The organism is Polaromonas sp. (genome assembly GCF_039930745.1).
Lineage (GTDB): Bacteria > Pseudomonadota > Gammaproteobacteria > Burkholderiales > Burkholderiaceae_C > Polaromonas.
Map to the genome: position 1 here is coordinate 57036 of NZ_JBDTTH010000002.1, position 54732 is coordinate 111767.

Sequence of the window (54732 nt, forward strand, 5' to 3'; positions counted from 1 at the left end):
TGGTACGGCCCCCGTTTCAACGGACGCCGCACCGCCAGCGGAGAGCGCTACAACATGCACGAGCTGACAGCGGCGCACAAGACGCTGCCTTTCGGGACACTGGTGCGGGTGCGCAGCCTGGTCAACGGCAAGGAGGTGGATGTGCGCATCACTGACCGCGGACCCTTCAGCCGCGACCGGGTGATCGACCTGAGCCGCGCGGCGGCCGAGGCGCTGGGCATGCTGGGGCTGGGCGTGAAGGACGTGTTGCTGCTGGTGCCGGCGTCAACGCCGCCGGTGGCTGAACCACCGCCTGCGGGAAAGCCTGCGCGCGTCAAAAGGCGCGCGCGCAGTCCGCGCTGAAGACGCGAGGTCAAACAAGGCATGCAGGCCTGAACCGGATCTGCATCACAGACATGGTGAAGCGCACACGACATGGCGCGGCGCCGATCCATGCATGAAATCAGCCTTCAGCCCTTATTCCACGGGCGCGAGTAGCTACCAAATAGATAGTGATCAGCTGTCGGCGCTTTGCTCAGTTGAGAAAAACCACGTCGTCCCGGGCCTGCGGCGGAATCTTGATGGCGATGGCTTTGACCGGGCCACTGGTCACCAGCGTGCCGCCATGCGCTGTGCCTTTGGGAATGACGATCAGCGTGCCGGCTTTGAATTCCTTGCGTTCGCCGCCCAGCCACATCGCGCCGCTTCCTTCGATGATGTACTGGATCTCGTCGGTTTTGGGATGGGTGTGTTTGGCCACGTTGCCGGACTGGATGCCGATGGTGGCGTTGTCGGTACTGACCAGCCCCCGTGCATTCATTTCAGGATTGGGTGTGGCCGGAATATCGCCATGCTTGAGTGCCATGAGATCGATCATCATGGGCGCCAGTGGCGCCGCCTGCGCATGCGCGTCGGACAGCGCGTGGTGCGCGAGCGGCGACACCGCGATTCCGGCCACAAATGCAATGGCAATGGCAAAGCTGAAGGCAGTCTTGGTGTAGCGCATATGTCTCATCCTTGAGGTTGTGGGGAGTTGGCGCGCCAGTATGCGCGGCCGGCGCCTGGTTTGCCAACAGCGCGCATCTGGCCGCGCTGCCCGTTTAAGTATTTACCCGTGGTTGGCCGGTTTTCTGTCGAGTTTGCCCGGCGCCGCACGTCGTACAGGTGAGATGCTTGAAAAGGCGCTCGTTTACCCCCCATTGAAAGGAACCCCATGTCTGCCTCCAGCCCAAAATCTGCCGCCCCCAGCTCCGACCGCGAGCTCGTTCTGACCCGCCTGATAGACGCGCCGCGCGAAAAAGTATTCCAGGCCTGGACTGACCCGGCCCTGATGGTGCAGTGGTTCACCCCCAAGCCGTGGGAAACGGTGCGCGCTGAAACCGATGTGCGGCCGGGCGGTTCCAGTCTGGTCGTGATGCGTGGCCCCGACGGAGTCGAGTTCCCCAACCGCGGGGTCTACCTCGAGGTGGTTCCCAATGAACGCCTGGTGTTCACCGACGCTTTCACCGAAGCCTGGAAGCCATCGGAAAAACCGTTCATGACAGGGGTGCTGACCTTTGAAAACGAAGGCGGCAAGACACGCTACACCGCACGGGTGTTGCACTGGACGGTGGCCGACCGCGAAGCACACGAAAAGATGGGTTTCCACGAAGGCTGGGGCAAAGCCACGGAACAACTGTGCGAGTTGTTGGGCGCGCCCAAGCCCTTGCCCTGAAAATACCCGCTATCGTGACCTGTCACAGGAGGAAAACATGAAACTTCGCGGCCGGGGTCTGTTGTTCGTCGGGTTGGTAGCGCTGCCGTTTGCCGCGCTGGCGCAGGAGAAAATGAATGCGCAACAGGAGCGCGGAAACCATTTCAACGATCCCTTTCTGCAGGTGACGGCCGCCATGCCCGGCTGCCCCGTGCCCGAAGGTCCGATGTTCACGCAGCAACAGGTGCGCGCCGAGGCGCATGTGCGCGCCCAGCACGGCGGCAGCTGCTTTCGCTCGGGCCGCTGCCGTCTGCCCAACTCCTATCTCTACGACCGGGAGATCATTCCCCGCATGGTCAGCTACCTGCAGCAGGATGGGCGCTTCAACAACACCAGCGTCTGGGTGCTCGGCGAGCGGCGGCTGGTGACGCTGATGGGCTGCGTGCAGACACAGGAGCAGGCCAGGGCCATGGAGCAGGCCGTCATGCTGGTCGATGACGTCATGGGCGTGGTCAACTACCTGAGCGTGGGCACCACGGCCAAGCCGAAGTACAGCGTTGCGCCGGCGGCGCCCAAGCCGGCCAGGTGAACGGCCTCAGTCGTCAGTGTCCCGTGCCTGGAACTCGATGCCCCCGATATAGGGGTACAGCAGGTTGTAAACCCAGCACCCGATAGCCACAGACAGATAACCAATCACCAAGTATATGACGGGAAACGCCAGGACGGCTAGCGCCGACATGCCTGCGCCCCGGGGCGCGAAGGGAGCAGCAATCAACATGAAGGGAACCACAAAGACCAGGGAGCTCACGGCCATGAGTACCGCAAAAACCTTGGCGTTCTGGTGCGGAGAAAAGCGTTCGATCTGTTTTTTCATGGTGCGGCGCCTCCATACGCCTGAGGATTAATCAAGGAAAAGACGCGCTCCCGGGGATGTCGCAGGAGATTGTGCCTGCCGGAAAGGGCGTCGCGCTTGTCCGGCGGCAAAATAGCGTGCATCCTGATTGCTATCTTTAGCATAGCTGCTTGTGCCCGCCAATAAAGGGTTGGGACTATATTTGATTCAAAAAATTCTGCCTTTGCGCGCCCCACCTCATGGCAGCCAGGCAGGTCATAACCCGGCCGCCAGCAGAAAAGTCTTTAACTTACTAGAATTTCAGTAATTCCTGAAAATTCAATAAACGACCGCCATGAACCTAGCCCCCCTGACCCAGCGCTTTGTCCTGCACTTCGGGGAAATGGGTAGCCGCTGGGGCATCAACCGCACAGTGGGGCAGATTTACGCGCTGCTGTACGTGTCGCCGCGCGCCCTCAATGCAGACGACATTGGCGAGGCGCTGGCGTTTTCGCGCTCGAATGTCAGCATGGGCCTGAAAGAGCTGCAGTCCTGGAACCTGGTGCGGCTGCAGCACCTGCCCAATGACAGGCGCGAGTATTTCCAGGCGCCCGAAGATGTTTGGGCGATCTTCCGCACGCTGGCGGAGGAGCGGCGCAAGCGCGAGATTGACCCCACCTTGTCCATGCTGCGCGATGCGTTGATGGAGCAGCCCGCCAACCAGGACGACATCCACGCCCAGGCGCGCATGAAGCAGATGCATGACCTGATCGAGCTCATGACCGGCTGGTTGGCCGATGTGCAGAAGATGGACTCGGCCACGCTGATCAAGTTGATGAAGATGGGCGCCAAGGTGCAGAAGCTGCTGGAAATAAAAGACAAGGTGACCGGCTCGGTCAAGGCGGGTTTGACAGGGCGAGCGGCAAGCAACACAGTGGCTGAACAGCCTGACGACAACCGGAGCTGACGATGGATGGATTTGACGCATTCCTGCTGGCGCGCATTCAGTTTGCGGCCAACATCACCTTTCACATCCTGTTCCCGACTATCAGCATCGCGCTGGGCTGGGTGCTGCTGTTTTTCAAGCTGCGTTTTGTCAAGACCAAAGAGCAGCACTGGATGGACGCCTACCAGTTCTGGGTGAAGATCTTCGCGCTGACCTTTGCGCTGGGCGTGGTCAGCGGCATCACCATGAGTTTCCAGTTCGGCACCAACTGGCCGGGCTACATGAACACGGTGGGCAACATCGCCGGGCCGCTGCTGGCCTATGAAGTACTCACCGCGTTTTTCCTCGAAGCCACCATGCTCGGTGTGATGCTCTTCGGGCGCGAGCGGGTCAGCGAGCGCGTGCACACGCTAGCCACCTTCCTGGTCGCCGCCGGCACCACGCTCTCGGCGGTGTGGATTCTGGCGCTGAACTCCTGGATGCAGACGCCGGCCGGTTTTGAAATGATTGAGGGCAAGGCCCATGTGACGAGCTGGCTCGAAGTGATCTTCAACCCGTCATTCCCTTACCGCCTCACCCACATGCTGCTGGCGTCGGGCCTGACGGTGTCTTTCCTGGTGGCGGGGCTGTCGGCCTACCGCTGGCTGAAGCAGGACCGCGGCGCCGATGTGCAGGCCGCACTGCGCACCGGGGTGTACCTCGCGGCCTTCCTGATTCCGCTGCAGATCATCGCCGGCGATCTGCACGGGCTGAACACACTGGAGCACCAGCCGGCCAAAATCGCCGCGATGGAAGGCATCTGGGAAACGCAGAAGGGTGCGCCTGCCGTTTTGTTTGCGCTGCCCAATGCAAGAAGCCGCAGCAACGATTTCGAGATTTCCGTTCCAAAGTTTGCGTCGTTCTACCTCACACACGACTGGAACGGCGAGGTCAAAGGGCTCAATGATTTCGAAGGCAAGCATCCGCCGGTGGCACCGGTGTTCTGGGCTTTTCGCATCATGGTGGGCGTGGGCGTGTTGATGCTGCTGGTGAGCTGGCTCAGCGTCTGGCAGCTCAAACCTTGGGCCCCCACGTTCCCCGCTGCGCGTGGTTCTCTGCCCCCCGGGGGGGCGCTGCGCCTGCGGCCCGGCGAAGCCGGTTCCGCGGCCCCGGCTGGTGAAGAAAGGGGCCCGGCGCTCGACGATTCGCTGGAGACCGCGGCCGCTGCGCGCGAGCTCAAACCGTGGCACGCACGCCTTCTGGTGGGTATGACATTTTCCGGCTGGGTGGCGCTGGTGGCTGGCTGGTACGTGACGGAAATCGGGCGCCAGCCCTGGCTGGTGTCGGGGGTTCTCACCGCTGCCGATGCCGCTTCCAGAGTGCCGGCGGCGCAGATCGGCCTGACGCTCACGCTTTACCTGCTGCTTTATGCCGTGCTGATCACCGCCTATGTGTCGGTGCTGTTCTACCTGGCGCGCAAGGCCCCGACCCCGCATGCGGACGCGCCGATTGAAGCAGCACAGCCGCTGGAGCAGCAGCTCAACCCCGTCAACTACCCGGAAAAGGAGGGCCGCCCGAATGTATGACTTCATTCCCGACCTGAGCCAGCCTGCCGGCTGGATGCCGATTGTCTTTATGGGTGTGATGGGGCTGGCCATGCTGGCCTACGTCATCCTGGATGGTTATGACCTTGGGGTGGGCGTGCTCATGCGGCGCGCCAGCGAAGACGACAAGGACACCATGATCGCCAGCATCGGGCCCTTCTGGGATGCCAATGAAACCTGGCTGGTGTTGGGCATAGGCATCCTGCTGACGGTATTTCCACTGGCGCATGGCGAGATCCTGGGGGCGCTTTACCTGCCGGTGGCGCTGATGCTGGTCGGCCTGACGCTGCGCGGCGTGGCCTTCGACTTTCGTGTCAAGGCGCGGGCGCAGTACAAGCCAGCCTGGAACCGTGCTTTTTTTGCCGGCTCGCTGCTGGCGAGCTGGAGCCAGGGCTACATGCTGGGCGCGCTGGTCACCGGCTTTGCCGGCGACATCTGGTCCATGCTCTTCAGCGCCGCCATCGGGCTGGCGCTGGTGGCGGCCTATTGCCTGCTTGGCGCGGGCTGGCTCATCATCAAGACCGAGGGCGCGCTGCAACTGCAGGCCGTCAAATGGGCGCGCGCCAGTCTGTGGTTTACCGCGGCGGGCATTGCAGCCATTTCGCTGGCCACGCCGCTGGTCAGCCAGTCCATCTTCGACAAATGGTTTGCCTTTCCCTACATCGTGCTGCTGCTGCCGATACCGTTGACGACCCTGATCCTGCTGCTGGTCATCGGCCGCAGCCTGCGCCGCCTGCCGGTGCGGCTGGCGCAGGGCAACGAGTACGGGGCCTGGGTGCCTTTCGGTGCCACCGTGGGTGTTTTCCTGCTCGCTTTTTACGGGCTGGCCTACAGCCTGTTCCCCTGGCTGGTGATTGACCGCATCCATCTCTGGCAAGGCACGACCTCGCCCGGCTCCATGGGCGTGATTCTCGCGGGCGCACTGGTGGTGCTGCCCATGATTGTTGGCTACACGGTGTTTGCCTACCGGGTGTTCTGGGGCAAGAGCACGACGCTGAAATATTAGAGCCCTGTCATCACATAAATCGCGGGGGTGATTCATAGGATGACAGGCCTAGTGGCCTCTAACGCTGTAACGCTGAAACCAGAAGTCGCTGCCCGCGCGATACAGGGCACGCTGCGGCGTTGCAAATGCGCGCGACGCCTGAGGCATCGCTGTGCTTTGCGCCTTGCATCGCACCCCGTCTCACGCGGTCCTCGCCTCCTATTTCAACGTTACAGGCCACTAGTACTCGAATACCCCCGATGCGGCACGAGGGGAGGGATTGTATGATCAGCAGATTTACCGCACGACTGCAGCATCACCCGCCATGAGAGCACAGGCCAAGTACAACGCATCACTTATGTCCGCTGCCGGTTTGTCAGACGCACAAAAGCAGGCAGCGGAAGAAAAATTCGTGGAGGTGCTGGAGCACACCTTCGGTGGTGGCTCGGCCGTGCGGGGCGCCTATTGCGAATGGCTGGCCGCGCGTTCCCTGATCGCCGAAAACCCCTCCCAAGCCAGCGCCCCCGAAGAACTGCAGGCCATCAGCCGCTGGGAACAAGCCGCTGAAGCGGCCACCCGCTCAGTGTTCCGCCAGCTGAAAATTGGCGAAACCGGTGCCTTTTTTGAACTCCACGTCTGGAATTCAAGAACCCACTGACAGCACCCTCTGCCGTCGCGCTCAAATGCACGCGACTGTCGGAACTCCTCTCTTTCCAAGCAGGGGCCGCGGGTCCGGCTCCGCCGGCCCGCAGGCGCAGCGGCCCTCTCGGGGGGCAGCGACCCACACGCAGTGAGGGAGCGTGGGGGCTTTCAATTCAAGCAGGGGACGCGGATCTGGCTCTGCCAGTCCGCAGGCGCAGCGGCCCCCTCGGGGGGGCAGAGCGCTACGCGAAGCGAGCAACCGTGGGGGCCAGTCAGCGGTCGTCATAACTGATGCGCACGTGCTCGCTCAGCGGCCGGGCCTGGCAGCTCAGTACAAAGCCTTTGTCCACTTCCCAGCTTTCCAGCGTGAAGTTCTTTTCCATGGCCACTTGTCCTTCGAGCACCTTCGCGCGGCAGGTGCAGCAGACGCCGCCCTTGCAGCTGTAGGGCAGGTCCAGCCCGGCGGCCAGCGCCACGTCGAGCACACGTTCGTGCGCATGCATGCGCAATTCGTGCGCCTTGCCGTCAAGCTGCACCGACAGGCGGATGGCACCGGTGTCGCCGCCATTTTTTAAGTCCTTTTGGCCTACAGCCCCCGTCCCTTCTGCCCTGGTAGCTCCTGATTTCATAGCGATGGTGGGTTGCGCTGCGCTGGTGAAACGCTCGGCGTGGATGCGCTCCCGCGGCACGCCGGCCGCCAGCAGGGCCTGCTCGCAGGCTTCGATCATGGCCTCGGGGCCGCAGACAAAGGTTTCATCGATGCTGGCTGGAGGGATCAGGGTTGCCAGCAGTTCGCTGACCTTGGCGCGGTCGAGCCGGCCATTGAATAGCGCGACTTCCTGCGACTGGCGCGAAAGCAGGTGAATCAATGTCAGCCGCGCCGGGTAGCGGTCTTTCAGGTCCTGCAGCGCTTCGTTGAACAAGATGCTGCCGGTGCGCTGGTTGCAGTACACCAGCGTGAAGGTGGCTTCCGGCTCGCCCGCCAGCGTGCTGGCAATGATGGACAGCAGCGGTGTGATGCCCGAGCCGGCGGCCCAGCCGACGCGGTGCACGGCGCCGCTCAGGCGTGGCGTGAAGCGGCCTTCCGGCGGCATCACCTCCAGCGTGTCGCCGGCCTGCAGCTGGGTGGCCCAATTGGAAAAAACACCGCCTTCGACCGGCTTGATGCCGACCTCGATACTCTGTTCGGCGGCCAGTCGCTGCGTGCTGCTGCAGATCGAATAACTGCGGCGCACCGCCTCGCCATCTATCGTCGCCCTAAGCGTGAGGAACTGCCCCGGCGTGAAGCCGTACATTTCGCGCAAATCGGGTGGAATGGCAAAACTGACGGCCACGGCACCGGCCGCTTCGGGCGAGACGCGTGTGATGACCAGCGGGTGGAAGTGGGGAACGGACATGGGGTGAGTCTCAGTAGCAGGAGCCGCCGCCGCGTGGCGCAGTGAGCAACCGTGGGGGCATCAATAACTTTTGAAATAGTCAAACGGCTCCAGGCAGTCCAGGCATTTGTACAGCGCCTTGCAGGCCGTGGAGCCGAAGTGCGAGGTTTCGGTGGTGTTGACCGAGCCGCATTGGGGGCAGGCCACGGCATCCGCGGCCTGGTGTCTGGGTGCGAAACGGACCACCTTGTCGCTGCCGCGCGTGGTGGTATGCGGCGGCGCAATGCCATAGCTGCGCAGCTTGTCCTTGGCGGCCGCGCTCATCCAGTCGGTGGTCCAGGCCGGCGCCAGCTGTGTGGTGATGCGCGCAGAGAGCTGGTGCTGCGCCAGCGCGGCGCGAATGTCGTCCTCGATCTGGCTCATGGCGGGGCAGCCGCTGTAGGTCGGCGTGATGATGACTTCCACTCCATCACTGACATGGCGCACATCGCGCAGGATGCCCAGCTCACGGATGGACACCACCGGGATCTCCGGGTCGGGCACGGCTTCGAGCACGTCCCAGACCTGCTGCAGGGTGTTCATCACCACCACCTTCCCGCTTGCGGAAGGTGTTTCATAACAGCTCTCTGGAGCTCGTGGTGGGCGCGAAGTACTCACCATAGAGCGTCCGGGTGGGCGCGCGCCAGGCTTTGCATCTCGGCCAGCAGCGGTGCCAGGTGTTCGCTGTGTTGTCCGTCTTTTCCCTGCGGTGGTCCGGCATGGAGCGCAGGACGTTGCAGGCCGGCTTCCTGCAGGGCGTCGTTGACCAGTTCGTCCCAGTCGCTTTTCAGCGCGGCGACATCGATGGCGCGGCCTTTCGTATCTGCTACTGTTTCGATAGCTGCTGGCGCCCAGTATTCCTGGGTGTAAGGCATTAAATGCTTCAAGGCGACCCGTGTGCGGGCATGTGATTCAGGGGTGCCGTCGCCCAGGCGCACCAGCCAGTCGCGCGAGTGGCGGAAGTGGTAACGCACTTCCTTGAATGACTTGCCGGCGATCGCTGCGAGCTGTGCGTCTGCTGATTTTTGCAGCGCCTCCCACAGCAGCAGCATCAGCGCGCTGTAGAGGAAATTGCGGACGATGGTCACCGCGTAGTCGCGTTCCGAAGCACCAGACGCATGCGGAAGTTCCAGCAGGGTGTAGTTGCGGAAGTCGGTGGCATCGCGGAAATAGGCCAGCGAATCTTCCGTTGCATCTTCTCCCGCTACCACAGCGGCATGCCGGTACAACATGCGCGCCTGGCCGATCAGGTCCAGGCTCATGTTGGCCAGCGCAATATCTTCCTCCAGCACCGGGCCGTTGCCGCACCACTCGGCGTTGCGCTGGCCGAGCACCAGCGCGTTGTCGGCCAGGTGCAGCAGGTAGTCCAGGGAGGCCGTCGCAACGGGGGCTTCAACGGTTTTCACATGTGGCCCACTTCGTCAGGAATCTCGTAGAAGGTCGGGTGGCGGTAGATCTTGTCGGCCATGGGTTCAAAAAACGCGGCCTTGTCGTCCGGCTCGCTGGCGGTGATGGTGTTGGACGGCACCACCCAGATGCTCACACCCTCCTGGCGGCGTGTGTAGACGTCGCGCGCCATCTGCAGCGCCTGCTGTGCATCGGTAGCGTGCAGGCTGCCGCAATGCTTGTGTTCCAAGCCCTGTTTGCTGCGCACGAAGACCTCCCACAGGGGCCACTCCTTATGTGTCGTCATGCTGCCTCCTTCATGGCGCGGGCGCTTTGTTTGGCTGCATGCGCCTGCGCGGCATCACGCACCCACTGGCCGTCCTCATGCGCTTTCACGCGGTTGGCCAGCCGCTCCTTGTTGCAGGGGCCGTTGCCGTTGACGACGGCCCAGAAATCGTCCCAATCAATCGCGCCGTAGTCATGTTGCTGGCGCGCTTCGTTCCATTTCAGATCGGGGTCTGGCAGCGTGACGCCGAGAATGGCAGCCTGCGGCACGGTCGCGTCAACAAATTTTTGGCGCAAATCGTCATTCGAAATGCGCTTGATGCCCCAGCGCATGCCCTGCGCGCCGTTGGTGCTGTCGGCATCGGGTGGGCCGAACATGGCCAGCACCGGCCACCACCAGCGGTTCACGGCGTCCTGCACCATGGCGCGCTGCTCGGGTGTGCCCTGCATCTGCACCATCAGGCTTTCGAAGCCCTGGCGCTGGTGAAAACTTTCTTCCTTGCAGATGCGGATCATGGCGCGTGCGTAGGGGCCGTAGGAGCAGCGGCAGATCGGCACCTGGTTCATGATGGCCGCGCCATCGACCAGCCAGCCGATCACGCCGACGTCAGCCCACTGCAGCGTCGGGTAGTTGAAGATCGAGCTGTACTTGGCCTTGCCGGTGTGCAGAGCATCAAGAAGCGTGTCGCGGCCCACGCCCAGGGTTTCGGCAGCTGAATAGAGGTAGAGGCCGTGGCCGCCTTCGTCCTGCACCTTGGCCAGCAGGATCGCCTTGCGTTTGAGCGAGGGCGCGCGCGAGATCCAGTTGCCTTCGGGCTGCATGCCGATGATTTCGCTGTGCGCGTGCTGGCTGATCTGGCGCACCAGGGTGCGGCGATAGGCTTCTGGCATCCAGTCTTGCGGCTCGATTTTCTGGTCGGCATCGATTTTTTCGTCGAAGCGGGTTTGCAGCGCGTCGGGCGTGGAGACCGACGCCAAGGCCGGGGCCTGCGAATCGGGTACGTCGAGTGATTGTGTGTACATGTCTTGTCTCCTGTCGCCCGTCCTGCAGGACGGTGATGAGTCCCAGTATAGCAATTAACCGACCGAACGGTCGGTTAATTATTGACCCCGGCGCAGGGGCCTTTTTCAGGCTTGGGCCAGGTCCAGCAGCAGGGCATCGGCCGACGCATAACGGTCGTCGGGGTTCTTGGCCATCAGCCGGTTCACGATGGGCTGCAGGGCCGCATGCGCCGCGGGCAGGACCGGTGTGTCGGCATGCAGGTGTTTGGCCAGCAGCGACTCCAGGGAGTCCGCGACGAAAGGGCGCTGGCCGGCCAGCATTTCGAACAGCATGACGCCCAGGCTGTACAGGTCGGAGCGTACCGTCACGTCCTTGCCGCTCACCTGCTCCGGGCTCATGTAGTAGGGCGTGCCGACCACGTCGCCATGCCGCGTCTGGGTCAGGCCCAGGCTCTCGGCCTGCAGCATGGACTTGGCAATGCCGAAATCGGCCAGTGCCACCGAGCCATCGCTGCGCAGCATGACGTTTTCGGGCTTGATGTCGCGGTGCACGATGCCGTGGCTGTGGATGGCGGCCAGCGCCATGGCCAATTGCCGCCCCACGGTCAGCGCGCGCTCCCGCGTCATGCCCGGGCCGAACAGGCCGCGCAGGTCGCCGCATTCAAAGTACTCCATCGCGATATAGGCATGTTCATCGCTGAAACCCTGGTCGTGAATGCGGATCACGTGCGGGTGTTTGATCTGGCTCAGCAGCGCATATTCCTGGATAAAGCGCACCAGGTGCTCCGAGGCTTCCTTGCCGCGCGAGTCCAGCACCTTGAGCACGATGGGCAGGCTGTCGGCTTCGCGTTCGGCGAGGTAGACCTCGGTCATGCCGCCTGCGCCGATTTTTTTGGTGACGCGGTAACCTTTGAGGCGTACCGGTTCAGTGTCGTCTGCGAAACGCTGGTCTTTCAGCGCGGCCAGCTTGGACTGCAGCGCGTCCTTGACGGCCCGGGCCGTGATCTCGGAATTGGTCCGTACCGCTGCGCTGATTTCTTCGGCCCTTTCCGTCAGGCTGGCCATGCCGTGGATCTTGTCGTCCATGCCGGTGACCATGCCGGTGATTTCCACCACGTCCAGGGTTAGCTGTTTGCCGGTCACGGCTAGCGTGTCCTGTGTTCCTGTCTGGATGCCGGCCCCGGCCCCGGCGAATACGGCGCGGCTGGCCAGCACGGTCCAGCCCCGCTCGCGGGTGGCTGCCTCCAGGCGTGCCGCCAGGCTGACGGCGTCGCCGACCGGCACGACGGCGTGGCTGCCCGCCGGCCCCATGGGACACAGCGTGACCTCGCCGCAGTGCAGCCCGATGCCGACGGCAAAGGGCGGCAGCCCGCGTGCGGCGAAACGTTGCGCGAGCCAGGCCCGGAATTCATGGGCGGCAAGCGCCATCGCCAGTGCCGCGGAAATCGCGCGACGCTGCGCCGACAGTGGCGAATCGCTGAGCGTGTTGGCAAACACGGCCATCAGGCCATCGCCGACAAACTTGAGGTGCCGACCGCCGTTCTTGAGGGCGGGCTGGCTGCTGCGCTCGAAATACTCGGTCAGCAACTGCGAGACTTCGCTGGCTTCGAGTTTCTCGGCCAGCGAAGTGAAGTTGCGGATCGTCGACACCAGCACGGTGGCATCCAGCACCGGTCCCGGCTCATTGCCGGCCGGGAGGTCGACCGAAAAAGCGGCGGGCCGGCTGCCGCCAATGTGGCTGGCATAGGCTGCACGCAGGCGGGCCTCCAGGGCCGCCAGGCCGGAGGCGATGCGCGTGTCAACCAGGTTTTTCTTGCGCAGTTGCGCCTGGACCGCATCGAGCAGTTCGGTACGTGTAAACGGCTTGGACAGGTAATCGTCGGCGCCGGTGGTCATGCCGCGGCGCATGCTGCCGCGGTCGTCCAGCGCGGTCAGCAGCATGAAGGGCGTGGTGGCCAGGGCAGGGTCGGAACGAATCGCCGCCAGCAGCGCGAAACCGTCCATGTCGGGCATGTTCACGTCAGAGATGATCAGGTCCGGCGTGCGGGCCCGGGCATGCGCCAGGCCGGTGCGGCCATTGGCGGCGGACACGGCTTCAAACCCTTCCAGTGTCAGCAGGCGGGCGATGTTGCTGCGAATGGCGTCGTCGTCTTCAACAACCAGGATCACATGCATGTGTGGGCCATTTTCTTGCCGCGGCAGCCGCTGTTCAGCCGCCGTGGTCCAGCGTGAAGCCGGCGTTGCGGTCCTGTCCCAGCCGCGCCACCATTTGCGGCAAGGCGGCCTGCAGCTCGGCCTTGAGCGTGTGCGGCGGGTTGATTACAAACATGCCGCTGGCCGGCAGGCCGGGGCGTTTGACGTCGCCGGCTTCGTCGGTGGTGAGCTTGCTGGACTTGACGGTGAGCGTGGCGTTGAGCCAGCTGCGGCCCGCCTTGGTGGCGAGGGTCTTGAGCTTGCGCGGCAGGTCGTGGGCCTCGGGGCGCGGAATGATGGGGTACCAGACCACATAGGTGCCGGTGGCAAAACGCTTGACGGCGTCTCCCATGCAGGCGGCCACCCGTGCGTAGTCGGTTTTGATCTCGTAGCTTGGGTCGCACAGCACCATGGCGCGGCGTGCCGGCGGCGGCAAAAAGGTCTTCAGCACCTCGAAGCCATCTTCGCGCGCCACGGTAACCTGCCGGCCCACACCGAGCTGGGCGATGTTGCCGGTTAGCGACTTGAAATCGGTCGGGTGCAGCTCGAACAGCTTGAGCTTGTCGCGCCCGCTGAGAAATTGCTGTTCGATAAAGGGCGAGCCGGGATAAATCTTCAGGTGTGCCGGGTCGCCGCTTTCGGCGAACTGCGGGTTCAGCCCGCGCAGCAGATCAACGTAGTCCTGCAGCGCAGGCGCCAGGGCTTCTTCGGCGGTTGTTTTTGCCGGATCCGTGGTTTTGGAGGTTGCTACCTTTTTGGTAGCTGCTTGCGCCGGCACGGCGGGGGCTACAGGCGTATTTGATGCAGAAAACAGGCGAAACACGCCTTCCCGCGCTTCGCCGCTGGTTTCGGTGTAGTCGCCGTCCAGGCGGTACAGCCCGGCGCCGGCGTGCGTGTCGATCACGGTCAGCGCCGTGTCTTTCTGGGTCAAATACTTCATCAACGCGATCAGCGTGGTGTGCTTGAGCACGTCGGCATGGTTGCCGGCATGGAAGGCGTGGCGATAACTGAACATGCGCTATGTTAACGGGCGCCGCCTTTCCGGCCTTCGCCGGCGCTTGCAATCAGCAACACAATCCCGACGGACGCGTTGTTCTGACGGGCAGGCTGTCTTGACGCCGAACGGGCCGCCATGCCTAATTGCAGGCCAACCTTGCTTTTCGCCTCTGTTCATGACCGTTTCCCACAGTCCAACCCCTGTTTCGCTGATCACGCATGTGGATGCCTTGCCGGTAGGTACACGCCTGGCTGAGTTCGAGTTGCTGGGTTTGCTGGGCGTCGGCGGGTTTGGCATGGTTTACCAGGCCTTTGACCACTCGCTGCAGCGGCAGGTGGCCATCAAGGAGTTCATGCCGGCGGCGCTCGCGTGCCGCGGTGCGGAGGGCGCGGTGACCGTTCGTGACCCGGCCGACCAGGCGGCTTTTCAGGCCGGGCTGCAGTCCTTTGTGGCTGAAGCGCGTTTGCTGGCGCAGTTCGACCACCCTTCGCTGGTCAAGGTGTTCCGCTACTGGGAGGCGCAGCAGACCGCTTACATGGTGATGCCTTTTTACCGCGGCATCACGCTGCAGGCGGCGCGCAGCCAGATGCGCAGCCCGCCGACCGAGGCCTGGCTACGCAAGGTCTTGTGGGCGGTGCTGGGCGCGCTCAAAACGCTGCACCAGGGACGTGCGGTGCACCGGGACGTCTCGCCGGACAACATCTTCCTGCAGGACATCGGCCCGCCAGTGTTGCTGGACCTGGGCGCGGCGCGCCATGCCATGGGCGGCAAGACGCAAGACCTGACCGACGCCTTCAAGCTGAGCTATGCGCCGCTGGAGCAGCACGCTGGCGCACCCGACATGCGCCAGGGCCCGTGGACCGATCTGTACGCGCTGGCCGCGGTGGTGCATGGCCTGCTGTGCAACAAGCCGCCGCTGCCGGCCACTTTTCGTGCGGTGCGCGACCGCTTGCCGCCGTTTTCCCGCGTGGCACGCACGGTGCAAGAGCAGTTTGGCCTGGGTTATTCGCCGGCCTTTGTGCAGGCGATAGGCCAGGCCCTGGCGATTGACGCCAAAGACAGGCCGCAAACCGTGGCGGCCCTGGTACAGGCGATGGCGCTCGAAACGCCCAATGGCATGTCCCGCTTCGACTGGCGTGCCGAACTGGGCCCGATCTGGGCGCCGCCTGGCTTGTCCGCCCCGCAGGCCGTTGTCAAGGTAGAGCCCGAGCTTTCACAGCCACCGGCTACGAGGCCGAACGACGACCCGACCCAGCCTTTTGTGGCACCTCGGCGCCGAGACACGGCAGTCCGGCATCCGTCCATGTCCACCCCCGAGCCTTCATTTGCGCCTACCACTGCACATGCGTCCACACCCGCAGCGCTGGCTGCTTCGGTGGCCCGGTCTTCCAGCCGGTCGTGGCGCCTGGGCGCCGGCGTGCTGGGCGTGGCTATTGCCGCTCTCGTGCTGGGTTTGGTGCTGGGACGTGGCAGCCGGATACCGCAGCAGGCTCCGCTTGCCCAACAGGCCGCCCCTCCCGCCGCCAGCGCGCAGCTTCCCGTCAACCAGGCTGCACCGGTTGAACCGATCCAGTCCGTCGTGGCGTTGTCCGCACCGGTTTCGACGGCAGCCGAACGGCCGGGTGCAGAGGTGGTCCCGTCACCCCCGGCTCCCGCTGCGCCGGAGCTGCGGGCTGCCTCGGTGGCGAAGCGGGGTTTCCTAAAGAAAGCGAAAGCTGCGTCGCCATCAGACGCTGCCAGCCTGGCGCCCCCAACTCCGGTGCCGGTGGTTATTGCTGCGGTGCCGGCGCGTGCGAATGTGCCCGTCACCGCGCCGCCGGATCCGTTGGCCCTCTGTGCTGACAGCAATTTTGTGACCCGGCCCATGTGCATCTTTCGCCAGTGTCAGAAGCCGGAGATGGCCGGGTTGGCCCTGTGTGTTGAAAACAACGCCCGTCTCAAAAACAGCCGTCGCCCCGACGGTTTGTAACCAAAAGCGGCCAGAAATGGCTCATCAAACTGCTGGTCGAGCGCGCAGGATGATGAAATCCCCGCTCAGGCCCGCCAATTTTGTATAATCGTGGGCTTCGCAGCGATTGGCTGGCCCCGCGGCGAGGCTTGAATCCCACCTAAGAGGTTTCCATCAGAGAAACACCGACCGTGGAAAAGGGCTGCTCAAACCAACTTTTGAAAAGTAAACCCATGACAACTTTCAGCGCAAAACCCGCTGACGTGGTGCATGAGTGGTTTGTGATTGACGCGACCGACAAGGTCCTCGGACGAGTAGCCAGCGAAGTTGCTCTCCGTTTGCGCGGCAAACACAAGGCCATTTATACGCCTCACGTCGATACCGGTGACTTCATCGTCATCATCAACGCAGCCCAGCTTCGTGTCACCGGCGCCAAGTCGACTGACAAGATCTACTATCGCCATTCGGGTTACCCCGGCGGTATCTCGGCCACGAATTTCCGCGACATGCAAACCAAGTTCCCGGGCCGTGCCCTGGAAAAAGCCGTCAAGGGCATGCTGCCCAAGGGCCCGCTCGGTTACGCCATGATCAAAAAACTCAAGGTGTACGGTGGTGCAGAACATCCGCATACCGCCCAACAGCCTAAAGTGCTGGAAATTTAAGGAGCCTTGAGATGATTGGTGAATGGAACAATGGCACCGGCCGTCGCAAATCGAGCGTCGCCCGCGTGTTCATCAAAAAAGGCACTGGCAAGATCACGGTCAACGACCGCGACATCCAGACCTTCTTCGGTCGTGAAACTTCGATCATGATCTGCAAACAGCCCCTGTACCTGACCAACCATGTCGAAACCTTCGACATCATGGTCAACGTGCACGGCGGCGGTGAATCCGGCCAGGCCGGTGCAGTGCGCCACGGCATCACCCGGGCGCTGATCGACTATGACGCCACCCTCAAGCCGGCGCTGAGCCAGGCCGGATTCGTCACACGTGATGCACGTGAAGTCGAACGTAAAAAGGTCGGTTTCCGTTCGGCACGCCGCCGCAAGCAGTTCAGCAAGCGCTAATCCGCTTTTGCTGTCCACGAAAAGCCGCCTGGTTTGCGCCTGGCGGCTTTTTTCATGGGTGCTCGGGTGCGAGCGGGCTTGCCTGACGCAAACCCTTACCTTCGCTTCACGGGCGTGCCCTCAATACCGCCCAGCACTGCGTGCACAATGCAAGCTCCTTGAGTTAAAAATGGCAGGACCTGCCCTTGAAATTTCGCCTGTTCCGCCGCCGCCTGACCATCAGCTCACCGCGCGTGACCATCCGCACATCCTTGCCCTGGCCGCTGCGCTGGACACTGGGCGCCATGATGCTGGGTTTTTCTGCAGCCATCGCCTTGTGGACCTTCGAACTCGGCGTCAGTATTGCGGGACTCGACAAGGACGCCAAGCTCGAATTGACCAAGCTGCGTGAAGAGGTCGCCATGCTACGTGCCGAACGCGACAAATCACAGTCGATTGCCAACATTTCGGGTAGCCTGCTGACCGCCGAAAAAGCCGCGCAGGAAAAGATGATGGCCCAGATCCGGCAACTCCAAGTGGACAACCGGCTGCTGCGCGACGATCTGGGATTTTTTGAGAAGCTCCTGCCTGCCGGTGGCGGGGAAAGCGCCGCCATCCGCGGCCTGCAGGCTGAAGCCTTGTCGGACATGCAGGTCAAGTGGCAAGTGCTGGTGATCCAGCCGACCCGGGATGCGCCGGTGTTCAATGGCAGGCTGGAGCTGACTTTTAACGGCACCCTGGCCGGCAAGCCGTGGACGATGGGGCTGCCCGGCGGTGCCCAGCCGCTGCAGTTCAGGCAGTACCGGCGCATCGAAGGAGTTCTCGACCTGCCCCCCCTAGCCGTGGTAAAAACGGTGACCGCCAAAGTGGTCGAAGGAACAGCTGTCCGTTCCGTCCAGACCGTCAAGCTCTGACCCTCCAGCCCAACCCACAGGATGTATATGTTCGGTAAAAAGACACAACCCCCGATCAAGAGCCTGATTGCCCAAGGCAGCTGTATTGAAGGCAACCTGAAGTTCACCGACGGTTTGCGCATTGATGGCGAAGTGATCGGTGACATACGTGCCAATGAAGGCAGTCCCAGCATTCTCGTGATCAGTGAGTCGGCTTGCGTCACCGGCCATATTTATGCGGACCACGTCATCATCAATGGCCGGGTGATGGGGCCGGTTCACGCTGCCGAGCTTCTCGAATTGCAGCCCAAGGCCAAAATTCAGGGCGATGTGGCCTACAAGGCGCTTGAAATGCACCAGGGCGCCGTCATCTTTGGACAGCTGCGTGCTACCAATCAGGAGCCTAGCGACAAGCCCCTCCTGAAGCTGGCTGCCAGCAATGTCGAGAAAAACCGGGAAGAAGTCTCAGTCAGCGGCTACGGCCGACTCTAAGCCTGCACGCGCCCTATGGTTGATTGAATTGCTGTACTATTAATCGACAGTCGTGAAAAACGGAGTTCCCCATGAGCGCAGTAGCTGAAAACATCCAGACCGAAATGCCCGCCCCCTTTGTCTTTACCGACAGCGCTGCGGCCAAGGTTGCTGACCTGATTGCCGAAGAAGGCAATCCGGACCTGAAGCTGCGCGTGTTCGTCCAGGGCGGCGGATGCTCCGGCTTCCAGTACGGCTTCACTTTCGACGAGATCACCAATGAAGACGACACGACCATGACCAAAAATGGTGTCTCGCTGCTGATCGACGCGATGAGCTACCAGTATCTCGTCGGCGCCGAAATCGATTACAAGGACGACCTCGAAGGCGCCCAGTTCGTGATCAAGAATCCCAACGCCACCAGCACCTGCGGCTGCGGCTCGAGCTTTTCGGCCTGAGTTTCTTTCAGATCCACAAAAAAGGACCTTCGGGTCCTTTTTTCATGGCAACCGCTCAACGTAAGCAGTCGACACCGTTGGGGTTTTCACTTCAAGCCAGGGCCGCGGATCCGGCTTTGCCGGTCCGCAGGCGTAGCGGCCCCCTCGGGGGGCAGGAGCTACACGCAGTGAGCGACCGTGGGGGCCAAATACATCGCGCCCAGCACGCGTGGGCCCTTGGCCCCCGTTACTGCCACCAGATTCCCCGGCAACTGCTGGTGCCAGGCGCGAGCCAGCCAGGCAAAGGCCGCAGCTTCCACCTGCAGCGGTGGTAGGCCATGCCTGGCCGTGGACTGGACGGTGACCCCAGGCAGTGCCAGTGCCAGTTTCCGCATCAGCTCATCGTTGAAGGCGCCGCCACCGCACACCAGCAGTTCGGTGGTGCGTGGCGCATGGCGCAGCAGGTCGCGCGCACAGGCTTGGGCCGTCAGGGCCGTGACGGTAGCCTGCACGTCCTGCGCTGGACTGCTTTCAAAGCCCTGGAGTTGCGCGGTCAGCCATGCAGCATTGAACAGGTCGCGCCCGGTGCTCTTGGGAGGTATCTTGTCAAAGTAGGGTTCTGCCAGCAGCCGCGCCAGGAGGCCGGGAATGACGGCCCCTGACGCGCCCCAGCTGCCTTTGGCGTCATAGGCCTGCCCGGTATGCCGCAGGCACCAAAGGTCCATCAGCGCGTTACCGGGACCGCAGTCAAAGCCCTGCACACCGCCTCTTTCCTGTTGCGCTGGGAGCAGGGTCAGGTTGCTGATGCCGCCGATGTTGAGGACGGCGATGCTGCGTGCCGGCTGTGCGAAGACAGCGTGATGGAAGGCAGGTACCAGTGGCGCGCCCTGGCCGCCAGCGGCCAGGTCGGCGCTGCGAAAGTCGGCAACCACGTCGAGCCCGGTGAGTTCGGCCAGCAAGGCCGAGTTATTTAATTGCAGCGTATAGCCCGCATTCGAACCGCCACTAAGTGGGTCGTCCCCAAACTCCTGTGGCCGGTGACGCACGGTCTGGCCATGGGCACCTATGGCCAGCACGTCGCCTGGGGTGATGCCTTGGGGAATTGCCTGTTCCAGCAGGGCCTGGACAACCTGTGCGTACACCCCGACCAACTGGTTGGCAGCCAGTGCAGCGCGGTGCAGCTCGTTGTGTCCGGCGGTGTTGAGGGCCAGCAATTCGGCCTGGAAAGTGGAGGAAAAAGGAGCGGAGGCAGAAGCCAGGACACGCGGCGCAGACACTGAAAAATCCACCAGCACTCCATCTGCGCCATCAAGCGAGGTGCCCGACATCAACCCAATGTAGTAATCAGCCATGAGGCATTTTGCCGCAAGGTGGCCAGAGGCAGCACTCCAGGGGATGTGCGAGCGTAGGAGCCGAGGTTTCTCCAAGCTCCGTCCCCTGCGAGCAGGGGACGCGGATCTGGCTTTGCCAGTCCGCAAGGCGCAGCGGCCCCCGCGGGGGGCAGGAAGCTACACGCAGTGAGCGACCGTGGGGGCCAATGTTTTTCCGCCGGGCCGCCCCGAGGAAAAATGCGCCCCTCGGGGGGCAGCGCATTACACGAAGTGAAAAGCGTGGGGGCTCTGTTTTTCCGCCGGGCCGCCCCAAGGAAAAATGCACCCCCTCGGGGGGCAGAGAGCTACACGCAGTGAGCGAACGTGGGGGCCAGTCTATTCAGCCCGAACTCGCGTCATGTCCGCAGCGGCTTGCAACTGTTGCCTGACATTGCCTGCCAGTTGGCGGAACAGGGGTTGCGCTGCAGCTGACAGGGGAATGGTTTCGCTCTGCTTGGCAATGTTCATCGGGTCCTGGTGCATGCCATTGACGCGGAATTCGAAGTGGAGGTGGGGCCCGGTGGCCCAGCCGGTCGAGCCGACCGCGCCCAGGTGCTGCCCCTGGCTCACGCTCTGACCTCTTTGCACGTCGATTCGGCTCAAATGGGCATAGACCGTGGTGTGGCTGTTGCGGTGTTTGACGAACACAACGTTGCCGAAACCGTTTTGCACGCCGGCAAACTCGACGATACCGTCGCCGACACTGCGTACGGACGTACCTGTGGGGGCGGCGTAGTCAACACCCAGGTGGGCGCGCCAGGTTTGCAAAATAGGATGGAAGCGCATCTTGAAGCCGCTGCTGATCCGCGAGAACTCCATTGGTGACGCGAGGTAGGCACGGTGCAGGCTCTGGCCATCCAGCGTGTAATAGCCGCCGCGGCCGGAGGTGGTGCCAGCGCCCTGGCCGGGTGCCGGTTCGCGGAACCACATGGCCTGCAGTTTTTTGCCGCCGTTGGCGAATTCCGTGCTGAGCACGCGTCCGGTGCGCAAGGCTTCGCCGTCGGCTTCCAGCGTTTCGTAAACCACGCTGAAGCGGTCACCCTTGCGCAATGCACGGTGAAAGTCGATGTCACCCGAGAAGATTTCCGCAATTTGCACGGCGACTGCGTCGGGGATGCCGGCGTCGTCAGTGGCGGCAAACAGCGAGGTGCGAATGGTGCCGCCGGCCAGCTGAGTCGAACTGGTATAGGCCGCTGTTTCCACACGCGAAGAGAAACTGTTGTCCGCCGCACGCTCGACCACCAGGCGGGTGAACTTTTCCTCGTCGTCGGTCGCCCAACGAACTGTCAGCTTCAGCAACTGGTTGCGGTCGGTGGCCTCCACCGTCACGCTTTTGCCAGGACGCCCCATCAGGGTCAGGCGGCCATTGGCATCGCTGCGCAAAAAGGCAGCCGCGGCAGCATCGTCGATGTTCAGGCGCCGCAGCAGGCTATCGGCAGTGTCCGTGCTGCGCGTGGTTTCGTTGCGAAACAGCTTGAACTGGAAACTGCCGAGGGCCTCGGTCTGCGCTTCCGTCGGCAGGCTCTGGACGGTTTCCAGAATCTGGCGAACTGGCAGGTCGGCAGCATCAGGTGCCAGGGGCGCGACACCGAAGGCGGTAACCCCAGTTCCCAGCAACAGGGCAGCCAGAGTGCCCGTGATTCTTTTAGGATGGCGACGAAGAAGGCTTGTGGCGGTTTGCAGGCAGTACGTTAGATCGTTTTTGTTCAACACAGGGGTTCCCCAACCTTGCTAGGCCTCAGGCGGCATAAGCAGCTTGATAGCGAATGATGATGGTGTTGTGCAATCCCCGACAAGATGGGTGATGGCAACAACTTAGAATTGGTTTGCAATTTGCAGGCCAGCTGACGCAGGGGCCGGGCAATGGCAGAACAGCGAGTATATATGTCAGACAACTGCCCGACATGTGAAAAACCCTTATGAATCAAGAGCTTGTTACAAAATTCCCCCTCACGGACAAGGCCAGGGCCGCCTTGGCGGTGACCTTGCGAGGTTGTGAGGAATTGCTACCGCAGAACGAATGGCTTACAAAACTGGCGCGCTCCGAGGCTACCGGCATCCCGCTGCGTATCAAATTGGGCCTGGACCCGACCGCGCCTGACATTCATGTCGGACATACCGTTGTCCTGAACAAAATGCGTCAGCTTCAGGATTTGGGCCATACGGTGATTTTCCTGATTGGCGACTTCACCTCCCTGATCGGTGATCCGTCAGGAAGGAACAACACGCGTCCCCCGCTCACAGCCGAGCAGATCAAGGTCAACGCCGAGACTTACTACCGCCAGGCCTCCCTGGTGCTGGATCCGGCCCGAACCGAGATTCGCTACAACAGCGAGTGGAGCGACCCGCTGGGTGCGCGCGGCATGATCGAACTGGCCGCCAGATACACAGTGGCGCGCATGATGGAGCGCAACGATTTCCACGACCGCTTCAAGGCCGGTACGCCGATCAGCGTGCATGAGTTCCTCTATCCGCTGATGCAGGGTTATGACTCGGTGGCGCTCAAGTCCGATCTCGAGCTCGGCGGAACGGACCAGAAATTCAACCTGCTGATGGGCCGGCACCTGCAGACCGAGTACGGCCAGGAGCCGCAGTGCATTTTGACCATGCCGCTGCTCGAAGGGCTGGGCGGCGTGGAGAAAATGTCCAAGAGCAAGAACAACTACATCGGAATTTCTGAAGATTCAAACAGCATGTTCGGGAAAGTACTTTCGATCTCAGATGTGTTGATGTGGAAGTGGTACACGCTATTGAGTTTCAAAAGCGAACGCGATATTGCAACGCTTAAGAAAGAGGTTGATGCCGGACGTAACCCAATGGAAGTGAAAATATTGCTGGCCCAAGAGATCGTGTCGAGATTTCATGGGAGTAGCGCTGCAGAAAATGCACTGGTTGAGTTTCGTCTACAGCGCGCCCAAGGCAAACCGAGCGACATAGTTGAAGTTATTTTTGAGTCACTTGGGAAAATAGTGAAGCTGCCGTTTCTGCTGGCGCAAATAGGGCTATGCGCGTCTCAGGCTGAAGCTCGCAGGGTAATTACGTCCGGCGGCGTAAAAATAAACGGTCAGAAGGTAACTGACATAGAGACGGTGTTTAAAAAAGGGGACAGCTTTTTGTTGCAAAAAGGAAAGCTTGAATTTCGAAAAGTTGAGATTGCTTAGTGCGTTGACATGAGTGCGGTTTCACATTTGGAATTTCTACAAGTCGGTAAAAAGATTTCTGTTACCGGCTTTCTAGGAATAGAGAATTTTCGAGTTCTCTTGGCTGCTATTCACGGACTAGTCCATAAGCAAGGGTACGACGATATCGTTCTTGACTTTTCTGACTGCACCGCAGCATTCCCCGGCGCAATGCTGCCGGTGTGCGCTGCGTGTCTCGCGCATCAGAAGGCAGGCGTGAGATTTTCCTTGGTGCTACCTACGGACCCTAAGTTAAACAAGCTATTCCTCGACACAAACTGGGCCTATTTGATAGATGCGGCTCAAACCGAAACGCTTTATCGAGGCTATCTTCAAGTACCGGCAACGAAATTCGTTAACTATGAAGAGCAGGGAAGGCTCGTCGATCGGGTAATTGAGGCTGTATTAAAAAGCGTGCCGGGATTTGCTCGTGAAGATCTCGAAGCTTTAGAGTGGTGCTTTTCGGAAATAACCGACAACGTTCTTAATCACGCGAAATCTCCGATAGGTGGCCTAGTTCAACTATCGAATAGATCCAATGTGCGACGCATTGAGTTTGCAGTTTGCGATTTTGGGGATGGAATACCAAGAACCTTAAAGCCCTCACACCCTGAAATTCACGAAGACTACGATGCGTTAAGTTGGGCAATTCGTGAAGGTGTTACCCGGGATACGGATGTAGGTCAAGGAAATGGTCTTTTTGGTTCGTCTGAGTTGTGCTCGGGAAGCGGTGGATTTATCAACATACAGTCTGGAAAAGGAAGCTTGCTAAAAAGCGCGATAGGCACCCGGTTGAGGAACGAAAAAATTCCTCTAATGGGTACTTTAATTGATGGGTGCATTAGCTATGCGTTCCCAGGTGAGCTAGCCAAAGCCCTGAAATTTCAGGTATCGGGCAGCGATTTTCTGAGCTTGCGTTACGAATTAGAGGAACAAGTCCCTAGGATAGTGGTTCGCGATGAGGTGGGCAGCGTGGGCGCTCGATTGGGTGCCGCGCCTATACGGATCAAGGCTTTAAATCTACTGAGTATGGCTAAAATAGAACAAGTCGCCGTGGATTTTGTTGGCGTGCCGTTGATTTCCAGTAGTTTTGCGGACGAGGCTTTGGGAAAGTTGGCTGCGTTACTGGGCCTTGAAACGTTTCAGGCAAGAGTTCAAGTCCTGAATGCCAACCAAACAGTTGTTGGCCTGATTAATCGAGCGATTCAGCAACGGTTGGCTTTGCCGGATCGAGTGATTCGTTGAACACATTGCTAGGCATAGACGGATTTGGTTTTGCACGAAATTGATTGAATTCGTTGGATTGAATTGATTCGTCAGCGACAAGGCGCTCAAGCTGGGCGCGGGGACTTATGTTGTGTAGGTCGACAAGCGCAAATTTGCCCGCGTGACCCTCGGATAGGTGCCGCCCTAACGGCCGCCAGCCTGCTCCAGCATCTTCACCATCTCCATGTAGCCGCGTGACTTCGCAAGTTGCAGCGGCGTGTTGCCATGGCGGTCGGCCAACTGCAGGTTCGCACCTGCGGCAATCAGGGCCTGCAGGGTTTGCTGGTGCCGCGGCTCACCGTCGCCGAGCATCACCGCTTCGATGGCCGCCGTCCAATGCAGGTTGTTCACATGGTCCAGCGGCGCGCCGGCTGCGATCAACTGCCTGACCACCCCCTCGTGGCCCAGATGCGCGGCAGCAATCAGTGCCGTGCCGTCGTAGCGGCTGGTCACCTGTTTCGCACTCGCACCCAGGGCCAGCAAGGCGCGCAGTGTTTCCTCGTCGTCGGCCACCGAGGCGATGGTCACCGCGTCATAGCGGTCTTTGTCCAGCAGGTTGATGTCTGCGCCCGCTTTGACCAGGACGCGGATCGCCTCGCGCTGCCGTGCAAAGGCCGCTACGTGGATCGGTGTGCGGCCGTTGCCGTCCCGTGTGTTCAGGGCTTTCCCCAGCGCCAGTTTCTCGATGCGTTTGACATCGCCCGTGTGCGCTGCAGCGTGAAGGCCCTGGTAGGCGGCGATTTCCTGCGCACCCGGCGCGGTCTGGGCCGCTGCGGGACTGATCGCTACACCATTGATACCGCAGGCTAAGGCGAGCAACAGGCGCAATAGGGATCCTGAAAGGCGGGTACTCATAGCGGCGTCCTTGTGCATGCATGCTTCAGCGGGCCTTTTGACCTTGTCCGGTGCGACCATCGCTGGCCGCGGGCGGGTCGCCGTAGCGAAATGATTTGCGGTATCGCAAAGCCAGGGCGTTGCCGCATTTTTGCATGGCAGCCGGGGTGGTGAACCCAGTGGACTCCCGGTTGCCCGACATCGCCGACAATGCCTGCATGAACTGGCCGGATACCCAAACCCTGACACCCCAGCGACTGCTCTGGGCTTCTGTTCTGGTGGCGGGAATCACGATTGTGCTGAAGACCCTGGCCTGGTACATCACCGGTTCGGTGGGTTTGCTGGCTGACGCCATGGAATCCTTCGTCAACCTGGCCAGTGCCATCTTCGGGCTGGCCATGGTGACCATTGCCCAGCGGCCCGCAGATGACGATCACCCGTATGGCCACCACAAGGCCGAATATTTCTCCTCAGGTTTCGAAGGTGCGCTCATCGTTGCGGCGGCCGTGGCCATCATCTGGGCAGCAGGACACCGCATATTTGATCCACAGCCCCTGCAGCAGGTGGGCTGGGGCCTGGCACTGTCAGTGATCAGCTCGGGGCTGAACGGCCTGCTCGCCTGGTTCATGTTCCGCTCGGCCAAGGCCTACCGTTCAATTGCCCTTGACGCCGATGCCCGTCACCTGGTCACCGACGTCTGGACATCGGCCGGTGTGGTGGTGGGCATAGGCGCAGTGGCGCTAACCGGCTGGCTATGGCTGGACGCGCTGGTGGCCATCGGTGTGGCGCTGAACATTCTGTGGGAAGGCTTTCAGCTGATGTGGCGTTCATCCCAGGGTTTGATGGACGAAGCTGTTGAGCCCGAGGTGCTGTCCAAAATTGACGAAACGCTGGCCGGTTTTGTGCACGCCACCATCCGCTTCGACCACCTGACCACGCGGCGGTCCGGACAGCGGCGCTTTGTCGATCTGCACATGCACATGCCCGGCAGCTGGTCGCTGGGACGAGCAGCAGCCTTGCGCACCAGCGTCGAGCAGGCACTTATGAGCGCAGTGCCGGGCTTGCGCGCTACCATCCAGCTGTTGCCCTCCGATGTGGAAGCGCATTTTGACGACGAAAAAGATTTGATCTGAACGGATGCCTCGAGGGTAGAGTGTTTTCCTCCGAAGTTTTTTCAGAACGATCGTATGCACTACATCTCGCGTCTTCTCAAATCGTTGGCCATTTTTCTGGCTCTCGCAGGTGGCTGCACCGGCGCCGCCGGCGCTGCCGAGATACGCGTGCTCAGTGCCGGCGCCATCGAACCCGGCCTGAAAGCCGCTGCTGCTGCGTTTGAGAAACAGACCGGGCATGGCGTCCGGATCACATTCAACACGGCGCCCGAGCTTCGCAAACGCATGGCCGGGCCGTCCGACTTCGATGTGGTGATTGCACCGCCCGCTGTGGTGACCGACCTGGCCGCTGCCAGCAGGCTCGCGGAAGTCCGCGCCAACGTGGGCCGGGTCGGTGTCGGGGTGGCAGTCCGTGAAGGGGTTCCGTTGCCGGACGTCGCCAGTGTCCAGGCGCTTCGCGCCTCGATGCTGGCAGCCGACTCGCTGGTCTTTAACCGAGCCTCAACCGGTATCTACCTGGAAGGCCTGTTGCAGAAAATGGATATCAACGCCCAGGTCGAAGGCAAGACCACCCGCTACTCCGACGGCGCTGCGGTGATGGAGCATGTCATCCGCGGCAAGGGGCGCGAAATCGGTTTTGGTGCGACGACTGAAATCCTTTTGTATCGAGACAAAGGGCTCAAGCTGGTCGGGCCCCTTCCGGCCGACGTGCAGAACTACACCTCCTACACGGCCGCGCCGCTGGCCTCCAGCCGGCAACCTGCGCTGGCTCAGGAGTTTGTCGTGTTTCTCTCCAGCGCTGTAGCCAAGCCGCTGTTTGTGGCCGCCGGCGTGACGGACTGAGTTGCCTGCATGAAAGCGGTTTTACAGCGGGTCGCCCGCGCCCATGTAGAGATTGCCGGGGAAACCGTGGGCCGCATCGGTCCGGGGCTGCTGGTACTGCTGTGCGCCGAGCGCGGTGATGCCGACCTGCAGGCCGACAAGCTGCTCGCCAAGGTCCTGAAACTGCGCATCTTTGCCGACGAGGCAGGCAAGATGAACCGCAGCGTGCAAGACGTGGGCGGCGGCCTGCTCGTCGTTAGCCAGTTCACGCTGGCTGCCGACGCTTCAGGCGGCAATCGCCCCAGCTTCACCGGCGCGGCGGCGCCTGACGAAGGAAGGCGCTTATACGATTACTTCGTGGCGCAAGCGCGCTTGGCCCATCCGCAGGTGCAGACCGGGCAGTTTGCGGCGGACATGCAGGTGCACCTGGTCAATGACGGGCCGGTGACGATTCCTCTGCGGATCGAGCCGCTTTCAACGGAGTAGGTGTTGGGTTGAGCTTGGTTGAAGGTTGAAGCCTTCTTTGATTCCAGCGGTTGGGGTCTGCCTGTCAGCCGGGGATTGCCCGGCGGCAAGTAACTTTCTTTTGCGTCGCTGTATGGACCGGGGAGATACGAAACAGGTGTGCGGAGACATAGGAAACACCTTGAAGTCTCAGCGGGCTACCCCCGGCTTGTTGGCACACCACCACAGAACGAGTTACCAGAGATGGATCCCGGACCAAGCCCAGGATGACAAATTTGGCGAGTGGTTGATTTAGTGCGCTATAAATTCAATAGCTGCTCGCGCCCGTAAAACAAGGGCGATATGCCAATTCGACAAATGAAAACTCAGAGGTAGGGGTTTTTGATCCCCAGGCCGGCAAGTATTTCAATTTCGCGCGCTTCCATCTCCTGAGCATCCGCTTCACTGGTCTCATGGTCCCAGCCCTGCGCATGCAGCGCACCATGCACCAGCAGATGCGCATAGTGCGCCTGTAGTGTTTTTTTGTTCTCACGCGCCTCTTTGGCAATCACCGGCGCGCACAGCACGAGGTCGGCCGTGACCAAGGGTTCCTGCGTGTAGTCGAAGGTCAGCACGTTGGTGGCGTAGTCTTTTTGCCGGTAGCTGCGGTTCAGTGCCTGGCCTTCTTCGGCGTCCACGATGCGCACCGTGATCTCGGCATCGTTGTCCAGCGCGTGGCGAATCCAACGTGCCACGCTGTGGCGCGGCAGCGCAGCGCGGTGGCGTCTGGCGTCCTGGATGTCGCCGAACTGTAGCGACAGGCTCAAGTGTTTAAGAGCCATTTCGGCTTTTGGTCCTTGTGGGGCGGGCGACAGGCACTATCGATTCTATAGCGTCGTCGATGTCCGGGGTTTTTCCCTTATAGCCGTCGTAGGCGTCCACGATGCGTGCCACCAGCGGGTGCCGAACGACGTCGGCGCTGGTCAGTCGGGTGATGGCAATGCCCTTGACACGCTTGAGCACGCGTTCGGCGTCGATCAGCCCGCTGAGCTGGGTGCGCGGCAAATCGACCTGGCTCACGTCACCCGTCACCACGGCCTTGGCGCCGAAACCGATGCGCGTCAAAAACATCTTCATCTGTTCTGGTGTGGTGTTCTGCGCTTCGTCGAGGATCACAAAGGCGTGGTTCAAGGTGCGGCCGCGCATGAAGGCCAGCGGCGCGATCTCGATTTGCTGGCGCTCGAATGCTTTCTGCACCCGCTCGAAACCCATCAACTCATACAGCGCGTCGTAAAGCGGCCGCAGGTAGGGGTCGACCTTCTGGTTCAGATCGCCCGGCAAAAAGCCCAAACGCTCGCCGGCTTCGACGGCTGGCCGGGTCAGCACGATGCGCTGCACCGCGCTGCGCTCCAGCGCATCGACTGCGCAGGCCACGGCCAGGTAGGTCTTGCCGGTGCCGGCCGGGCCGATGCCGAAGGTGATGTCGTGGGTGGCGATGTTTTCCAGGTAGGCGCCCTGGTTGGCGGTGCGGGCCCGCAGGTCGGCGCGGCGGGTGGACAGCGCCATGACGCCGTCCGGTGCCAGGCTCAACGCGGTGTCGCCAGCCAGCATCAGCTGCACGGTTTCCTCGGGAATCGGACGCTGCGCCATCTCATACAGGGCTTGCAGCACTTCCAGCGCCTGCTGGGCCTTGACCTTGGGCCCGTCGATCTTGAACTGCTCGAAGCGGTGCGCAATCGTGACCTGCAGCGCCGCCTCGATGGTGCGGATGTGCGAGTCCATGGGGCCGCACAGGTGGCCCATGCGGGCGTTGTTCGGCGGGGTGAAGGTGTGGCGAAGAATCAAATGCAGGCTTTCCGGACGGTTGGACCGGTCAGAACCGGTGGGGAACAGACAGATGGGTGATTGTCCCCCGATATTCAAGTCAGCGGATACGCAGGCACGACTGCTAAGATTTGCCCATGATCGGACGAATAAGTGGCCTGCTGGCCGAAAAGAACCCCCCGGAAGTGCTGGTGGACTGCAACGGTGTGGGTTACGAGGTGATGGTGCCCATGAGCACCTTTTACAACCTCCCTGGCCTGGGTGAAAAAGTCTCGCTGCTGACGCACTTCGTGGTGCGCGAAGACGCACAAATCCTTTACGGTTTCGGCAGCGCCAGCGAGCGTGCCGCCTTTCGCCAGTTGATCAAAATTTCCGGCGTCGGCCCGCGCACCGCGCTCAGCGTGCTCAGCGGCATGAGCGTCGAAGAACTCTCGCAGGCCGTGACCCAGCAGGAGGCCGGCCGCATCATCAAGGTGCCCGGCATCGGCAAAAAAACCGCCGAACGCCTGCTGCTCGAACTCAAGGGCAAGCTGGGCGCCGACATCGGCGTTCGTGTCAACGTCGCCGACGATGCGCAGTCCGACATCCTGCAGGCGCTGGTGGCGCTCGGCTACAGCGACCGCGATGCGGCTTTGGCCCTGAAGGCGTTGCCGAAAGACATTGGGGTCAGTGACGGCATCAAGCTGGCGCTGAAGGCGTTGGCGAAATGATAGTCGCAGCGGTTGAAATGAAGATCTGTCGTTCAATCGACCATGTGATGCTGCGACTGCTGGACATGGAGCCCCTGTTCTCGCTGCTCACCGAGACCCTACGCCTGCCGGTGACATGGTCGTTGCAGCACAGTGAGTTCGCCAGCTTTTCCTGGGTTCATGTCGGGAACACCCACCTGGAGCTTTGGGCGGCCAGAAACAACGGCGATCTGCCCGCGGAATGTCGATTGCCACTAATCCACGGTCTGGCCTTGGAGCCCGACGAACTGGCGTTCAGCACGGCCGAACTGGAACGCCGCGGCATGGCCTGCAAGCCACCTCGGCCGTACCAGGCCGTCAATGAGGTAGGCCAATCAATCACGAATTTCACTAATTCGGTGGTTTTTGACCTATCGTCACCGACCAACTGCAATTTTTTCTGTGAGTGGGGTTTGCAGGCCAGCATAGTGCCTTGGGCGAAGGGCGTTTCCACGCGGGAGCGCCGCGACGCCGAGCAGCGACGCTTTGCCTCAATGGGCGGTGGGCCGATTGGACTGGTTCGGCTGGCTCGTGTGGGCGTGACTTGTCCCGATGTTGCGCGTATGAAGAGGCATTGGCGTGCCGTTGCGCAGACTGAGGAAGACGAGGCGCTGGCAATAGGCGGCGTTGCCTTGGCCTTTCAGCCGGGTGATCAGCACCAAATTGACAGTCTGAGCCTGGAGGTGCGCTCTCTGGCCGAGGCTCAAAAATTTTTACAACCGCGGGGCCTCCTTGAACGCGAGACAACCGACACTCTCACGCTCTGCGAGCGAGCAACAGGGGGCTTGGTTATTCATGTGGTCGAGGCCGACGAAGCCGCAACCCGAACCTGACAATTCACGCATGACCATCCAGACCGACGATTTCGACATGTCCGGCGTACCGCCCGTGAAGCGGGTCATGTCGGCTGCACCTGCGTCGCCCAATGAAGAAGCCATCGAACGCGCCCTGCGGCCCAAACTGTTCGACGAATATGTCGGCCAGTCGAAGGTGCGCGAGCAACTGGAAATTTTCATAGGCGCCGCCAAAAAACGCAGCGAAGCCATGGACCATGTGCTGCTGTTCGGACCACCCGGTCTGGGCAAAACCACGCTGAGCCACATCATTGCGCATGAGCTCGGCGTGAACCTGCGCCAGACCTCCGGCCCGGTGCTGGAAAAACCGAAAGACCTGGCAGCGCTGCTGACCAATCTCGAAAAAAACGACGTGCTTTTCATCGACGAGATTCACCGCCTGAGCCCGGTTGTCGAAGAAATTTTGTACCCCGCGCTGGAGGACTACCAGATCGACATCATGATCGGCGAAGGCCCCGCGGCGCGTAGCATCAAGCTCGATTTGCAGCCCTTCACGCTGGTCGGTGCCACCACCCGCGCCGGCATGTTGACCAACCCGCTGCGCGATCGGTTCGGCATTGTTGCGCGGCTGGAGTTCTACAGCGCCGAGGAGCTTGCGCGTATCGTCACGCGCAGCGCCGGCCTGCTCAACGCGCCCATGGACAGGGAAGGGTGTTTTGAGATCGCACGCCGTTCGCGCGGCACGCCACGCATCGCCAACCGGCTGCTGCGCCGCGTGCGTGACTATGCCGACGTCAAGGGCACCGGCCATATCTCGCTGGACATTGCCAACAAGGCGCTGGCCATGCTGGACGTTGACCCTCAGGGCTTCGACCTGATGGACCGCAAGCTGCTGGAAGCCGTGATCCACCGCTTTGATGGCGGCCCGGTCGGCCTGGACAACATTGCCGCCAGCATTGGCGAAGAGCGCGACACGATTGAAGACGTGATCGAGCCCTATCTGATCCAGCAGGGCTATCTGCAGCGCACGCCGCGCGGCCGCATCGCCACGCTAGCCGCTTACCGGCATCTGGGCGTGACACCGCCCGGAACCGGCACCGGCTTGTTTGAGCCCGGAACCTGAACCTTCCATGAGCCTGGCACACACCCTCTCCCTGAAACGCAGCTGGATCTGGATGGGAGGCGTGGCAGTCATCGCTGCGGTAGCCGGCGTGGCCTGGTTTGTCCAGAAAAGTCCCCGGGTCGATGTCCTGGAACTGCATTACGCGCCTCTGGTGCGGACCCTGCAGTTTTCTGCCCGCGTGGCGACTTTGTCGCGTGTGGATGTTGGCAGCACCGTGACCGGGCGTGTGGCGCGGGTGGCGGTAGCCGAGGGCGCGCAGGTGCGCGCGGGCGATGTGCTGATCGAGCTCGAAACCGATGAGCTGCGCGCCGCCGTGGCACAGGCTGTGGCGGCCGAACGCCAGGCCGAGGCCACGCTACAGGCGGCTCGGGCCACGTTGCGGCGCGTGCGGCAACTGGTGGCGCAGGGGTTTTACAGTGCGGCACAACTTGATGATGCGCAGCGCGCGCTCGATGTCTCGTTGGCGCAGCAGGGCTCGGTGCGCGCCGCCACGGCGGCGGCTCGTGCCCGCTTGGCGCAGGCGGCCGTGCTGGCGCCCACCGATGCGCGGGTGCTGACGCGCGATGTCGAGCCGGGGCAGATCGTGCAGCCCGGCAAACCCCTGATGAGCCTGGCGCTGGCCGGCCCCACGCAGCTCACGGCGCAGGTGGACGAGCGTTTCCTCGACCAGTTGCAGCCGGGGCAGAAGGCGGCCGTGGTGGCCGATGCTTTTGCCGACCAGCGTTTTGCCGCCCGCGTGTTGTCGATTGCGCCCGCAGTAGATGCGCAGCGCGGTGCGATCGAAGTCAAGTTTGCGCTCGAGCAGCAGGCTCCGGCCTTTTTGCGGGAAGACATGACGCTGTCGGTCGAGGTCGAAACCGGCCGGCGCGAACGCGCCCTGGTGCTGCCGCTGAGCGCTTTGCGTACGCAGCCCTCACCCACCACGGCGACGGTGCTGGTCGCCGACGCGGGCCGCGCGCAGGAGCGCCAGCTGCGTCTGGGCCTGCGCACGCTGGACGCGGCCGAGGTGCTTGAGGGGCTGGCTGAAGGTGATGCCGTGCTGCTTGGGGGCAGCGTGCCGGCAGGGGCCCGGGTTCGCGCGCACGCGGTGGCCTGGCAGCCCGGGCAGCCGGTGGCCAGGGCCGCGGCTACATCTGAAGCGGGCTCGGCCATGACCAACGCCCTGGGGCGCTGAGCGCCTGCCGCCGCATGATCCCCGGGCTTGGTTTTGAATGGCGCGTGGCGCTGCGTTTCCTGCGCGAGGGGCGCATGCAGACCGTGCTCATCATCGTCGGCGTGGCGGCCGGCGTGGCGGTCATTGCCTACATTTCAGCGCTGATCAGCGGCCTGCAGGGCAGCACCTTGACCAAGACCCTGGGCGCGCAGGCGCACATCAGCGTGCATGCGCCGGACGACGTGGTCACGCCCGCCTGGCCGGCCGCGCCGGGCACCACCGCGCTGACCGACACCCAGCCGCGCGCGCAGCGCCTGCGCTCCGTCGCCAACTGGCAGGCCCTGGTGCCGCTGCTCGAAGCCCTGCCCGCCATTGCCGGCGTGTCACCCATGGTCTCGGGTGCCGGCCTGGCCCTGCGCGGCGAAGCCACCCAGGCGATTGCACTGATGGGCGTGGACCTGGACCGCTACGACCGCGTGGTCGGGTTGCGCAGCAAGGTGATCAGCGGCACCGCGCGGCTGGCGCCGGGCGAGGCCATCGTGGGCCGTGAACTTGCGGCCGATCTGGGCGTGCGCGTCGGTGACCGCCTGACCGTGCAGACCGGCCTGGTCAGCGACTCGGTGCGTGTCACCGCGCTGGTAGACCTGGGCATCAAGGACCTGAACCGGCGCACCGTCATCGTGCCGCTGCGCGCGGCGCAGAACCTGCTGGGCCTGCCCGGCGGCGCCACCAGCCTGGACCTGACCGTGAAAGACGTCTGGTTGGCCCAGGACCTGGCCAGGGACCTGCGCCAGCAGTTTCCCTACAAGATTGAAAGCTGGCAGGAGAGCAATGCGCAACTGGTGTCCGCCCTCAACGCCCAGTCGGTCAGCACCGCGCTGATACGCGGGGTGGTGCTGGTGGTGGTGGTGCTGGGCATTGCCAGCGTGTTGGTCGTGTCTGTCGTGCAAAAGCGCCGCGAGATCGGCATCCTGCGCGCCATGGGCGCCACGCGTGGGCAGATTCTGCGGCTTTTCCTGGTGCAGGGCGCGGTGGTGGGCGCGCTCGGCTCGGCGCTCGGCATTGCGCTGGCCGTGCTCATGATCTGGCTGTTCACGAAATTTGTGCGCGGCTCTGACGGGCTGCCGCTGTTTGTGATTGGCCTGCCGCTGGCCACGGCGCTGCAGGTGGCGCTGATCGCCACCGTGTGTGGTGTGCTGGCCGCAGTGGCGCCGGCGCGCCGCGCTGCGGCGCTGGACCCGGCGCAGGCGATACGGATGTGAACCCATGACGGCTGCCCCCGCTTCCCGCGCCCTGGTCGACATGGGCGAGGTCCGCAAGAGCTACAACCTGGGCCTGCCCAGCGAGACCGAGGTGCTGCACGGCGTTTCGCTGCAGGTGCAGCGCGGCGAATTCATCGCGCTGATCGGCCCCTCCGGCTCCGGCAAAAGCACGCTGCTCAACATCGTCGGCCTGCTGGAGGGCATGACGGCCGGCAGCTACCGGCTGCTGGGCGAAGAGGTGCACGGCCTGGACGATGCAGCCCTGACGATGTTGCGGCGCAGCACCTTGGGCTTTGTGTTTCAGTTTCATCACCTGTTGCCAGCCTTCACCGCGCTCGAAAACGTCACCTTGCCCGCGCTGATGCGGGGCGGCCACGTCAGTGCGGAGCAGCGCGAGCATGCCCGCGCGCTGCTGGCCTCGGTGGGTCTGGCCAAGGCCATGGACAAGCGGCCGGGCGAGTTGTCGGGCGGCATGCAGCAGCGCGTGGCAATTGCCCGGGCACTGGTCATGGAGCCGGCACTGGTGCTGGCCGATGAGCCCACCGGCAACCTCGACACCGCCTCATCCGACGAGGTCTTTGTGCAGCTGCGGCGCATGCACGCCGAACTCGGTACCACCTTTGTGGTGGTCACCCACGATCCGCGCCTGGCTGCCCGCTGCGACCGGCTGGTCGAGCTCATTGACGGGCGTATTGCGCGTGACGAAGCGGTCGTTCGCGCACCGGCCTGAGCGGTCCTCAGGCGCGCGGGCGGCCAGAGGGGCGTTGTGTACTACGCTCAGCATCTGCGCCAGACAGCAGGCTGCGGCAGAGGCTTATTGAAAGCAGGTTTCAGGGACACGGTAGAATTTTTTGGTGGGAAGAAAAAACAAGGGAAGGACATGGTTGATTCAACCGGCGCTCAATTGCGCGAGTTTCACGCTTCATGGCGCAGCACGACCGGCGGGGTGACGATGTTTCTCGTCGTGATTGTCTTGCTGCTGCTGGCTTTTGCCTTGCTGGGCCCGGATCGCAAGATGTCGTGGATTCTTCTGGCCGGTGCGGCCGTCACGGCCTGGATGGCATGGCTTCTGGGCCGCCAGCTGCTGGGCAACCAGCCCGCGCTGCGTGTCGGGCCCCGTGGCATCAGGGCACATTTTCTCAAGGGTAGGAAGCCGTCCTGGAACGACATTGCCGATGTGCGTGAAGAGTCGGTCCAGGGGCACACGCACATCGTGCTGTCTCTGGCTCCGGGCGCTAGCACGTCCTTGCAGGGTTCACGGTTGACTGGCAAGAAACGCGAACTCCGAATCCCGCTGGCCGCAATCAGGAAGAAGGACCATGGCGCTGCTGTCCAGGCAGTCTTCGAAGCGTTTCACCGTTACGGCGGCACCCAGGCATTGAAGGCTGCCGAGGCGCGCATCGAAGAACTCCGGGCGGCCACGGACTTTGAGGTTCGCCTGCGCGAGATGACACCCGTGACCTGGGCGCTGTACCTGATGGTTGCTTTGAACGTGGGTGTATGGCTTGCCAATGTCGTCTCTGGCGTCAGCGCATTCAAGCCCCTGTCGCTTGACCTGTTGCGCTGGGGCGCCAATTCTGCGGCCTCTGTGGTGGAAGACCACCAGTATTGGCGTTTGCTGACCGCGACTTTCCTGCACGCCGGCGTGCTGCATATTGCCTTGAACATGTTCGGCTTGTGGGAGGCTGGCAAGCAGCTGAACCGCCTCTACGGCAATGTTCAATTTCTCATGATTTATTTCGCCAGTGCCTTGGTGGGCAGCGCGCTCAGCCTTCACTTTTCTGCGCAGCAGGCGGTGTCTGTCGGTGCGTCCGGTGCGGTGTTCGGTGTTCTCGGTGCTCTCCTGATGGCGATGTACCGGCATCGCGGCCGCATCCCAGGCGTGATGAGCAAAAACGTCATGACGAGCCAGGCAGTTTTTCTGGTTTACGCCTTGGGTCAGGGGTTTACCAAGGAAGGCATCGACAATGCCGCGCACATAGGCGGCCTGGTAGCCGGTAGCCTGCTGGCCTGGTTGCTCGCTGGAAAAATGGACGAGACGCAGAGCTCGCGGCGGCTGCAGGCCACGGTGATGGCAGGCCTGCTGCTGCCAGCGGTGGCCGTGGCCGGCCTGGTTCTGACGACGCCGGAACCCAAGGTTCATCACCGCCAGTTGTTCGAGTTTCAGGCCGGCCTGGCCCGTATCCTGCCGGACCTGCAAGCCGCAGAGAAAGCCTTACAGGCAGACGGGAAGGCGGCGAGTACCGGCAAGCTGACGACGGCGCAGTTTGTCCAGGCGATCGAAACACGGCATCTGCCGGCCTACCAAAAAGTGGAACGCGAACTCGAGCCTCTGAATGTGCCGCCCCACGACAGGGCGGCGCCGCTGGTAAATGACATCAAGCGAGGCAACAGCCTGCTGGTGGCGATGATGCAGATCGAAGTCACCCGGGCGAACAACCCGGGCCAGGTCGACCCCGTGCTGGAGGCCAAATTCAAGGCCATGGGTGAAGAGCTGAAACTCATCAAGGCGCGTTCGTCCGAGCGGGACCAGATCAAAAAGCCTGGAAAGTGATGCGCGCTCGGGTGCCTGCGGCACCGGTTCCATAGGCCGCGTGTTTGTGCACGAACATGATCTGCGCGATGTAACAGGTGCCTACAACCCATACAGGCCGCCACGCATTGCGATCATTGCGGTTAGGACTTGGCTCAGGGCCAGCCGGGTTCACCTCACACCGATTAACGCCGATACTTCTTCCGGCAGCTTGCTTGCCGTTGTATCGACCGGCGCCTCGGTGACGCAGATTCCATGGCCTGTCCTGAGGCTATCGAAAGGCGGCACGGACCACACCAGAGTCCACCTCAGATGCCGGATATACGACTGCAGGCGCCTCCTCAACAGCCAATCTATCGGTCAGCCTCTTGCCGTTGTGGGGAGTCCATATGCGACCTGTTAGGGCGCATCGCCGCCGCTCGGGGATCGAGTGCCGGATTTGCGCGCTTCGCTACCAATCCAAAAACAGACCGCCCCAAACACCGCGGCCAGGATCGCGGCAGGAAGCGCAACAACATTATCTAATCCTTCGGACAATGCGTACCAGAGCGCGAAAGCAAGAACCCAGCACATTGCACCGCCCAGAAATGCCGTGCGCGCGGACGGTGCTTGGGCCGGGCGCGGCGGCGGGGGTGGCGGAGGATCTCGCCAGTACCAGAAGCCGCCCAAGAGTGCCCCAATGAAAACAGGCATCCAGTTCACCCAAATGGGACTGAACCCCAGCATCTGATCCAATGCCCACCAAACCCCGGAAAGGGCCAGTGCGCAGAGCAACATCCGCCACAGCAAGACGCTCTGGAAAAGCACGGCCGCTAGTGTTAGGAATAAGTCCAAGGTGCGCTTTAGACAAGATGGCTTCGTAGCCAAGGGCGGCCCGACGCCTGCGAAGCCGTAGGTTGCAGACACTGGGTCAACCAGTTAAACCGCTCAGCGAGCTTGGAGCTGCGACTGAATGGATGCATCTCCATCACGAGAAGATTTTCGCCAACACGGCCAAAGCAAGCAACCACCAACTGACCTGGGCGGCAGTGCTGGCGCTTTCAGAGGAAATTGGAAAGAGTTCCGCTTGACCCCAAGCCCAAACGTTGTAGGCGACAACCGCGACGGCACCGGCTGCGCCTACCAAATAGGACTCCGCAAAGAGACCGGCGACAACGGCGCAACAAACCAACACAAGCCCTACCGAAAAGATGCCGCTCGAAGTACTAGCGAGGACGTGCGACAGCTTGCTGTATTTGGGACAAGTTGCCGGTGAGGAGCGACTAGACCAGCGCACGGCTAGACTGGAAATTGCGGTCACACCACACCAAGGACACTTGTGCATGCGGTTTAACATTGGAATCCAGCGGCTGCCGAAGGCAGTTCGCTGGAATGACGGGTTAGCCCAGCCATTACCGAGTTTTTCGGAGATACATGCTGGGGAGCAGTGCGAGGCCAAAGGAGAACGCTATAGCGTTGCCGATATGTCTTGATGAAAGCCCGAAGAGCGCCACCAAGAGCCAGCCTGCGACGAGCAGCGCAAAAAGAACAGGGACGTACCGCTTGACACTAAAAGCCAGCTCCACTTCTCTGCCACAGAATGGACAGAGCTTAACTTTGGCGCTTCTTTGCGACTGCCAGTCGCTCGAGAACACATTAACCGAGGCAGAGCAGTACGGGCAAGGCATTTTAAACATGAGTGGCTAGCTTTGATATACCCCGCAAAAGTGCGGAATAACAAGGCACCTCGTCAGATAACACGATTCGGGAAAATCTAGAAAGATGTTTGTAGTCATGGAGTTAGCTCGACTGACTGCGTGTTTATATAGGTATATTGAATTTGACAAAGTCGCCGTCGCGATTTCGGCGCAAGGTGGCCATTCTCGGGTCATTGCGGTACTTTGGCTATCCCCAATCACCCAATTTGCCTGACTACACTGGGTGTAGATGAGCGCCCCCCTTCAACTCCCCCGCCTGCGGGACAGCCTGGCTGCCTACTTCCGCAGCGGCGATGCCATGCGCAGCCGGAGCGTGAGTGATGTCATTTTGTCGGGCACGGTCGATGTACCTGCGCCTCCTGCCAGGCTGGTGGCTGATTGGGAGAGGGAGATCTCGCTACACCTGGAACTGGAACCCGGCGACGTCGAGCCCTTGCCTTTGGCGCGAGCGCGAGCGCGCTGGTCGGACTACCGGCACTGCGTGCAGGCGGTGTCGGATTGGATGCGTACCTTGGGCCTGGACGAGGAACTTGCAGCTTGCGACGTCGCCCTGATGGCCTGCCGCGGTGCGAGGTACCACCACGATGGTGCGCAGTATGGCGCTGCGGCCTTCTGCAATCTCTTCCTGAGCGAGGACATCGGCCTGGACCTGCATTTTCCGGTAATTGGTCTTCGCATCCCCCTGCGCCGGGGCACAGTGGTGGTCTTCGATACGGGTCAACCGCATGCCGTGATCAAGCGCCGCAGCGGCGGCTTTGACACGGCAGATTTTCCACCCGGCCGGGACTGCAGTTTGGTGTTCCTGACCTGGGAGCTTCCCATTGAAAATGGCGCTCTTGGGCAGGCACTGGGGATCAGCTTCGACATTGACCCTTCAACCGCCCTGCTACTGGGCGATGAGCAGGTCTTACTGAACGGCGCACCGGCCAGTGTGTGCCCGGCGTCTGGCCGGTGGTGTCAGGCAGACTGACTGTTTCGTCACATCCCGGGCGGGACCGTCGGGCCTAACTGCCCATTTTTCCCTGGAGCACGGCAACCAGATGGCTCTTCGCTTCGGCCAGCTGAGCCTTGTCGCTGTCGTGGACTTTCCTAAAAAATGCGGCGCATTCGGCGGAGCCAGCCTGTTCCGCGTCCTTGATGTATTGGTCGTAAGCCATGAGCGCTTGCGCCTTGTTCTGCATCAGTGTGATCCAGTCATATTCAAGGTTGCTGATGGGGTGGCGGTCGGTAGATTGCTTTTGCATGACAAAACTCCTGTTTAAATGCAAAAGCATATGAATCCAGGGGCCTGCCATCTGTAGGCCTGCACCGACGGATGGACTTCCTTATCGCCGAAAAATGCGCGTTGCGGCTGTGCGTTCAGCTCGCCCGCTGCCCTGAAGTGGCAGGCCGCGCGTTGTGCACGATCAATATCTGCGCGATGTAGTACGTGCCCAGCACCCACAGCTGCGCCATGGGCAAGGGCTGGGCGAACTTGTTGGTCGCCAGCAGCGAATCACTCAACATGAAGAAGCCTGCGCCAAGGGCGACACCCAGCGAGGCCTTGTCGCGCAGCACGGTGGCCCGGCCAATGGCTTGTGCAGCCATCAGTGCAATTACCACCACATAGGCGGCCACGGCGACGCGCAGCACCGGGCTGAGCCCGTTGAACAGGAAGGCGTACATCAGCGCGCCGATTCCCAGCGTGGCCATGAGTGCCCGTCGGCTCGGAAACCATGGCAAATCCAGCTTGAACAGGGCGATGTAAAACAGGTGCGCCACCAGGAAAGACAGCAGACCCGGAATGAAAAAACCGGGAAACATCAAAAAGACATCGCCGGCAAGGGAACATGCCAGTCCGGCCAATAAAAACAAGTCAAATCGGCCTGTAGCCCTTATGGGATAAGCGCGAGAAGCTATAAAAACAAGAGCAATTAGAAGCGCCAGGGGCTTGAAAACGCGGTGCAGATCGACCAGCCCCAGGGCGCCGGTTGCGGTTGCCAGCGCTGCGGCCTCGATCAGCAGCACTTCGGTCATGCTCAGGCGCCCCTGCAGCGCGGCACCCACAGCCCAGAGCCCGGTGGCCAGCATGCCCAGCCAGATGGCTGATTGGGATGCAGGCAGGCTCTCGGCATGCCACAGATACAGCGCCACCCCCTGCAGCAGCACGACGAACTGGATGGCGCCAAACCACATTGCAGTGCGGCTCAGCGGCGGGTGGTAACGCTCCAGCCGGTTGATCTCAAAAGGCGGTTTCGGAAAACGCGCAGCCACGTCTGCCGGGCGCCAGCCGGGGGGCTTGAACCAGACGCGGAACTTGTCACCCCAGTTTTCTGCATGCCAGGAATCCTTGGCCAGGGCCCAGTACACCTCGGCGTTGGACCATAACGGGTCCCAGCTGTTGAGCGGGCTGCGTGTGCCGTAAACACATTTCTCGTCTTCCTCGTGGAAGCTGCCGAAGAGCCGGTCCCAGATGATCAGGATGCCGCCGTAGTTCCGGTCGACATAGTTGTCATTGACGGCGTGGTGCACCCGGTGGTTGGAAGGCGAGCAGAACCAGCGGTCGAACCAGCCGAGCTTGGGCACGTGTTCGGTGTGCACCCAGAACTGGTAGAGCAGGTCGATCAGCACGACCACGCCGAAGACCAGCGGCGGCACGCCGGCAATCGCCATCGGTACATAAAAAATCCAGCCAAGCAGCGCACCACTGCTGGTCTGGCGTAGCGCGGTCGACAGGTTGTAGTCCTGGCTCTGGTGGTGCACCACATGCGCGGCCCAGAAGACCGCGCTTTCATGGCCGGCGCGATGCAGCCAGTAGTAGCAGAAGTCGTAGAAGACCAGAGCGATCAGCCAGCCGTACCAGGTGGTCCAGAAAGCTTCGTCAGGGAACAGCGCCACCGACGAATAAATGACGGTGTAGATGCCAATGCGAAACAGCCGGGTAAACACCGCGCTGATCTGGCTCAACATGCCCAGGCTGATGCTGTTGATGGCGTCGTTGAGGCGGTAGGTGTTGCGGCCTTTGGCGTAGCCCCAGGCGAATTCAACCGCGATCAGCAGGAAGAAAACCGGGGTGGCAAGGACGATGATCTGGCTAGGGGTCATGCCTGATTGTCCTCTGACACGGCGCAAGTGGGAAGGCCCTGGACGCAGCGAGTGACCGTGGGGCCCATCAAGTGATTGCACCTCTGGCATCAACCCTGATGATCTGCTCGACTTTTCCGTTTGCCAGGCCGCCGCGCACGCCCAGCAGATGCTCGTGCAGGTTGACGGTCGGGTCGCAATGGCCCGGGATCAGCCACACCGTGTCGCCCAGCACCGGCAGCGTCGCGCCGCGCAGGATGCCGTGTTCGTCGCCGCCGTTGGCGTATTCCAGCGCCAGGCCGTGCACTGCCGGCAGGCCGGAATCGATGGCGTGGCTTTTGTGGCCGGCGTCCACCACCGCGTGGCTGGCGCAGACACTCATGACCTGGCTTTTGACAAACAGCGCGTGTTCAAAGGTCGGTTGTTCGGGGTCGGGTTCGTTGCCGGCATAGTCGCGGTCCATGAACAGGTAGGAACCTGCCTGCAACTCGCCATACACCCCGCTCGCCGTTTCCAGCAAGAAGGTGCCCGTGCCGGCACCGGTGACCAGCGGAACCGCATGGCCCGCTGCCTGCAGCGCGGCCCGTGTGGCCTGCACATGGGCAATCACCTGCGCGATCGCCTGCTGCCGCTCGGCCAGCGTGCGCAGGTGCTGGGCCCGCCCGTGGTAGGCCTGCAAGCCGCCAAACTGCAGCCCGGGCTGGCGCGCGATTTCTTCGGCCAGAGGCACAGCGCCGGCACCGGGTGCCAGGCCGCAACGGCCCTGGCCGACATCGATCTCGATGAACACGCGCAGGAGTGCTTGCTGGCCGTGTGCCGCCTGGGCCAGCCGGCGCAGGCCCTCCAGGCTGTCCACCGCGATGGCCAGCTGGCCGCCCAGGGCATGCAACTCCCTGGCAACGGCGACCACGCGTTTGAGCTTGAAGGGCGAGACCACCTCGTTGCTGATGTAGATGTTGTTCACGCCCAGCGCCGCCAGCGCCTCGGCTTCGGAGGTTTTCTGCACGCAGACGCCGACCGCGCCGCGTGCCATCTGCAGCTTGGCCAATACGGCGCTTTTGTGCATCTTCGCGTGCGGCCGCAGCTTGACGCCGTGTTGTGCTGCAAACGCTGCCATGCGGTCCAGGTTGCGCTCCATCGCGTCGAGGTCAATCACCAGCGCGGGTGTGTCGATGGCCGCGGCAGGGCGGCCCAGCAGGTCAGACAACAGGTGCATCAGGCAGTGGTTTCGTCAAGCGTGCCGTCGTCGAGGTGCTGGGTGTCGGCCCAGCCGACCAGCGTGAAGCCGTCTGGCGTCCAGAGCAGGCGGTTGATGGCCGCATTGCCCAGCGCCCAGGTGCGCGGTGCCTGGATGTCCAGCCGGGTGGCGGCGCGGTACAGCACGTCCATTACGCCGCCGTGGCCAACCAGCACGATCAGTTCGCCGGCGTGCCGTGCCGCCAGTTTCTCGGCAGTAGCGACCACGCGTTCGCGCAGCTGCAGCAGCGATTCCCCGCCAGCCGGTGCGAAGTGCGGGTCGCGCGTGCGCCAGAGTCTGGCCTGCTCGGGCAGCACGGCTTCAATCTCTGCAAAGGTCTTGCCCTGGAACTCGCCAAAATGCCGCTCGCGCAGGCCGGGCTCGACCACCACCGGCACGCCGGTCGCTTGCCCCACATGCTGCGCTGTTTCAAAGGCCCGCCCCAGGTCGCTTGCATAGATGGCGCTGACCGGCTCTTCCGCCAGCGCCTGCCCCAGGCGGCTGGCCTGCCAGCGGCCGGTGTCGTTGAGGCCGACATCGAGCTGGCCCTGGATGCGCGTGTCCACATTCCAGGTGGTCTCGCCATGGCGAATCGCGAGTACGCGCGCAGATTCACTCATGGTGCAGCGCCCAGTTAGAGGCATCCTTCGACCAGCTCGGGACGAACGGAAAGTCAGTGGACGAACGTGGGGACGGCATCCCCTTCAAGCAGGGGCCGCGGAACCGGCTTCGCCGGGCCGCAGGCGCAGCGGCCCCCTCGGGGGGCAGCGAAGTACACGCAGTGACGAGCGTGGGGGCCAACATCGCTATCTGGGTATTTCCACACTGACGCGGCGCGGGCCGCCCGGCGGCACGGGGAAGCCGCGCAGGGCGGCGTCCAGCATGGCCGAGATCACCGGGTCGCTGTCGTGCCACAGCTCTTCGCTGACCGCACGGGTTTCATACACCGCAACATTGCTGCGCAGCTCGCGCATGACGATGCTGATTTCGCGGCGGTACAGCGGCGGGTCCATGCCGCCCAGCGGAAAACCGAAGCCGAAGCCCACACTTGCGCCGCCGCTGCCGACCCCGCTGCCGATGAAAACATTGGGGCCACCGTAAGGGTAGTAGCCGCCGTCCCAGCGCGAACGCAGCATTGGCTGCGAACTGGCGCTGACCTGCACGCTGAAGCTGGCAGCCTGCGGGTTGTGCTGCAGGCCCACCCTGGCCAGCGCCGCCTGCGTCAGGCCTTCGAGCCGGGCTTGCGGCGCATCGGGCTGCTGCTGCGAGAGCAGGCGTTCGAAGCGGTAGCTGCTGCCCGGTGCCGGCGGTGCCGGGCTCCAGCGCGCGAAGCTGGTGACTTCGCTGTCAACGACGCGGGTGCTCGCGCAACCGCCCAGCAGGCCAGCCAAGATTGCTACAAAAATAATAGCTGTCAGCGCTCGTTTCATAAGGCCTCCAGGCATGAATCGTTCAAAAAATTTACATCGCCACCACGGCAAGTCCGGGCCGCACCGGTTCGGAAAAATCGTCCGCATCGAAGGCCTTGTCACCGTCCGGATCTGGCATGCCAGTGCTACGAATGCCCTTGAAGTCGTGCTGCTTGCCGTCCATCAGATGCGAGGGCACGACGTTCTGCAGCGAGGTGAACATGTTCTCCAGCCGGCCCGGAAACTTCTTGTCCCACTCGCGTAGCATGTTGCCGACCTGCACGCGCTGCAGGTTCTGCTGGCTGCCGCACAAGGTGCAGGGAATGATGGGGAAGTCGCGCACCTGCGCCCACTTGATCAGGTCTTTCTCGGTCACGTAGGCCATGGGCCGGATCACCACATGTTTGCCCGTGTCGCTGACCAGCTTGGGTGGCATGCCCTTGAGGCGCGATGCGAAAAACATGTTCAAAAAGAAGGTTTGCAGCATGTCGTCGCGGTGGTGGCCCAGCGCAATCTTGGTGGCGCCCAGCTCTTCGGCCACGCGGTACAAAATGCCGCGGCGCAGGCGCGAGCACAGTGAACACATGGTCTTGCCTTCGGGAATCACGCGCTTGACGATGCTGTAGGTGTCCTGCGTTTCAATGTGAAAAGGTACGCCGAGCTTTTCCAGGTACTGCGGCAGGATGTGGTCGGGAAAGCCCGGCTGCTTCTGGTCCAGATTGACGGCGATCAGCTCGAAGTTGATGGGCGCGCGTTTTTGCAGCTTGAGCAGGATGTCCAGCATGGCGTAGCTGTCCTTGCCGCCCGACACACACACCATGACCTTGTCGCCTTCCTCGATCATGTTGAAGTCCACAATCGCGCGGCCGACTTCGCGGCACAGGCGCTTTTCAAGCTTGTGTTCCTCGCGCTCGATTTTCATGCCGGCCGTTTTGGCGGCGGCTGCGCTCTCAGCTTCGGCTGCGTCGTTCATCACATCGTTCAATACGGCACTCATGTCATTTCCATCCATCTGGTTCACCATTGCCCGGTCTCGACGCGAATGGCTACTTCGCAGTCTTCAAAAATTTCAAGTTTCGCAATTTTCACCCGCACGCCCAGCACCCCGGGCAACTGCATCAGCCGGTGCGCCAGCTTGCCGATCAGGCTTTCCAGCAGGTTCACATGTTCGGCCCGGCACTCGTTGATGATGATCTGCCGCACCTTGCGGTAGTCCAGCACATGGTGAATGTCGTCGTCGCTGGGCAGCAGGGGCTGCGTGCCCAGGTTGAGTTCGGCATCCACCTGGATGGGCTGCGGCGCGGTCTTCTCTTGGTCAAGAATGCCCAGGTTTGCGTCAAAGCGCAAACCGGTCAGCGTCAGTATCTGGTTGCCCCGTGTATTGAACATGATCTGTGTCGGCCTGCCGTGGGTGTGTAGGAATGCGCGCTCACATGAGTGAGAAATCGCGCTCGAATTTCATCAGGTGCTGGCCGCCATCGACCAGCAGCGTGGTGCCGGTGAGAGAAGCATTTTCCAGCGCGAACTTGACGGTGGCCGCGACATCGGCCGGGCTGGACGAGCGGCCTAGCGGCGAGAGTTTGTGCAGGGCTTCGAATTTTTCCTTGCTCAGCAAGTGGCTGGTCAGTGTCAGGCCCGGTGCCACGCCGACCACCCGCAGCTGCGGCGCCAGGGCGATGGACAGCATGGTGGTGGCCGCTTCCAGCGCCGCCTTGGACAACGTGTAGCTGAAAAAATCGGGGTTCTGGTTCCAGAGCTTCTGGTCCAGGAGGTTGACCACCGCAAACCGGCCGGTTTGCGCAGCGGCACCCTCCGCTGCCTGGCGCTCGCTCACATGCGCGTGCAGCGCCTGCGCCAGCAAAATGGCCGCGCCCGTGTTGCTGCGCATGTGTTTTTCAAGCGCTGCAAAACTGAAACTCGCCGTGCTGTCATGCTCGAAGACCGACGCATTGTTGACCACTGCATCGACCTGGCCGAAGTGCTGCACCACTTGGGGCAACAAACCGCGGACAGCTACCTCGTCGTCCAGATTCAAGCGAAAAGAGGCTGCATCCCCCGCCAGCCGGGCGCAGTCAGCTACTGTTTTAATAGCGTCTTCTTCTGAGCTGCGGTAGTGCACGGCAACCCGCCAGCCGCCAGCCGCCAGCGCCAGCGCGATCTCGCGGCCCAGCCGCCTGGCGGCGCCGGTAACGAGAACAACAGGAGCGGGGGACGCTGGTTTCATGGGGTGGGTACTTGGGGGCCGGAGGCAGGGCAATCGCCGACAATCCGGGGGTGAGCACCTCCCGCATGACGACACCCCCTAGTTTAACGAGCACCCTGGCCGACGCCATTCGCGGGGCCATTGCCGGCGCCGGCGGCTGGATCGGCTTTGACCGCTTCATGGCCCTGGCCCTGTACACCCCTGGCCTGGGTTATTACGCCAGCAGCTCGCGAAAATTCGGCCTGATGCCCGGCTCGGGCAGCGATTTTGTCACCGCACCCGAGCTGTCGCCGCGTTTTGGCCAGGCGCTGGGCCGGCAGGTAGCGCAGGCGTTGCAGGCCACCGGCACCGCCGAGGTCTGGGAATTCGGGGCCGGTTCGGGCGCGCTGGCAGAGCAACTGCTGCAGGTCCTGGGGCCGCAGCTCAGGCGTTACACCATTGTGGATCTGTCGGGCAGCCTGCAGGCGCGCCAGCGCGAACGCTTGGCCCCCTGGGGCGACACCGTGCATTGGGTCAGCGAGCTGCCGGCGCAGATGCAGGGCGTGGTGGTCGGCAACGAGGTGCTTGACGCCATGCCGGTACAGCTGCTGGCCCGCGTGGACGGCGTCTGGCATGAGCGGGGCGTTGTCATGGCCCCCACGCTTGTCGCTTCGCGTACGGCGCTGCCCCCCGAGGGGACTGAACTTGCTCGGGGCGGCCCGTCGCTACGTTCGTCGGCCCCCACGCTTTCGACTTCGTCTGATGCGCTGCCCCCCGAGGGTGGCCGTGTTTCCCTGGGGGCGGCCCGTCGGGAAACGCAGGACGATGCTTTTCTTTACGCCGACCAGCTCACCGCCTTGCGCCCACCGCTGGAAGTAGCGGGCAGCCACGACTACCTGACCGAAATCCACCCGCAAGCCGAAGGCTTTGTGCGCACACTGGCGGACCGGCTGCAGGCCGGTGCAGTGTTCTTGCTTGATTACGGTTTCCCCGAGCGCGAGTACTACCACCCGCAGCGCAGCATGGGCACCGTCATGTGCCACCGCGGTCACCTGGCCGATGCCGATGCGCTGCAGGACGTGGGCGAAAAAGACATCACGGCCCACGTCAACTTCAGCGGCATCGCGCTGGCCGGGCAGGAGGCGGGTTTCCAGGTGCTGGGCTACACCAGCCAGGCGCGCTTTCTGCTGAACTGCGGCCTGCTCGACGGTATGGAAGACGCGCCGCTGGCCGAGCGCGCCATGGTGCAAAAACTCGTCAACGAGCATGAGATGGGCGAGTTGTTCAAGGTCATCGCCTTTGCTGTTGACTCGAAGGCCTGCCCATGGGGTGGATGGCAGGCTATCGGGTTTGGGCAAGGCGACAGGAGCCACACTTTGTAGCGGGTTGCACTGCTTCGGGAGGGGTTTGTGGAGAGCCACTGCAACTCGCAACAACCCGGCAGCGCGGCGCAAGACGCTTGCCCCTAAACTAGCCCCCATGATTCGCTGGATGCTGGTGATTTTCCTGGCGCTGATGTTGATCAGCTGGTTCACGCCCGTGCTGCACAAGCTGGGCTTTGGCAAACTGCCGGGTGATTTCCGTTTCAGGTTGTTTGGGCGGGAGTGGTTCATCCCGTTGACAACCACCATCGTGCTGAGCCTGGTGGCCAGCCTGATCAGCCAGTTGATTTGAACGGGCCCTTTGAACCTAAAAACCGTAGTTGACCGCTCATATTCCGCTGGCAGGGCCGCATGACCATACACTTATTCACTCACGCACGAGTTCTCCTTTCAGGTGACGGCGCTACGCACCCGATTGAGCCGCCCTGGCGCGCGCTGGCGGCGTTGCTCCTCCTTGCGGGCACAAGCCCGCAGCGTTGTGCGCTGCGAAGGGCCGTCCCAAGCAAGCACAGCCCCCTTGGGGGGCAGCGCAGTACGCGAAGCGACAAGCGTGGGGGCTATGTCACTGCCTTGCCAGCCCACCCCATGACGGCCCACTCGGGCGCGTCCAACTGCGGTTTCTAGGTTGATGAACATGCCTGCACCGACACCGCCTGAAACTTCCTCCGGCCCCGACATTCGCTTGCCTGCGGGGGCGGCGCCTGTGGCCTGTGTGGATGTGGGTGGCACCAAGGTGGCGGTCAGCGTGGTGGACCAGCGTGGTGTGCAGGGCCGGCGGGTGGAACCGACGGCCAAAGAGGGCGCCTCGGATGCCCTGGCGCAGCAGGTGCTGCGCATGATCAGTGCCAGCTGCGCAGTGGCGCAGATTCGGCCCGGGGACGTTGCCGCGGTTGGGGTGGCGTCCTGCGGGCCGTTTGTGCTGAACCAGGGCTGTGTCGAGCTGGCGACGCCCAATATCTGCGGCGGCCTGGCCGGCGCGGCGCGGGGCCTGCCCAACAATTGGACGACGGCCGTGCTGGAAGCGCCGCTGCGCGCGGCCTTCGCTTCCGTGCGGGTTGAAAACGACGGCATGGCAGCACTGGAGGCTGAGCGCCGCTGGGGTGCGCTGCAGGGCGTGGACCATTGCGCTTACGTGACCTGGAGCACAGGCATCGGTGTCGGCCTGTGTGTGGATGGCCGGGTGCTGCGCGGCAAAAACGGCAACGCCGGCCATGCGGGCCACATGTTTGTCAGCGACAACAACGATGCCTTGTGCGGCTGCGGCAACATCGGCGATGTCGAGGCGCTGGTGGCCGGCAATGCCTTGCCGCGGCGCTTTTCAACGCTGGGTTATGTTGATTCTGCTTCTATTTTGATAGCTGCCCGCGCAGGAGACACGGGGGCTGTGGCCATTATTGATGATGCATGCCGGGTCATGGGCCGGGCTTTGTACAACCTGGTGGTGACACTGGACATGCAGCGCATCAGCCTGGGCGGCAGCGTGTTCTGGCATCACCGCGACTACCTGCTGCCGCGCCTGCAGGCGCACATCACCGGCAAGCTGCCGGCGGTGACGGGGACGTTTGTACTGGTTCCGGCCGGCTTGCAGGAGCAGGTGGGCGACTACGCAGCGCTGGCGCTGGTAGTCTGATTCCATTTCCAAATCATCCGTGCACTTTGTCGGCTTTGCTAGCTGTACGTTTGTACTGTCGTCGCTTCGCCTTCGCGTTCACGAATGATTTGGAAACGGAATGACCCCGCCTGGGTTTCAGGGCAGCAGCATCCATTCGTGGCCGCATTTGCGGCACTTCACCCGTACCCCGTCATGGCGGTCGCCGTCTTCCGCCACATTCAGCAGCCCGTACGCTTGGCAGACCTGGCAGTTGGCCTGGTCTGCCAGCGTTTCGGCATGTGCCAGTAAATACAGGTAGCGACGCAGCGCCCACAGCCCCACGGCGCCGCTGATGATGAAAAGAAGGGTGTTCAGCAGTTTTTCGCCCAGGGTGCCGCCGTGGAAAAGCTCCAGCGTGGCCATCAGCGCGATTGTGCACAGCAGGGCCAGCAGCATGTGGGCGTGGCTGGACAGCAGTTCATGCTCATACCACTTGCGAAACCCGACCTTGCGAATGCCATCAGCCAGCGAGCGATTGAGGTAGTTGTGGGGGGCCATGTCAGTCCAGTAGGTACCGAATGGTTGCACAACGCCGGTTTTTTCGCCAGCAGGCCGGGCGGGGCAGGAGGATGGGCTCAGTCCGGGCTGATCTGCGACAGGGTGTCCAGGAAGCTCCTGCGCCACCAGTGCACGTCCTGGCGACGTATGCGTTCAAGCAGCTTCTGGTGCCGCCGCTGGCGTTCGTGCAGCGGCATCTGCAGGGCCAGCTGGATGCTTTCAGCCGTGCCATCGCTGTCGTAGGGGTTGACCAGCAGCGCTTCCTTGAGCTGTTCGGCCGCGCCGGCAAAACGCGACAGCACCAGCACGCCGGGGTCGGCCGGGTCTTGCGCGGCGATGAATTCCTTGGCGACCAGGTTCATGCCATCGCGCAGCGGCGTGACCAGTGCCACCGCAGCCACGCGGTACAGGCCCGGCAGGCGCTTGCGCGCAACGTTGCGGTGGATGTAGCGCACCGGCATCCAGTCCAGCTCGCCGTAGTCGCCGTTGATGGCGCCGCACAGGCTTTCCAGCTCCTGGCGCAGGCCGGTGTAGGTGTCGAGTGCCTCCCGGCTGGGTGAGGCAATCTGGATCAGCGTGGCGCTGTTGAGGTTCTCCGGGTATTTCTGCAAAAGTTTGCGGAAGGCGCGTAGGCGTTGCGGCAGGCCTTTGGAATAGTCAAGGCGCTCGACGCCTAGCAGCAGGCGGCGGCGCGAATACTCTGCCTTCATGCGCTCGTGCATCTCGCGCGCTTCCTTGCCATGCGTCAGCGCGGCGAACTCGTCAACGTCGATGCCGATGGGAAAAGCCTGGGCCTGCACAGTGCGCCCGAAAGCGCGGAACTGGTGCTGGTTCAATGCCTCGGCACCGGCTTCTTCGCCGACATACCGCGAGAAATGCTCCACATCGGCCTGCGCCTGAAAACCCACCAGGTCGTAGGCAAACAGGGAGCGGATCAGCCACTCATGTTGCGGAATGGCCGCCAGGATCAGCGGCGGCGGTAGCGGAATATGCAGGAAAAAACCGATGCGGTTCTTGCAGCCCATGGCGCGCAACTCGGCGGCCATCGGGATCAGGTGGTAGTCATGCACCCAGATGATGTCGTCGGGCAGCAGCTGCGGCAGCAGCTTGCGCGCCATCATCTGGTTGACGCGCCGGTAGCCGCCGATAAAGCCGGCATCGAAGTCGGCCAGGTCCAGCCGGTAATGAAACACCGGCCAGAGCACACCGTTGCTGTAGCCCAGGTAATAGCTGTCGTGGTCTTCTCGGCACAGGTCTACCGTGCTCAGGGTCACGTTGCCGGCCTGCTGGGTGTGAACCTCACCTTCACCCGGCGTGCCGTCCTCGATGACGGTGCCGCTCCAGCCGAACCACACGCCGCCGTTGGCAGACAGCGCATCGCCTAGCGCCACGGCAAGGCCACCCGCGGCCGTCTTGCGCGGGTCAGCGACTCGGTTGGATACCACCACCAGCCGGCTCATGAGGCACTGCCCGTGCGGAACGAGGGGACATCTTTGACTGCGGCCAGCCGGGGCCGCGGAACCGGCTTTGCCGCGCCGCAGGCGCAGCGCCCCCTCGGGGGGCAGGGCAGTACGCGAAGCGACAAGCGTGGGGGCTTCATTTTTATACTTGACTATCCCAAGGCGCGGAGAGGCGCACCGCAGCATTGATGATGCCGACCATGGAATAAGTCTGCGGGAAGTTGCCCCACATTTCACCGGTCACCGGGTGGGTGTCTTCCGACAGCAGGCCCAGGTGGTTGCGGGCGGCCAGCATGGTCTCGAAAATCTCGCGCGCCTGTTCTTTGCGACCTATGCGCGCGAGCGCGTCAATGCGCCAGAAAGTGCAGATGTTGAAGGCAGTTTCCGGCTTGCCGAAATCATCTGGTGCTTCGTAGCGGCGCATGTAGGGGCCGTCGCACAGGTGTTTTTCCAGTGCGTCCACCGTCGCAACAAAGCGCGGATCTTTTGGGTCGATGAAGCCGACCTCGATCATCAGCAGCACGCTGGCGTCCAGGTCGCGGCCACCGAAACTCTCGGCAAAGGCCTGGCGTTCCTCGCTCCATGATTCGCGCAGGATGCGCTCGCGCATGGTGTTGGCGTGGCCGTGCCAGTAAATCGCGCGGTCGGGCTGCTTCAGGGTCACGGCGATCTTGCCGAGGCGGTCGCAGGCGGCCCAGCACATCAGCGCCGAAGAGGTGTGCACCCGGGCACGGGTACGCAGCTCCCACATGCCCGCGTCGGGCTTGTCGTAGTTGCGCACGGCCTGCTCGCCGACGGCTTCGAGCCGCAGGAATTCGGCCTCGCCGGCCTGATGCAGCAGCCGGTGGTCGTGAAAGGACTGGGCCGCACCCAGCACCACATTGCCATAGACATCGTGCTGAAAATGCTCCTGTGCCTGGTTGCCCACGCGCACCGGCCCCATGTTGCGGTAGCCGCCCAGGTGTTCGTAGCAGGCTTCGGGCAGTTCGCGCTCCAGGCCAATGCCATACAGCGGCTGGATGTGGCCGCCGCCGGCCTGCACCACGACGTTGCTGAGCCAGCGCAGATAGTCTTCCATGGTGCCGACTTCGGAGAGGCTGTTCAGTGCACGCACCACAAAAAAGGCATCGCGCAGCCAGCAGAAGCGGTAGTCCCAGTTGCGTCCGCTGTTTGGTGCTTCGGGAATACTGGTGGTCATGGCCGCCACAATCGCGCCGGTGTCTTCAAACAGCGAGAGCTTGAGTGTGATGGCAGCACGTATCACGGCCGGCTGCCACTCGAGTGGAATATGCAGCCGCTGGCTCCATTTGCACCAGTAGGACAGGGTTTCCTCCTCGAACAGGCGCGCGGTGTCGGCAATGCCGTCGGCCAGCGACTCGTCGGCACCGAGCAGGAAGTTGTGCTCGCGTGTCAGCACGAAGGGCTGGCGGGACTGCAGGTGCGACAGGGGCGCGTCGGTGTTGAGCCGCAGGGTCAGCGCGTCGCCGACGTAGCGCAGGTGGTTGCTGCCCTGGGTGATGACCGGCTTGCTGCGGCCCCAGTCGTAACGGATGTCCAGCGACACCCGAATGCGCGGCGCGCCCTGAAGGGGCCGGACGCGGCGCACCAGGGTGATGGGCCGGAAAAAGCGTGAGCGTTGGTAAAAGCGCGGCGCAAAATCAGTGATCTCTATGCCCTGGCCGGCCTGGTCGAACAGCTGGGTACGCAGCACGGCCGTGTTCGGCTCGTACCACTGTTTGCTGTGGGAGAAATTTTCAATCTCGATGGCAAAAGCACTGCCTTTGTCGCCAGGATCGAGCAGCGCATTGAACACCGGGTCGCCGTCAAACCTCGGCAGGCAGCACCAGACAATGCGGCCCCGGGCATCGACCAGCGCACTGAACCCGCAGTTGCCGATCACGCCCAGCGCCAGCGACGGTGGCGCGGACGGTGGAAAAGCCGGGGCGGGCGGGGCGCTTGTAGCGTTGGCGCTTGAACTCATGCAGTAAGCCTTTGTCCACCGCTGGCGCCTGCGCCCGCGCTTGCTGCCGCCGGCATGGCCGATTGCAGCCAGGCCATCAGCTCGACAACGCCGGCACAGCGGTGGTGTGCAACGGTGCGTTCGGGTCCGACCTTCACCGCATACCCACCCATTTGCTGAACCTGCGAGAAGCCGGATTCATCGGTGACGTCATCGCCGGCGAAAACCGGCTGGCGTCCCGCAAAAGGAGCTTCCGCCATGAACGCGGCGATGGCCGTGCCCTTGCTCACGCCGACGGGTTTGAGGTCGATCACGCATTTGCCCTGCATCAGGTCCAGGCCGCTGCTGCGCTCGACAGCGGCGCGCATGACCTGCATGCACAGCTCCTCCAGTTCGGGAGCATGGCGGTAGTGCAGGCTGAGTGCCAGGTTCTTGCGCTCCAGCCGCAGCCCCGGGTGCAGCTCCAGCAGCCCTTCGGCAGCCTGCAGCACATGGCGCATATCCGCCGGCGGGGCACTGATCAGCAGCCCTTCGGCGTTGCGCCGCTGCGCGCCGTGTTCCACTGCCGACGGCAGTTGCAGCGGTGCCAGGAAGGTGTCGAGGTCCATCAGGCGCCGGCCCGACACCAGGGCGAGCGCGCCGCCCAGTTGCCTGTACAGGCCGGCCAGGACGCCGGTGAGCGTGGCCGGAACGACCACGGCTTCCGGTTGCGAGGCCACTTCGACCAGCGTTCCGTCAAAATCCAGAAAAAGTGCCGTGCCTGGCGTGATGGGAGGCAGCGTCTCGAGGAGTGGGTTTCGGGGGCTTGTTTGCATCAAAACTCACCTTAGCAGAATCTCGCCTGCGGGCTTGTAGGCCAGATGCGCATATGCCGTTTTCACCTTCCGGGCCGCGGCAGGGCAAGGCCTTTGGCACCCGTGGCAGCTCTTCAGCCGGGTTCTGCGGACCCCTGCAGCCAGGCCTGCACCGCCTGCACCCGCGCGGCGTGGATCATCTCGCCGATTTTGGGCCCCGAGA

Annotated in this window: 56 protein-coding genes (2 of these 56 running past the window's edge); 29 read left to right on the forward strand and 27 right to left on the reverse strand. The window is 62.6% G+C overall.

Translation table 11 applies throughout. The features are described 5' to 3' along the window. Window positions 1–342: the 3' portion of a septal ring lytic transglycosylase RlpA family protein gene (locus ABI660_RS01365; protein WP_348064178.1), read on the forward strand. The gene continues 243 nt to the left of window position 1, outside the view; the window shows 342 of its 585 coding nt (coding positions 244–585); its start codon lies off the left edge, out of view; the stop codon is at window positions 340–342. A 172-nt stretch (window positions 343–514) separates the two neighbouring features. Here the strand turns inward: ABI660_RS01365 and ABI660_RS01370 are convergent, their stop codons facing one another. Further along, entirely contained in the window at window positions 515–985 is a 471-nt protein-coding gene (locus ABI660_RS01370; protein ID WP_348064180.1) for a cupin domain-containing protein, read from the reverse strand. A gap of 207 nt (window positions 986–1192) precedes the next feature. On the opposite strand from ABI660_RS01370, the gene ABI660_RS01375 reads away from it, so the two are divergent. After that, entirely contained in the window at window positions 1193–1693 is a 501-nt protein-coding gene (locus tag ABI660_RS01375; protein ID WP_348064182.1) for an SRPBCC family protein, read from the forward strand. A gap of 112 nt (window positions 1694–1805) precedes the next feature. Further along, window positions 1806–2261, forward strand: a complete 456-nt coding sequence (locus ABI660_RS01380) for a BON domain-containing protein (protein WP_348064333.1) — start codon at window positions 1806–1808, stop codon at window positions 2259–2261. 6 nt (window positions 2262–2267) lie between these two features. Here the strand turns inward: ABI660_RS01380 and ABI660_RS01385 are convergent, their stop codons facing one another. Continuing rightward, window positions 2268–2546: a hypothetical protein gene (locus ABI660_RS01385; protein WP_348064184.1), complete on the reverse strand. Its 279-nt coding sequence runs from the start codon at window positions 2544–2546 to the stop codon at window positions 2268–2270. Between the two features lie 313 nt (window positions 2547–2859). Between ABI660_RS01385 and ABI660_RS01390 the strand changes: the two genes are divergently transcribed. From ABI660_RS01390 to ABI660_RS01405, 4 genes are all read left to right on the forward strand, one after another. Beyond that, window positions 2860–3471 (forward strand): GbsR/MarR family transcriptional regulator, encoded by a 612-nt coding sequence (locus ABI660_RS01390; protein WP_348064186.1) that lies wholly within the window; start codon window positions 2860–2862, stop codon window positions 3469–3471. 2 nt (window positions 3472–3473) lie between these two features. Next, the gene (locus ABI660_RS01395) at window positions 3474–5015 is read left to right on the forward strand and encodes a cytochrome ubiquinol oxidase subunit I (protein ID WP_348064188.1); all 1542 of its coding nucleotides are present in this window, start codon (window positions 3474–3476) and stop codon (window positions 5013–5015) included. Next, window positions 5008–6039, forward strand: coding sequence for a cytochrome d ubiquinol oxidase subunit II (locus tag ABI660_RS01400; RefSeq protein ID WP_348064190.1), 1032 nt, complete (start codon window positions 5008–5010; stop codon window positions 6037–6039). Before ABI660_RS01395 ends, ABI660_RS01400 begins: the two co-directional genes overlap by 8 nt. Before the next feature lie 304 nt (window positions 6040–6343). Continuing rightward, window positions 6344–6676, forward strand: a complete 333-nt coding sequence (locus tag ABI660_RS01405; RefSeq protein WP_348064192.1) for a hypothetical protein — start codon at window positions 6344–6346, stop codon at window positions 6674–6676. Between the two features lie 256 nt (window positions 6677–6932). On the opposite strand, the gene paaE is transcribed toward ABI660_RS01405, so the two are convergent. From paaE to rlmJ, 7 genes are all read right to left on the reverse strand, one after another. Beyond that, window positions 6933–8057 carry a 1,2-phenylacetyl-CoA epoxidase subunit PaaE gene (gene paaE / locus ABI660_RS01410; RefSeq protein ID WP_348064194.1) on the reverse strand — a complete coding sequence of 375 codons (1125 nt, stop codon included), beginning with the start codon at window positions 8055–8057 and terminating at the stop codon, window positions 6933–6935. Between the two features lie 60 nt (window positions 8058–8117). Beyond that, window positions 8118–8618 (reverse strand): 1,2-phenylacetyl-CoA epoxidase subunit PaaD, encoded by a 501-nt coding sequence (paaD, locus tag ABI660_RS01415; protein WP_348064196.1) that lies wholly within the window; start codon window positions 8616–8618, stop codon window positions 8118–8120. 71 nt (window positions 8619–8689) lie between these two features. Next, window positions 8690–9481 (reverse strand): 1,2-phenylacetyl-CoA epoxidase subunit PaaC, encoded by a 792-nt coding sequence (gene paaC / locus ABI660_RS01420; RefSeq protein WP_348064198.1) that lies wholly within the window; start codon window positions 9479–9481, stop codon window positions 8690–8692. After that, the gene (paaB, locus tag ABI660_RS01425; protein ID WP_348064200.1) at window positions 9478–9768 is read right to left on the reverse strand and encodes a 1,2-phenylacetyl-CoA epoxidase subunit PaaB; all 291 of its coding nucleotides are present in this window, start codon (window positions 9766–9768) and stop codon (window positions 9478–9480) included. The genes paaC and paaB overlap by 4 nt, the downstream gene beginning before the upstream one ends. Then, window positions 9765–10769 (reverse strand): 1,2-phenylacetyl-CoA epoxidase subunit PaaA, encoded by a 1005-nt coding sequence (gene paaA, locus ABI660_RS01430; RefSeq protein ID WP_348064202.1) that lies wholly within the window; start codon window positions 10767–10769, stop codon window positions 9765–9767. The genes paaB and paaA overlap by 4 nt, the downstream gene beginning before the upstream one ends. Window positions 10770–10874: 105 nt before the next feature. Next, window positions 10875–12923 (reverse strand): protein kinase, encoded by a 2049-nt coding sequence (locus ABI660_RS01435; protein WP_348064204.1) that lies wholly within the window; start codon window positions 12921–12923, stop codon window positions 10875–10877. A gap of 34 nt (window positions 12924–12957) precedes the next feature. Beyond that, window positions 12958–13956: a 23S rRNA (adenine(2030)-N(6))-methyltransferase RlmJ gene (rlmJ, locus tag ABI660_RS01440; RefSeq protein WP_348064206.1), complete on the reverse strand. Its 999-nt coding sequence runs from the start codon at window positions 13954–13956 to the stop codon at window positions 12958–12960. A gap of 157 nt (window positions 13957–14113) precedes the next feature. On the opposite strand from rlmJ, the gene ABI660_RS01445 reads away from it, so the two are divergent. The 6 genes from ABI660_RS01445 to erpA all read left to right on the forward strand — a co-directional run bounded on the left by ABI660_RS01445 (window position 14114) and on the right by erpA (window position 18753). Further along, window positions 14114–15907: a serine/threonine-protein kinase gene (locus ABI660_RS01445; RefSeq protein WP_348064208.1), complete on the forward strand. Its 1794-nt coding sequence runs from the start codon at window positions 14114–14116 to the stop codon at window positions 15905–15907. Window positions 15908–16119: 212 nt separating this feature from the next. Then, window positions 16120–16548, forward strand: coding sequence for a 50S ribosomal protein L13 (gene rplM / locus ABI660_RS01450; protein ID WP_077593211.1), 429 nt, complete (start codon window positions 16120–16122; stop codon window positions 16546–16548). An 11-nt stretch (window positions 16549–16559) separates the two neighbouring features. Then, window positions 16560–16952 carry a 30S ribosomal protein S9 gene (rpsI, locus tag ABI660_RS01455; protein ID WP_348064211.1) on the forward strand — a complete coding sequence of 131 codons (393 nt, stop codon included), beginning with the start codon at window positions 16560–16562 and terminating at the stop codon, window positions 16950–16952. Window positions 16953–17137: 185 nt separating this feature from the next. Beyond that, a complete protein-coding gene (locus ABI660_RS01460) occupies window positions 17138–17845 on the forward strand; it encodes a DUF6776 family protein (RefSeq protein WP_348064213.1) in 708 nt (235 codons plus the stop codon). A 27-nt stretch (window positions 17846–17872) separates the two neighbouring features. Beyond that, a complete protein-coding gene (locus tag ABI660_RS01465; RefSeq protein ID WP_348064215.1) occupies window positions 17873–18316 on the forward strand; it encodes a polymer-forming cytoskeletal protein in 444 nt (147 codons plus the stop codon). Between the two features lie 71 nt (window positions 18317–18387). Continuing rightward, window positions 18388–18753: an iron-sulfur cluster insertion protein ErpA gene (gene erpA, locus ABI660_RS01470; protein WP_096698577.1), complete on the forward strand. Its 366-nt coding sequence runs from the start codon at window positions 18388–18390 to the stop codon at window positions 18751–18753. Between the two features lie 158 nt (window positions 18754–18911). Here erpA and ABI660_RS01475 read toward each other — a convergent pair whose 3' ends face one another. Beyond that, window positions 18912–20084: an anhydro-N-acetylmuramic acid kinase gene (locus ABI660_RS01475; RefSeq protein WP_348064218.1), complete on the reverse strand. Its 1173-nt coding sequence runs from the start codon at window positions 20082–20084 to the stop codon at window positions 18912–18914. 354 nt (window positions 20085–20438) lie between these two features. Beyond that, a complete protein-coding gene (locus ABI660_RS01480; protein WP_348064220.1) occupies window positions 20439–21812 on the reverse strand; it encodes a M23 family metallopeptidase in 1374 nt (457 codons plus the stop codon). A gap of 209 nt (window positions 21813–22021) precedes the next feature. Between ABI660_RS01480 and tyrS the strand changes: the two genes are divergently transcribed. Together tyrS and ABI660_RS01490 are read left to right on the forward strand one after the other, a co-directional pair. Beyond that, on the forward strand, window positions 22022–23263 hold the full coding sequence (tyrS, locus tag ABI660_RS01485; protein ID WP_348064222.1) for a tyrosine--tRNA ligase: 1242 nt from the start codon (window positions 22022–22024) through the stop codon (window positions 23261–23263). 9 nt (window positions 23264–23272) lie between these two features. After that, window positions 23273–24526 carry an ATP-binding protein gene (locus ABI660_RS01490; RefSeq protein ID WP_348064224.1) on the forward strand — a complete coding sequence of 418 codons (1254 nt, stop codon included), beginning with the start codon at window positions 23273–23275 and terminating at the stop codon, window positions 24524–24526. Between the two features lie 165 nt (window positions 24527–24691). Here the strand turns inward: ABI660_RS01490 and ABI660_RS01495 are convergent, their stop codons facing one another. Next, window positions 24692–25402, reverse strand: coding sequence for an ankyrin repeat domain-containing protein (locus ABI660_RS01495; RefSeq protein WP_348064226.1), 711 nt, complete (start codon window positions 25400–25402; stop codon window positions 24692–24694). Window positions 25403–25599: 197 nt separating this feature from the next. Here ABI660_RS01495 and ABI660_RS01500 point away from each other — a divergent pair, with 197 nt between their 5' ends. Genes ABI660_RS01500 through dtd form a run of 3 tightly spaced genes read left to right on the forward strand, consistent with a single transcriptional unit; the run spans window position 25600 to window position 27801 of the window. Further along, the gene (locus tag ABI660_RS01500; RefSeq protein WP_348064228.1) at window positions 25600–26514 is read left to right on the forward strand and encodes a cation diffusion facilitator family transporter; all 915 of its coding nucleotides are present in this window, start codon (window positions 25600–25602) and stop codon (window positions 26512–26514) included. Between the two features lie 54 nt (window positions 26515–26568). Beyond that, window positions 26569–27336 carry a substrate-binding domain-containing protein gene (locus ABI660_RS01505; RefSeq protein WP_348064230.1) on the forward strand — a complete coding sequence of 256 codons (768 nt, stop codon included), beginning with the start codon at window positions 26569–26571 and terminating at the stop codon, window positions 27334–27336. A 9-nt stretch (window positions 27337–27345) separates the two neighbouring features. After that, the gene (dtd, locus tag ABI660_RS01510) at window positions 27346–27801 is read left to right on the forward strand and encodes a D-aminoacyl-tRNA deacylase (RefSeq protein WP_348064232.1); all 456 of its coding nucleotides are present in this window, start codon (window positions 27346–27348) and stop codon (window positions 27799–27801) included. Window positions 27802–28145: 344 nt separating this feature from the next. Here the strand turns inward: dtd and ybeY are convergent, their stop codons facing one another. Further along, the gene (ybeY, locus tag ABI660_RS01515; protein WP_348064234.1) at window positions 28146–28601 is read right to left on the reverse strand and encodes an rRNA maturation RNase YbeY; all 456 of its coding nucleotides are present in this window, start codon (window positions 28599–28601) and stop codon (window positions 28146–28148) included. Further along, window positions 28591–29604: a PhoH family protein gene (locus tag ABI660_RS01520; RefSeq protein WP_348064236.1), complete on the reverse strand. Its 1014-nt coding sequence runs from the start codon at window positions 29602–29604 to the stop codon at window positions 28591–28593. The genes ybeY and ABI660_RS01520 overlap by 11 nt, the downstream gene beginning before the upstream one ends. A 116-nt stretch (window positions 29605–29720) precedes the next feature. Between ABI660_RS01520 and ruvA the strand changes: the two genes are divergently transcribed. The 8 genes from ruvA to ABI660_RS01560 all read left to right on the forward strand — a co-directional run bounded on the left by ruvA (window position 29721) and on the right by ABI660_RS01560 (window position 39843). Next, complete coding sequence (ruvA, locus tag ABI660_RS01525) at window positions 29721–30293, forward strand: Holliday junction branch migration protein RuvA (protein ID WP_348064238.1); 573 nt, start codon at window positions 29721–29723, stop codon at window positions 30291–30293. Next, entirely contained in the window at window positions 30290–31144 is an 855-nt protein-coding gene (locus tag ABI660_RS01530; protein WP_348064240.1) for a hypothetical protein, read from the forward strand. The genes ruvA and ABI660_RS01530 overlap by 4 nt, the downstream gene beginning before the upstream one ends. Window positions 31145–31154: 10 nt before the next feature. Then, on the forward strand, window positions 31155–32228 hold the full coding sequence (ruvB, locus tag ABI660_RS01535; protein WP_348064242.1) for a Holliday junction branch migration DNA helicase RuvB: 1074 nt from the start codon (window positions 31155–31157) through the stop codon (window positions 32226–32228). 7 nt (window positions 32229–32235) lie between these two features. Then, the gene (locus ABI660_RS01540; protein ID WP_348064244.1) at window positions 32236–33402 is read left to right on the forward strand and encodes an efflux RND transporter periplasmic adaptor subunit; all 1167 of its coding nucleotides are present in this window, start codon (window positions 32236–32238) and stop codon (window positions 33400–33402) included. A 14-nt stretch (window positions 33403–33416) separates the two neighbouring features. Beyond that, window positions 33417–34643, forward strand: coding sequence for an FtsX-like permease family protein (locus ABI660_RS01545; RefSeq protein WP_348064246.1), 1227 nt, complete (start codon window positions 33417–33419; stop codon window positions 34641–34643). Between the two features lie 4 nt (window positions 34644–34647). Continuing rightward, window positions 34648–35373 (forward strand): ABC transporter ATP-binding protein, encoded by a 726-nt coding sequence (locus tag ABI660_RS01550; protein ID WP_348064248.1) that lies wholly within the window; start codon window positions 34648–34650, stop codon window positions 35371–35373. 150 nt (window positions 35374–35523) lie between these two features. Further along, a complete protein-coding gene (locus ABI660_RS01555; RefSeq protein ID WP_348064250.1) occupies window positions 35524–37197 on the forward strand; it encodes a rhomboid family intramembrane serine protease in 1674 nt (557 codons plus the stop codon). Between the two features lie 1905 nt (window positions 37198–39102). Then, entirely contained in the window at window positions 39103–39843 is a 741-nt protein-coding gene (locus ABI660_RS01560; protein ID WP_348064252.1) for a hypothetical protein, read from the forward strand. 34 nt (window positions 39844–39877) lie between these two features. Here ABI660_RS01560 and ABI660_RS01565 read toward each other — a convergent pair whose 3' ends face one another. From ABI660_RS01565 to ABI660_RS01600, 8 genes are all read right to left on the reverse strand, one after another. Next, window positions 39878–40117: a hypothetical protein gene (locus ABI660_RS01565; RefSeq protein WP_348064254.1), complete on the reverse strand. Its 240-nt coding sequence runs from the start codon at window positions 40115–40117 to the stop codon at window positions 39878–39880. 115 nt (window positions 40118–40232) lie between these two features. Then, window positions 40233–41957 carry a lysoplasmalogenase family protein gene (locus ABI660_RS01570; RefSeq protein ID WP_348064256.1) on the reverse strand — a complete coding sequence of 575 codons (1725 nt, stop codon included), beginning with the start codon at window positions 41955–41957 and terminating at the stop codon, window positions 40233–40235. Window positions 41958–42024: 67 nt separating this feature from the next. Then, window positions 42025–43152: a DSD1 family PLP-dependent enzyme gene (locus ABI660_RS01575; protein WP_348064258.1), complete on the reverse strand. Its 1128-nt coding sequence runs from the start codon at window positions 43150–43152 to the stop codon at window positions 42025–42027. Next, window positions 43152–43793, reverse strand: a complete 642-nt coding sequence (locus ABI660_RS01580) for a histidine phosphatase family protein (RefSeq protein ID WP_348064260.1) — start codon at window positions 43791–43793, stop codon at window positions 43152–43154. Before ABI660_RS01580 ends, ABI660_RS01575 begins: the two co-directional genes overlap by 1 nt. A 186-nt stretch (window positions 43794–43979) precedes the next feature. Continuing rightward, a complete protein-coding gene (locus ABI660_RS01585) occupies window positions 43980–44603 on the reverse strand; it encodes a DUF4136 domain-containing protein (RefSeq protein WP_348064262.1) in 624 nt (207 codons plus the stop codon). A 31-nt stretch (window positions 44604–44634) separates the two neighbouring features. After that, window positions 44635–45555: a tRNA 2-thiocytidine(32) synthetase TtcA gene (gene ttcA / locus ABI660_RS01590; protein ID WP_348064335.1), complete on the reverse strand. Its 921-nt coding sequence runs from the start codon at window positions 45553–45555 to the stop codon at window positions 44635–44637. A 44-nt stretch (window positions 45556–45599) separates the two neighbouring features. Further along, window positions 45600–45971, reverse strand: a complete 372-nt coding sequence (locus ABI660_RS01595) for a dihydroneopterin aldolase (protein ID WP_348064264.1) — start codon at window positions 45969–45971, stop codon at window positions 45600–45602. A 40-nt stretch (window positions 45972–46011) separates the two neighbouring features. Beyond that, window positions 46012–46806 carry an SDR family oxidoreductase gene (locus ABI660_RS01600; RefSeq protein WP_348064266.1) on the reverse strand — a complete coding sequence of 265 codons (795 nt, stop codon included), beginning with the start codon at window positions 46804–46806 and terminating at the stop codon, window positions 46012–46014. Between the two features lie 65 nt (window positions 46807–46871). On the opposite strand from ABI660_RS01600, the gene ABI660_RS01605 reads away from it, so the two are divergent. The 3 genes from ABI660_RS01605 to ABI660_RS01615 all read left to right on the forward strand — a co-directional run bounded on the left by ABI660_RS01605 (window position 46872) and on the right by ABI660_RS01615 (window position 49776). Continuing rightward, window positions 46872–48146, forward strand: a complete 1275-nt coding sequence (locus tag ABI660_RS01605) for an SAM-dependent methyltransferase (RefSeq protein WP_348064268.1) — start codon at window positions 46872–46874, stop codon at window positions 48144–48146. 97 nt (window positions 48147–48243) lie between these two features. Beyond that, window positions 48244–48438, forward strand: a complete 195-nt coding sequence (locus ABI660_RS01610) for a DUF2905 domain-containing protein (protein WP_348064270.1) — start codon at window positions 48244–48246, stop codon at window positions 48436–48438. A 342-nt stretch (window positions 48439–48780) separates the two neighbouring features. Beyond that, window positions 48781–49776 (forward strand): ROK family protein, encoded by a 996-nt coding sequence (locus ABI660_RS01615; RefSeq protein WP_348064272.1) that lies wholly within the window; start codon window positions 48781–48783, stop codon window positions 49774–49776. A gap of 117 nt (window positions 49777–49893) precedes the next feature. On the opposite strand, the gene ABI660_RS01620 is transcribed toward ABI660_RS01615, so the two are convergent. From ABI660_RS01620 to ABI660_RS01640, 5 genes are all read right to left on the reverse strand, one after another. After that, on the reverse strand, window positions 49894–50295 hold the full coding sequence (locus tag ABI660_RS01620) for a hypothetical protein (protein WP_348064274.1): 402 nt from the start codon (window positions 50293–50295) through the stop codon (window positions 49894–49896). A gap of 77 nt (window positions 50296–50372) precedes the next feature. Further along, window positions 50373–51755: an alpha,alpha-trehalose-phosphate synthase (UDP-forming) gene (otsA, locus tag ABI660_RS01625; protein WP_348064276.1), complete on the reverse strand. Its 1383-nt coding sequence runs from the start codon at window positions 51753–51755 to the stop codon at window positions 50373–50375. A 142-nt stretch (window positions 51756–51897) separates the two neighbouring features. Further along, window positions 51898–53736: a glycoside hydrolase family 15 protein gene (locus tag ABI660_RS01630; protein ID WP_348064278.1), complete on the reverse strand. Its 1839-nt coding sequence runs from the start codon at window positions 53734–53736 to the stop codon at window positions 51898–51900. Further along, complete coding sequence (otsB, locus tag ABI660_RS01635; protein WP_348064280.1) at window positions 53733–54530, reverse strand: trehalose-phosphatase; 798 nt, start codon at window positions 54528–54530, stop codon at window positions 53733–53735. The genes ABI660_RS01630 and otsB overlap by 4 nt, the downstream gene beginning before the upstream one ends. 113 nt (window positions 54531–54643) lie before the next feature. Then, window positions 54644–54732: the 3' portion of a multifunctional CCA addition/repair protein gene (locus ABI660_RS01640; protein ID WP_348064282.1), read on the reverse strand. The gene runs 1189 nt beyond the window's last position; only the last 89 of its 1278 coding nucleotides appear in the window; its start codon lies off the right edge, out of view; its stop codon occupies window positions 54644–54646.

What these genes read in the sequence shown, in the direction of transcription:
- ruvB (WP_348064242.1), top strand. Translation starts at nt 31,155, where the DNA reads ATGACCATCCAGACCGACGATTTCGACATGTCCGGCGTACCGCCCGTG.
- ABI660_RS01375 (WP_348064182.1), top strand. Translation starts at nt 1,193, where the DNA reads ATGTCTGCCTCCAGCCCAAAATCTGCCGCCCCCAGCTCCGACCGCGAG.
- ybeY (WP_348064234.1), bottom strand. Translation starts at nt 28,601, where the DNA reads ATGGCTCTTAAACACTTGAGCCTGTCGCTACAGTTCGGCGACATCCAG.
- otsB (WP_348064280.1), bottom strand. Translation starts at nt 54,530, where the DNA reads ATGCAAACAAGCCCCCGAAACCCACTCCTCGAGACGCTGCCTCCCATC.
- otsA (WP_348064276.1), bottom strand. Translation starts at nt 51,755, where the DNA reads ATGAGCCGGCTGGTGGTGGTATCCAACCGAGTCGCTGACCCGCGCAAG.
- ABI660_RS01380 (WP_348064333.1), top strand. Translation starts at nt 1,806, where the DNA reads ATGAATGCGCAACAGGAGCGCGGAAACCATTTCAACGATCCCTTTCTG.
- ABI660_RS01370 (WP_348064180.1), bottom strand. Translation starts at nt 985, where the DNA reads ATGCGCTACACCAAGACTGCCTTCAGCTTTGCCATTGCCATTGCATTT.
- ABI660_RS01585 (WP_348064262.1), bottom strand. Translation starts at nt 44,603, where the DNA reads ATGAAACGAGCGCTGACAGCTATTATTTTTGTAGCAATCTTGGCTGGC.
- ABI660_RS01405 (WP_348064192.1), top strand. Translation starts at nt 6,344, where the DNA reads ATGAGAGCACAGGCCAAGTACAACGCATCACTTATGTCCGCTGCCGGT.
- ABI660_RS01390 (WP_348064186.1), top strand. Translation starts at nt 2,860, where the DNA reads ATGAACCTAGCCCCCCTGACCCAGCGCTTTGTCCTGCACTTCGGGGAA.
- ABI660_RS01505 (WP_348064230.1), top strand. Translation starts at nt 26,569, where the DNA reads ATGCACTACATCTCGCGTCTTCTCAAATCGTTGGCCATTTTTCTGGCT.
- ABI660_RS01610 (WP_348064270.1), top strand. Translation starts at nt 48,244, where the DNA reads ATGATTCGCTGGATGCTGGTGATTTTCCTGGCGCTGATGTTGATCAGC.
- paaD (WP_348064196.1), bottom strand. Translation starts at nt 8,618, where the DNA reads ATGAACACCCTGCAGCAGGTCTGGGACGTGCTCGAAGCCGTGCCCGAC.
- ABI660_RS01395 (WP_348064188.1), top strand. Translation starts at nt 3,474, where the DNA reads ATGGATGGATTTGACGCATTCCTGCTGGCGCGCATTCAGTTTGCGGCC.
- paaB (WP_348064200.1), bottom strand. Translation starts at nt 9,768, where the DNA reads ATGACGACACATAAGGAGTGGCCCCTGTGGGAGGTCTTCGTGCGCAGC.
- dtd (WP_348064232.1), top strand. Translation starts at nt 27,346, where the DNA reads ATGAAAGCGGTTTTACAGCGGGTCGCCCGCGCCCATGTAGAGATTGCC.
- ABI660_RS01400 (WP_348064190.1), top strand. Translation starts at nt 5,008, where the DNA reads ATGTATGACTTCATTCCCGACCTGAGCCAGCCTGCCGGCTGGATGCCG.
- paaE (WP_348064194.1), bottom strand. Translation starts at nt 8,057, where the DNA reads ATGTCCGTTCCCCACTTCCACCCGCTGGTCATCACACGCGTCTCGCCC.
- ABI660_RS01560 (WP_348064252.1), top strand. Translation starts at nt 39,103, where the DNA reads ATGAGCGCCCCCCTTCAACTCCCCCGCCTGCGGGACAGCCTGGCTGCC.
- rlmJ (WP_348064206.1), bottom strand. Translation starts at nt 13,956, where the DNA reads ATGTTCAGTTATCGCCACGCCTTCCATGCCGGCAACCATGCCGACGTG.
- ABI660_RS01545 (WP_348064246.1), top strand. Translation starts at nt 33,417, where the DNA reads ATGATCCCCGGGCTTGGTTTTGAATGGCGCGTGGCGCTGCGTTTCCTG.
- ABI660_RS01605 (WP_348064268.1), top strand. Translation starts at nt 46,872, where the DNA reads ATGACGACACCCCCTAGTTTAACGAGCACCCTGGCCGACGCCATTCGC.
- ABI660_RS01475 (WP_348064218.1), bottom strand. Translation starts at nt 20,084, where the DNA reads ATGGCTGATTACTACATTGGGTTGATGTCGGGCACCTCGCTTGATGGC.
- ABI660_RS01540 (WP_348064244.1), top strand. Translation starts at nt 32,236, where the DNA reads ATGAGCCTGGCACACACCCTCTCCCTGAAACGCAGCTGGATCTGGATG.
- ABI660_RS01500 (WP_348064228.1), top strand. Translation starts at nt 25,600, where the DNA reads ATGAACTGGCCGGATACCCAAACCCTGACACCCCAGCGACTGCTCTGG.
- ABI660_RS01445 (WP_348064208.1), top strand. Translation starts at nt 14,114, where the DNA reads ATGACCGTTTCCCACAGTCCAACCCCTGTTTCGCTGATCACGCATGTG.
- erpA (WP_096698577.1), top strand. Translation starts at nt 18,388, where the DNA reads ATGAGCGCAGTAGCTGAAAACATCCAGACCGAAATGCCCGCCCCCTTT.
- ABI660_RS01630 (WP_348064278.1), bottom strand. Translation starts at nt 53,736, where the DNA reads ATGAGTTCAAGCGCCAACGCTACAAGCGCCCCGCCCGCCCCGGCTTTT.
- ABI660_RS01385 (WP_348064184.1), bottom strand. Translation starts at nt 2,546, where the DNA reads ATGAAAAAACAGATCGAACGCTTTTCTCCGCACCAGAACGCCAAGGTT.
- ABI660_RS01555 (WP_348064250.1), top strand. Translation starts at nt 35,524, where the DNA reads ATGGTTGATTCAACCGGCGCTCAATTGCGCGAGTTTCACGCTTCATGG.
- ABI660_RS01575 (WP_348064258.1), bottom strand. Translation starts at nt 43,152, where the DNA reads ATGCACCTGTTGTCTGACCTGCTGGGCCGCCCTGCCGCGGCCATCGAC.
- rplM (WP_077593211.1), top strand. Translation starts at nt 16,120, where the DNA reads ATGACAACTTTCAGCGCAAAACCCGCTGACGTGGTGCATGAGTGGTTT.
- ABI660_RS01465 (WP_348064215.1), top strand. Translation starts at nt 17,873, where the DNA reads ATGTTCGGTAAAAAGACACAACCCCCGATCAAGAGCCTGATTGCCCAA.
- paaA (WP_348064202.1), bottom strand. Translation starts at nt 10,769, where the DNA reads ATGTACACACAATCACTCGACGTACCCGATTCGCAGGCCCCGGCCTTG.
- ABI660_RS01600 (WP_348064266.1), bottom strand. Translation starts at nt 46,806, where the DNA reads ATGAAACCAGCGTCCCCCGCTCCTGTTGTTCTCGTTACCGGCGCCGCC.
- ABI660_RS01565 (WP_348064254.1), bottom strand. Translation starts at nt 40,117, where the DNA reads ATGCAAAAGCAATCTACCGACCGCCACCCCATCAGCAACCTTGAATAT.
- ABI660_RS01570 (WP_348064256.1), bottom strand. Translation starts at nt 41,957, where the DNA reads ATGACCCCTAGCCAGATCATCGTCCTTGCCACCCCGGTTTTCTTCCTG.
- ABI660_RS01615 (WP_348064272.1), top strand. Translation starts at nt 48,781, where the DNA reads ATGCCTGCACCGACACCGCCTGAAACTTCCTCCGGCCCCGACATTCGC.
- ruvA (WP_348064238.1), top strand. Translation starts at nt 29,721, where the DNA reads ATGATCGGACGAATAAGTGGCCTGCTGGCCGAAAAGAACCCCCCGGAA.
- ABI660_RS01435 (WP_348064204.1), bottom strand. Translation starts at nt 12,923, where the DNA reads ATGCATGTGATCCTGGTTGTTGAAGACGACGACGCCATTCGCAGCAAC.
- tyrS (WP_348064222.1), top strand. Translation starts at nt 22,022, where the DNA reads ATGAATCAAGAGCTTGTTACAAAATTCCCCCTCACGGACAAGGCCAGG.
- ABI660_RS01620 (WP_348064274.1), bottom strand. Translation starts at nt 50,295, where the DNA reads ATGGCCCCCCACAACTACCTCAATCGCTCGCTGGCTGATGGCATTCGC.
- rpsI (WP_348064211.1), top strand. Translation starts at nt 16,560, where the DNA reads ATGATTGGTGAATGGAACAATGGCACCGGCCGTCGCAAATCGAGCGTC.
- ABI660_RS01530 (WP_348064240.1), top strand. Translation starts at nt 30,290, where the DNA reads ATGATAGTCGCAGCGGTTGAAATGAAGATCTGTCGTTCAATCGACCAT.
- ABI660_RS01595 (WP_348064264.1), bottom strand. Translation starts at nt 45,971, where the DNA reads ATGTTCAATACACGGGGCAACCAGATACTGACGCTGACCGGTTTGCGC.
- ABI660_RS01490 (WP_348064224.1), top strand. Translation starts at nt 23,273, where the DNA reads ATGAGTGCGGTTTCACATTTGGAATTTCTACAAGTCGGTAAAAAGATT.
- ABI660_RS01580 (WP_348064260.1), bottom strand. Translation starts at nt 43,793, where the DNA reads ATGAGTGAATCTGCGCGCGTACTCGCGATTCGCCATGGCGAGACCACC.
- ABI660_RS01550 (WP_348064248.1), top strand. Translation starts at nt 34,648, where the DNA reads ATGACGGCTGCCCCCGCTTCCCGCGCCCTGGTCGACATGGGCGAGGTC.
- ttcA (WP_348064335.1), bottom strand. Translation starts at nt 45,555, where the DNA reads ATGAACGACGCAGCCGAAGCTGAGAGCGCAGCCGCCGCCAAAACGGCC.
- ABI660_RS01495 (WP_348064226.1), bottom strand. Translation starts at nt 25,402, where the DNA reads ATGAGTACCCGCCTTTCAGGATCCCTATTGCGCCTGTTGCTCGCCTTA.